At 40.5% G+C, this 57671-nt stretch carries 54 protein-coding genes (2 of these 54 cut by a window edge); 28 read left to right on the forward strand and 26 right to left on the reverse strand.

What is annotated here, in order from left to right:
* The 7 genes in view from ribH to AC3CAU_RS14810 are tightly spaced (at most 58 nt apart) and all read left to right on the forward strand, a layout consistent with a single transcriptional unit that may run on beyond the window.
* On the forward strand, positions 1-299 hold the 3' portion of the coding sequence (gene ribH / locus AC3CAU_RS14780; protein WP_004649641.1) for a 6,7-dimethyl-8-ribityllumazine synthase. It extends 172 nt beyond the left edge of the window; the window shows 299 of its 471 coding nt (coding positions 173-471); its start codon lies off the left edge, out of view; its stop codon occupies positions 297-299.
* A gap of 4 nt (positions 300-303) precedes the next feature.
* A complete protein-coding gene (gene nusB, locus AC3CAU_RS14785; RefSeq protein ID WP_131217754.1) occupies positions 304-753 on the forward strand; it encodes a transcription antitermination factor NusB in 450 nt (149 codons plus the stop codon).
* A gap of 20 nt (positions 754-773) precedes the next feature.
* Positions 774-1706 carry a thiamine-phosphate kinase gene (gene thiL, locus AC3CAU_RS14790; protein ID WP_131217755.1) on the forward strand — a complete coding sequence of 311 codons (933 nt, stop codon included), beginning with the start codon at positions 774-776 and terminating at the stop codon, positions 1704-1706.
* A complete protein-coding gene (locus AC3CAU_RS14795; protein WP_131217756.1) occupies positions 1684-2205 on the forward strand; it encodes a phosphatidylglycerophosphatase A family protein in 522 nt (173 codons plus the stop codon). Before thiL ends, AC3CAU_RS14795 begins: the two co-directional genes overlap by 23 nt.
* A 22-nt stretch (positions 2206-2227) precedes the next feature.
* Positions 2228-3592, forward strand: a complete 1365-nt coding sequence (glmU, locus tag AC3CAU_RS14800; protein WP_131217757.1) for a bifunctional UDP-N-acetylglucosamine diphosphorylase/glucosamine-1-phosphate N-acetyltransferase GlmU — start codon at positions 2228-2230, stop codon at positions 3590-3592.
* A 12-nt stretch (positions 3593-3604) separates the two neighbouring features.
* Complete coding sequence (gene glmS / locus AC3CAU_RS14805) at positions 3605-5443, forward strand: glutamine--fructose-6-phosphate transaminase (isomerizing) (RefSeq protein ID WP_447053869.1); 1839 nt, start codon at positions 3605-3607, stop codon at positions 5441-5443.
* Positions 5444-5501: 58 nt separating this feature from the next.
* Positions 5502-6872, forward strand: coding sequence for a phosphohexomutase domain-containing protein (locus AC3CAU_RS14810; protein ID WP_447053868.1), 1371 nt, complete (start codon positions 5502-5504; stop codon positions 6870-6872).
* 54 nt (positions 6873-6926) lie between these two features.
* Here AC3CAU_RS14810 and galE read toward each other — a convergent pair whose 3' ends face one another.
* From galE to tviB, 16 genes are all read right to left on the reverse strand, one after another.
* On the reverse strand, positions 6927-7946 hold the full coding sequence (gene galE / locus AC3CAU_RS14815; protein ID WP_447053867.1) for a UDP-glucose 4-epimerase GalE: 1020 nt from the start codon (positions 7944-7946) through the stop codon (positions 6927-6929).
* Positions 7939-9612: a glucose-6-phosphate isomerase gene (pgi, locus tag AC3CAU_RS14820; protein ID WP_447053866.1), complete on the reverse strand. Its 1674-nt coding sequence runs from the start codon at positions 9610-9612 to the stop codon at positions 7939-7941. The genes galE and pgi overlap by 8 nt, the downstream gene beginning before the upstream one ends.
* Positions 9612-10868 carry a nucleotide sugar dehydrogenase gene (locus tag AC3CAU_RS14825; protein ID WP_447053864.1) on the reverse strand — a complete coding sequence of 419 codons (1257 nt, stop codon included), beginning with the start codon at positions 10866-10868 and terminating at the stop codon, positions 9612-9614. Before AC3CAU_RS14825 ends, pgi begins: the two co-directional genes overlap by 1 nt.
* A gap of 15 nt (positions 10869-10883) precedes the next feature.
* Positions 10884-11759: a UTP--glucose-1-phosphate uridylyltransferase GalU gene (galU, locus tag AC3CAU_RS14830; RefSeq protein WP_447054353.1), complete on the reverse strand. Its 876-nt coding sequence runs from the start codon at positions 11757-11759 to the stop codon at positions 10884-10886.
* Positions 11760-11773: 14 nt separating this feature from the next.
* On the reverse strand, positions 11774-13639 hold the full coding sequence (locus AC3CAU_RS14835; protein ID WP_447054352.1) for a polysaccharide biosynthesis protein: 1866 nt from the start codon (positions 13637-13639) through the stop codon (positions 11774-11776).
* Between the two features lie 162 nt (positions 13640-13801).
* Positions 13802-14971 carry a DegT/DnrJ/EryC1/StrS family aminotransferase gene (locus tag AC3CAU_RS14840; RefSeq protein WP_447053863.1) on the reverse strand — a complete coding sequence of 390 codons (1170 nt, stop codon included), beginning with the start codon at positions 14969-14971 and terminating at the stop codon, positions 13802-13804.
* A gap of 33 nt (positions 14972-15004) precedes the next feature.
* The gene (locus tag AC3CAU_RS14845) at positions 15005-15661 is read right to left on the reverse strand and encodes a NeuD/PglB/VioB family sugar acetyltransferase (protein ID WP_447053862.1); all 657 of its coding nucleotides are present in this window, start codon (positions 15659-15661) and stop codon (positions 15005-15007) included.
* Positions 15654-16265: a sugar transferase gene (locus AC3CAU_RS14850; protein WP_447053861.1), complete on the reverse strand. Its 612-nt coding sequence runs from the start codon at positions 16263-16265 to the stop codon at positions 15654-15656. Before AC3CAU_RS14850 ends, AC3CAU_RS14845 begins: the two co-directional genes overlap by 8 nt.
* Positions 16258-17487: a glycosyltransferase family 4 protein gene (locus AC3CAU_RS14855; protein ID WP_447053860.1), complete on the reverse strand. Its 1230-nt coding sequence runs from the start codon at positions 17485-17487 to the stop codon at positions 16258-16260. Before AC3CAU_RS14855 ends, AC3CAU_RS14850 begins: the two co-directional genes overlap by 8 nt.
* Positions 17484-17954 (reverse strand): acyltransferase, encoded by a 471-nt coding sequence (locus AC3CAU_RS14860; protein WP_447053859.1) that lies wholly within the window; start codon positions 17952-17954, stop codon positions 17484-17486. The genes AC3CAU_RS14855 and AC3CAU_RS14860 overlap by 4 nt, the downstream gene beginning before the upstream one ends.
* Positions 17955-17985: 31 nt before the next feature.
* Positions 17986-19131 carry a glycosyltransferase gene (locus AC3CAU_RS14865; protein ID WP_447053858.1) on the reverse strand — a complete coding sequence of 382 codons (1146 nt, stop codon included), beginning with the start codon at positions 19129-19131 and terminating at the stop codon, positions 17986-17988.
* Entirely contained in the window at positions 19128-20282 is a 1155-nt protein-coding gene (locus AC3CAU_RS14870) for an O-antigen ligase family protein (protein WP_447053857.1), read from the reverse strand. The genes AC3CAU_RS14865 and AC3CAU_RS14870 overlap by 4 nt, the downstream gene beginning before the upstream one ends.
* Positions 20272-21507 carry an oligosaccharide flippase family protein gene (locus AC3CAU_RS14875; protein WP_447053856.1) on the reverse strand — a complete coding sequence of 412 codons (1236 nt, stop codon included), beginning with the start codon at positions 21505-21507 and terminating at the stop codon, positions 20272-20274. The genes AC3CAU_RS14870 and AC3CAU_RS14875 overlap by 11 nt, the downstream gene beginning before the upstream one ends.
* Positions 21500-22096, reverse strand: coding sequence for an acyltransferase (locus AC3CAU_RS14880; protein ID WP_447053855.1), 597 nt, complete (start codon positions 22094-22096; stop codon positions 21500-21502). The genes AC3CAU_RS14875 and AC3CAU_RS14880 overlap by 8 nt, the downstream gene beginning before the upstream one ends.
* 15 nt (positions 22097-22111) lie before the next feature.
* Positions 22112-23137, reverse strand: coding sequence for an NAD-dependent epimerase/dehydratase family protein (locus tag AC3CAU_RS14885; protein ID WP_447053854.1), 1026 nt, complete (start codon positions 23135-23137; stop codon positions 22112-22114).
* 28 nt (positions 23138-23165) lie between these two features.
* The gene (gene tviB / locus AC3CAU_RS14890) at positions 23166-24443 is read right to left on the reverse strand and encodes a Vi polysaccharide biosynthesis UDP-N-acetylglucosamine C-6 dehydrogenase TviB (RefSeq protein WP_447053853.1); all 1278 of its coding nucleotides are present in this window, start codon (positions 24441-24443) and stop codon (positions 23166-23168) included.
* A 342-nt stretch (positions 24444-24785) separates the two neighbouring features.
* Here tviB and AC3CAU_RS14895 point away from each other — a divergent pair, with 342 nt between their 5' ends.
* The 13 genes from AC3CAU_RS14895 to ahr all read left to right on the forward strand — a co-directional run bounded on the left by AC3CAU_RS14895 (position 24786) and on the right by ahr (position 36948).
* Positions 24786-25844 (forward strand): polysaccharide biosynthesis/export family protein, encoded by a 1059-nt coding sequence (locus tag AC3CAU_RS14895; RefSeq protein WP_447054351.1) that lies wholly within the window; start codon positions 24786-24788, stop codon positions 25842-25844.
* Entirely contained in the window at positions 25844-26272 is a 429-nt protein-coding gene (locus AC3CAU_RS14900) for a low molecular weight protein-tyrosine-phosphatase (protein WP_447053852.1), read from the forward strand. The genes AC3CAU_RS14895 and AC3CAU_RS14900 overlap by 1 nt, the downstream gene beginning before the upstream one ends.
* A gap of 18 nt (positions 26273-26290) precedes the next feature.
* On the forward strand, positions 26291-28477 hold the full coding sequence (locus tag AC3CAU_RS14905) for a polysaccharide biosynthesis tyrosine autokinase (protein ID WP_447053851.1): 2187 nt from the start codon (positions 26291-26293) through the stop codon (positions 28475-28477).
* A 142-nt stretch (positions 28478-28619) separates the two neighbouring features.
* Positions 28620-30062, forward strand: coding sequence for a capsule assembly Wzi family protein (locus AC3CAU_RS14910; RefSeq protein WP_488368505.1), 1443 nt, complete (start codon positions 28620-28622; stop codon positions 30060-30062).
* 232 nt (positions 30063-30294) lie between these two features.
* Positions 30295-30999 carry a BamJ family beta-barrel-assembly machinery protein gene (bamJ, locus tag AC3CAU_RS14915; RefSeq protein ID WP_447053850.1) on the forward strand — a complete coding sequence of 235 codons (705 nt, stop codon included), beginning with the start codon at positions 30295-30297 and terminating at the stop codon, positions 30997-30999.
* Between the two features lie 49 nt (positions 31000-31048).
* Positions 31049-31750 (forward strand): BamJ family beta-barrel-assembly machinery protein, encoded by a 702-nt coding sequence (gene bamJ / locus AC3CAU_RS14920; RefSeq protein ID WP_424620078.1) that lies wholly within the window; start codon positions 31049-31051, stop codon positions 31748-31750.
* 352 nt (positions 31751-32102) lie between these two features.
* Positions 32103-32843, forward strand: a complete 741-nt coding sequence (locus AC3CAU_RS14925) for a dienelactone hydrolase family protein (protein ID WP_447053849.1) — start codon at positions 32103-32105, stop codon at positions 32841-32843.
* Positions 32844-32916: 73 nt separating this feature from the next.
* The gene (locus AC3CAU_RS14930; RefSeq protein WP_131217901.1) at positions 32917-33279 is read left to right on the forward strand and encodes an HIT family protein; all 363 of its coding nucleotides are present in this window, start codon (positions 32917-32919) and stop codon (positions 33277-33279) included.
* Between the two features lie 118 nt (positions 33280-33397).
* Complete coding sequence (mutY, locus tag AC3CAU_RS14935; protein ID WP_447053848.1) at positions 33398-34432, forward strand: A/G-specific adenine glycosylase; 1035 nt, start codon at positions 33398-33400, stop codon at positions 34430-34432.
* A 62-nt stretch (positions 34433-34494) separates the two neighbouring features.
* A complete protein-coding gene (locus tag AC3CAU_RS14940) occupies positions 34495-35037 on the forward strand; it encodes a M23 family metallopeptidase (RefSeq protein ID WP_131217903.1) in 543 nt (180 codons plus the stop codon).
* Positions 35038-35054: 17 nt separating this feature from the next.
* The gene (locus AC3CAU_RS14945; RefSeq protein WP_447053847.1) at positions 35055-35300 is read left to right on the forward strand and encodes a hypothetical protein; all 246 of its coding nucleotides are present in this window, start codon (positions 35055-35057) and stop codon (positions 35298-35300) included.
* A 21-nt stretch (positions 35301-35321) separates the two neighbouring features.
* The gene (locus AC3CAU_RS14950; protein ID WP_447053846.1) at positions 35322-35894 is read left to right on the forward strand and encodes a DNA-3-methyladenine glycosylase I; all 573 of its coding nucleotides are present in this window, start codon (positions 35322-35324) and stop codon (positions 35892-35894) included.
* A gap of 31 nt (positions 35895-35925) precedes the next feature.
* The gene (gene ahr, locus AC3CAU_RS14955; RefSeq protein ID WP_447053845.1) at positions 35926-36948 is read left to right on the forward strand and encodes an NADPH-dependent aldehyde reductase Ahr; all 1023 of its coding nucleotides are present in this window, start codon (positions 35926-35928) and stop codon (positions 36946-36948) included.
* Positions 36949-37032: 84 nt separating this feature from the next.
* Here ahr and AC3CAU_RS14960 read toward each other — a convergent pair whose 3' ends face one another.
* A complete protein-coding gene (locus AC3CAU_RS14960) occupies positions 37033-37923 on the reverse strand; it encodes a LysR family transcriptional regulator (protein ID WP_131217907.1) in 891 nt (296 codons plus the stop codon).
* 116 nt (positions 37924-38039) lie between these two features.
* Here AC3CAU_RS14960 and dkgB point away from each other — a divergent pair, with 116 nt between their 5' ends.
* Together dkgB and AC3CAU_RS14970 are read left to right on the forward strand one after the other, a co-directional pair.
* Complete coding sequence (gene dkgB, locus AC3CAU_RS14965) at positions 38040-38849, forward strand: 2,5-didehydrogluconate reductase DkgB (protein WP_447053844.1); 810 nt, start codon at positions 38040-38042, stop codon at positions 38847-38849.
* 4 nt (positions 38850-38853) lie between these two features.
* Positions 38854-40029: an MFS transporter gene (locus tag AC3CAU_RS14970; RefSeq protein ID WP_447053843.1), complete on the forward strand. Its 1176-nt coding sequence runs from the start codon at positions 38854-38856 to the stop codon at positions 40027-40029.
* A 62-nt stretch (positions 40030-40091) separates the two neighbouring features.
* Here AC3CAU_RS14970 and AC3CAU_RS14975 read toward each other — a convergent pair whose 3' ends face one another.
* Together AC3CAU_RS14975 and dapB are read right to left on the reverse strand one after the other, a co-directional pair.
* The gene (locus AC3CAU_RS14975; protein WP_447053842.1) at positions 40092-40736 is read right to left on the reverse strand and encodes an START domain-containing protein; all 645 of its coding nucleotides are present in this window, start codon (positions 40734-40736) and stop codon (positions 40092-40094) included.
* A gap of 57 nt (positions 40737-40793) precedes the next feature.
* Positions 40794-41615, reverse strand: a complete 822-nt coding sequence (gene dapB, locus AC3CAU_RS14980; protein WP_131289175.1) for a 4-hydroxy-tetrahydrodipicolinate reductase — start codon at positions 41613-41615, stop codon at positions 40794-40796.
* 282 nt (positions 41616-41897) lie between these two features.
* On the opposite strand from dapB, the gene AC3CAU_RS14985 reads away from it, so the two are divergent.
* Positions 41898-42146, forward strand: coding sequence for a hypothetical protein (locus AC3CAU_RS14985; RefSeq protein ID WP_447053841.1), 249 nt, complete (start codon positions 41898-41900; stop codon positions 42144-42146).
* Between the two features lie 74 nt (positions 42147-42220).
* On the opposite strand, the gene dnaJ is transcribed toward AC3CAU_RS14985, so the two are convergent.
* From dnaJ to AC3CAU_RS15005, 4 genes are all read right to left on the reverse strand, one after another.
* Positions 42221-43330, reverse strand: coding sequence for a molecular chaperone DnaJ (gene dnaJ, locus AC3CAU_RS14990; protein WP_447053840.1), 1110 nt, complete (start codon positions 43328-43330; stop codon positions 42221-42223).
* Positions 43331-43436: 106 nt separating this feature from the next.
* Complete coding sequence (locus tag AC3CAU_RS14995; RefSeq protein ID WP_131217914.1) at positions 43437-43814, reverse strand: hypothetical protein; 378 nt, start codon at positions 43812-43814, stop codon at positions 43437-43439.
* A gap of 133 nt (positions 43815-43947) precedes the next feature.
* Positions 43948-47094 (reverse strand): efflux RND transporter permease subunit, encoded by a 3147-nt coding sequence (locus tag AC3CAU_RS15000; protein WP_447054350.1) that lies wholly within the window; start codon positions 47092-47094, stop codon positions 43948-43950.
* A gap of 8 nt (positions 47095-47102) precedes the next feature.
* Entirely contained in the window at positions 47103-48209 is a 1107-nt protein-coding gene (locus tag AC3CAU_RS15005) for an efflux RND transporter periplasmic adaptor subunit (protein WP_447053839.1), read from the reverse strand.
* A 145-nt stretch (positions 48210-48354) separates the two neighbouring features.
* Here AC3CAU_RS15005 and AC3CAU_RS15010 point away from each other — a divergent pair, with 145 nt between their 5' ends.
* From AC3CAU_RS15010 to AC3CAU_RS15025, 4 genes are all read left to right on the forward strand, one after another.
* Positions 48355-48978, forward strand: coding sequence for a TetR/AcrR family transcriptional regulator (locus AC3CAU_RS15010; protein WP_447053838.1), 624 nt, complete (start codon positions 48355-48357; stop codon positions 48976-48978).
* 161 nt (positions 48979-49139) lie between these two features.
* Positions 49140-51824, forward strand: a complete 2685-nt coding sequence (ppc, locus tag AC3CAU_RS15015; protein WP_447053837.1) for a phosphoenolpyruvate carboxylase — start codon at positions 49140-49142, stop codon at positions 51822-51824.
* Between the two features lie 301 nt (positions 51825-52125).
* Positions 52126-53427 (forward strand): solute carrier family 23 protein, encoded by a 1302-nt coding sequence (locus AC3CAU_RS15020; protein WP_447053836.1) that lies wholly within the window; start codon positions 52126-52128, stop codon positions 53425-53427.
* 103 nt (positions 53428-53530) lie between these two features.
* Positions 53531-54433, forward strand: a complete 903-nt coding sequence (locus AC3CAU_RS15025; RefSeq protein ID WP_447053835.1) for a LysR family transcriptional regulator — start codon at positions 53531-53533, stop codon at positions 54431-54433.
* Between the two features lie 35 nt (positions 54434-54468).
* On the opposite strand, the gene AC3CAU_RS15030 is transcribed toward AC3CAU_RS15025, so the two are convergent.
* Positions 54469-55206, reverse strand: a complete 738-nt coding sequence (locus tag AC3CAU_RS15030; protein ID WP_447053834.1) for a sulfite exporter TauE/SafE family protein — start codon at positions 55204-55206, stop codon at positions 54469-54471.
* A 500-nt stretch (positions 55207-55706) separates the two neighbouring features.
* Between AC3CAU_RS15030 and AC3CAU_RS15035 the strand changes: the two genes are divergently transcribed.
* Positions 55707-56198, forward strand: a complete 492-nt coding sequence (locus AC3CAU_RS15035) for a hypothetical protein (protein ID WP_447053833.1) — start codon at positions 55707-55709, stop codon at positions 56196-56198.
* A gap of 78 nt (positions 56199-56276) precedes the next feature.
* Here AC3CAU_RS15035 and AC3CAU_RS15040 read toward each other — a convergent pair whose 3' ends face one another.
* The gene (locus AC3CAU_RS15040) at positions 56277-56564 is read right to left on the reverse strand and encodes a chorismate mutase (protein ID WP_424620039.1); all 288 of its coding nucleotides are present in this window, start codon (positions 56562-56564) and stop codon (positions 56277-56279) included.
* Positions 56545-57671, reverse strand: partial view of a hypothetical protein gene (locus tag AC3CAU_RS15045; RefSeq protein WP_447053832.1) — the 3' portion only. It continues 184 nt past the right edge of the window; only the last 1127 of its 1311 coding nucleotides appear in the window; its start codon lies off the right edge, out of view; the stop codon is at positions 56545-56547. The genes AC3CAU_RS15040 and AC3CAU_RS15045 overlap by 20 nt, the downstream gene beginning before the upstream one ends.

Genomic DNA, 57671 nt, shown 5'->3' on the forward strand with positions numbered 1-57671 from the left:
GCGCTTGGGAACTTCCTGTCGTTGCAAAAAAACTTGCCGCTTCAGATCGTTTTGATGCGATCATTGCACTTGGCGCCGTGATTCGTGGTAGCACGCCTCACTTTGACTTTGTGGCGGGTGAATGTGCCAAAGGTTTAGGCGTTGTTGGCCTCGACACTGGCTTGCCAGTCATCAACGGTGTATTGACTACGGATAGTATTGAACAAGCGATTGAACGCTCTGGAACAAAAGCAGGTAATAAAGGTGGTGAAGCTGCCCTTACTGCAATTGAAATGGTTAACTTGTTAAAGGCTATTTAACGCTATGTCGCAAACACTTCAAGCAACTTATGCAGCAAAACGTAAAGCACGCCGCTTTGCTGTACAAGGAATTTATGAATGGCAGATGAGCCACAATCCAGTACATGAAATTGAAGCACGTACGCGTGTGGAAAATGCCATGCATAAAGTGGATCTGAGCTATTATCATGAATTGTTGACTCAAGTGGTTGCCAATCATGAAGCATTGGATGCGCTCTTAATCCCAGTACTGGATCGCGAACTTTCAGCACTTGATGGTGTTGAACTTGCGACTTTACGTCTAGGCGCGTATGAACTGAAAGACCATCTTGAAGTTCCTTATCGCGTCGTTTTAGATGAATCAATTGAGCTTGCTAAACACTTTGGCGGTGCAGACAGCCATAAATACATCAATGGTGTATTGGACCGTTTAGCCACCAGCTTACGTGCAGCAGAAAAGCAACAAGCCAACTAATTTTTAAGTAGACTTGTTGCATGGCTGAGTTTTCGATTATTGACACCTATTTCAATCGTCAGACTGTTACATCTACCGATGTCAATTCTGTCGATTTAGGTATTGGTGATGACTCAGCCTTGCTTACTCCCCCACCCAACCAACAACTGGTCATCTGTGCCGACACCTTGGTTGCGGGTCGACATTTTCCTTTAAATACCGCTGCACATGCCATCGGCTGGAAATCTGTTGCTGTCAATTTATCTGATATTGCTGCAATGGCTGCCAAACCACATAGCATTCTTCTTGCATTGAGCTTACCCCAAATTGATCATGATTGGCTGAAAGGCTTCAGTCAGGGTTTATATGAGTGTTGCGATCAATTTGGGGTCCGTTTAATTGGTGGTGACACCACTCAAAGTCCTCATTTGACCATTTCTGTCACGGCCTTGGGCTGGATCGAAACAGGCAAAGCCGTACCACGTTCCGGTGCTCAAGTGGGTGACTATGTTTGCGTAAGCGGAACAGTTGGCGATGCAGCGTACGCCTTGCAACATTTGGGACACCCTCTACAACAACGTCTCGATTATCCAACGCCACGTTGTCAGCTCGGTCAACAGTTAAAAGGCTTGGCATCAAGCATGATTGATGTATCTGATGGCTTGGCCCAGGACTTAGGGCACATCCTTAAAGCATCACATGTCGGTGCAACTTTGGATTTAGACCAACTACCGGTTAATGCCGCTTTAAAAAAACTACAACAAGAAAAGCAATGGCAATACGCACTCGCGGGTGGCGATGACTATGAATTATGCTTTACAATAAGCCGGCAAAATTATGAAAAAATTTTGCAACAACAATTAGATGTCAACATTACCAAGATTGGACAAATCACCCAACAAAAAGGCTTAACTTTTGTGCAGAATGGCGTAGATCATTCGCTGCAATTTTATGGATACCAACACTTTGCATAAACCCAGCATCAACTTTAAAGACATGTCATGGTCAAACCGCTGCATCGTGTTTTGTGGTGTGGGATTCGGCTCTGGACTTGCCCCTAAAGCACCCGGAACATTCGGTTCCGCTTTTGCATTGCTGTTTATTCCTGCATGGTTAAGTCTGGGTTTTTTAAATAGCCTTTTTGCCATTGTCATCATGTCCTTAATTGGCATATATATCTGTGGTCAAACTGCCAAAGTCATGGGTGTTCATGATGATGGTCGTATTGTCTGGGATGAGTTTGCCGGGCAGTCCATTACCTTTCTACCCCTCATTTTTTTAGGGCACATGAGCTGGTTATGGGTACTGGTTGGATTTGCCTTATTTCGTTTGTTTGATGTATGGAAACCTTGGCCTATTCGCGTAATCGATCGTCAAATCGGTGGCGGCTTTGGCATTATGTTTGACGATATTATCGCCGGCATTTGGGCTGCACTATGCATTTACATTTATCTATCGTTCCTGATGGCTTAAGCTAAAAATTGTAGGATTACACATGTCTACTAGCGTTATTATTCTTGCTGCAGGTAAAGGGACACGTATGCGTTCTAGTTTACCGAAAGTATTACAACCTCTTGCAGGGCGTCCTTTACTGGGTCATGTGATTGAAACTGCAAAAAAACTCAATGCGGCAAATATTATTACCATTTATGGTCATGGTGGCGATAAAGTACAACAAGCCTTCGCGCAAGAACAAGTTCAATGGGTGGAACAAGCAGAACAGCTCGGAACAGGTCATGCCGTAAAAGTAACACTTCCCGTACTTCCAGTTGAAGGCGTATCCCTTATTCTTTCGGGGGACGTACCTTGCGTCACTCAAAATACCTTGCAACGCCTCCTTGATGCTTCAGCCCAAACCGGTATTGGTATTGTGACTTTAACTGTTGATGATGCAACAGGCTATGGTCGTATTGTGCGTGAAAATGGGCAAATTCAAGCCATTGTCGAACATAAAGACGCCAGCGATGAACAACGTAAAATTAAAGAATTTAATACTGGTATCTACTGTGTCAGTAATGCCAAATTGCATCAATGGTTACCCAAGCTTTCCAATGAAAATGCGCAAGGTGAGTATTACCTGACTGACATTATTGCTATGGCGATTACAGACGGCTTAGAAGTGGCTTCTGTTGAACCGGAACTTGCTTTTGAAGTTGAAGGGGTCAATGACCGTGTGCAACTGGCAGCATTGGAACGTGAATTCCAAAGTTATCAGGCAAAAAAATTAATGCAGCAAGGCGTGCATTTGATCGACCCTGCTCGTTTTGACTTACGTGGTAACTTAAGCGTGGGTCAGGATGTTCGTATCGACATCAATGTGATCATTGAAGGTGATTGTGAATTTGGTGATCATGTAGAAATTGGTGCAGGTTGTGTCATCAAAAATACCGTAATTGCATCAGGCACCAAAGTTCAACCGTATAGCATCTTTGATCATGCTGTAGTGGGTAGTGATACCCAAATTGGGCCATTTGCACGCTTGCGTCCCGGTGCAAAATTGGCAAATGAAGTGCATATTGGTAACTTCGTTGAAGTGAAAAATTCAAGCATTGGTTTTGGCTCTAAAGCCAATCACTTCACTTATTTAGGTGATGCTGAAGTGGGTGCAGGTTCAAATATTGGTGCGGGCACCATTACCTGTAACTATGATGGTGCAAATAAATATAAAACTATTATTGGCGATGCTGCTTTTATTGGTTCAAATAGCTCACTGGTTGCTCCTATAAGTATTGGAAATGGGGCAACGATTGGCGCAGGCTCTGTCATTACTCGTGATGTTGCCGAGAATAGTCTGGCTTTTGAACGCTCAAAACAACTGATTAAAGAAAACTATCAACGCCCCCAAAAACTGAAAAAATAAGAGGATTTAAATATGTGCGGAATTGTCGGTGGCGTTGCTGAACGTAATATTAGCAATATTTTAATTGAAGGCTTAAAACGTCTTGAGTACCGTGGTTATGATTCAGCCGGTGTTGCGCTGATTAATGGCGGCCATGTACTGCGTGAACGTCGTGTCGGTAAAGTAGTGAATTTAGAACAAGCGGTAAATGAAGCTGAGATTCAAGGTTCACTCGGTATTGCACACACCCGTTGGGCAACCCATGGCAAACCGACTGAAAATAATGCTCATCCGCATATTTCAGGTACTGTTGCCGTGGTTCATAACGGAATCATCGAGAACTACCAGGAACTTAAAGATGATCTTGAAGCTTTAGGTTATGTGTTTACTTCACAGACAGATACCGAAGTGGTTGCACATTTAGTCAATGATGCCTTGAAATCGACTTCTAGTCTTTTGACTGCAGTACAACAAGTGGTTCCGCAACTTAAAGGAGCCTACGCACTCGGAATTGTACATACCGATTATCCGGATGAACTGATTACCGTTCGTGAAGGCTCACCTTTAGTGATTGGTGTCGGGATTGGCGAAAATTTTATCAGTTCGGATCAACTGGCTTTACTTCCAATTACCAACCGCTTTATTTACCTTGAAGAAGGTGATATTGCGCGTTTAACCCGTACCAGTATTGAAGTATTTGTAAATGACCAATTGGTTGAACGTCCTGTTAAAGAACTGGATGCAACTGTAAGTAATGCTTCTAAAGGTGAATACAAACACTACATGCTCAAAGAAATTTACGAGCAACCAGAAGCGATTCAGCAAACCATTTCCCAAGCCTTGAACGGAAATATTTTACGTGAAGATTTCTTAAAAGAGGCGGTAGTTGATTTTGAAAAAATTCAACAAGTGCAAATTATTGCCTGTGGTACCAGTTACCATGCCGGCATGATTGCAAAATACTGGTTTGAACAACTGATTGATTTGCCTTGCCAGGTTGAAATTGCCAGCGAATTCCGCTATCGCACCCCAGTCATTGTAAATAACACACTCTATGTGTGTATTTCTCAATCAGGTGAAACGGCGGATACTTTGGCTGCACTTCGTGATACACAAAAACGGGCTGCTGCAAAAAATTTAAAAATTGCAACCTTGACCATTTGCAATGTGGCAACCTCTTCAATGGTTCGTGAAACCCACCACAGTTTACTCACTTTGGCGGGACCAGAAATTGGGGTGGCATCGACCAAAGCTTTCACCACGCAACTTGCCGCACTCATGTTGTTGGTTTTAAAAATTGGGCAAGTGAAGCAAAGTATTACTGCTGAAAAAACCACTACGATCATTACTGATTTATGGCATGTACCGAAAGTAATTTTAGATACCCTGCAAAAAGATAAAGATATTTTGCGTTTATCTGAACTCTTTGTAGAAAAGCAACACTGCTTATTCTTGGGTCGTGGTACAGAGTTCCCGATTGCCCTTGAAGGTGCCTTGAAACTGAAAGAAATTTCTTATATCCATGCTGAGGGCTATGCTGCAGGTGAACTCAAACATGGTCCACTCGCACTGGTGGATAATGACATGCCTGTGGTGATTCTTGCCCCTCAAGACGACATGCTGGATAAACTCAAATCCAATATGGAAGAAGTTCAAGCCCGCGGTGGTGAGTTGTTTGTATTTGCCGATGAAAACAGTGGAATTAAAGGAAAAGATCGTCAACATGTAGTACATGTCCCAAGTATCAGTCCGATCCTTGCTCCAATTGTTTACAGTATCCCGGTACAACTCTTGTCTTATCATGTAGCAGTATTACGTGGTACCGATGTCGATCAGCCTCGAAATCTGGCAAAATCCGTTACAGTCGAATAAAAAATGAATAAAGGCTGGTTTGAACCAGCCTTTTTCTTATGCCTTAATGAGAAAAGTCATGACCAAACTCACTTGTTTTAAAGCCTATGATATTCGTGGAAAACTCGGCAGCGAATTGAACGAAGAAATTGCCTATAAAGTTGGCCGTGCTTATGGTCAAATCTATCAACCAAAATCAGTCGTGGTTGGTTGTGATATCCGTCTAAGCAGTGAAGGTCTTAAACAGGCCACAATTCGCGGTTTAAATGATGCTGGCGTCAATGTTTTAGATTTAGGCATGACCGGTACAGAAGAGGTCTATTTCGGCGCCTTCCATCTTAATGTACAAGGTGGTATCGAAATTACCGCCAGCCATAATCCGATGGATTATAACGGCATGAAATTGGTGCGTGAAAATGCACGTCCTATCAGTGCTGACACTGGACTTAAACAGATTCAGGCTCTAGCTGAAACAGAAAACTTTATTGAAGCTTCAAAAAAAGGCAGTACGGAAAAATACAATATATTGCCTGAATTTATTGAACATCTTATGACTTACATTGATGTTTCAAAAATTCGTCCAATGAAATTGGTGATGAATGCTGGTAATGGTGCAGCAGGTCATGTTGTAGATGCCATTGAAGAAAAATTTAAGCACCTGAATGTACCGATTGAATTTATCAAAATCAACAACGAAGCTGATGGTACTTTTCCGAATGGTATTCCCAACCCGATTTTAATTGAAAATCGTCACAGTACCCAGAATGCTGTGAGTGAATATCAAGCCGATATGGGCATTGCTTGGGATGGTGACTTTGACCGCTGTTTCCTCTTCGATGAGGAAGGTCAATTCATTGAAGGTTATTACATTGTGGGTCTGCTTGCTCAAGCGTTCTTAATGAAACAATCGGGTGAGAAAATTGTTCATGATCCCCGTCTAATCTGGAATACATTAGCTGTTGTTGATGAGCATCAGGGTATTGCTGTGCAATCCAAATCCGGACATGCTTTTATTAAAGACGTGATGCGTGAACACAATGCAGTGTATGGCGGTGAAATGAGTGCGCATCATTATTTCCGTGATTTCGCGTATTGCGATAGCGGCATGATTCCTTGGTTATTGGCGGTTGTGCTGTTGTCTGAAACCAAACAATCATTATCCAGTCTTGTCAAAGAGATGATCTCTAAATTCCCCTGTTCGGGTGAAATCAACTTTAAAGTTGCAGATACTCAAACAACGATTCAAAAACTTTTTGATCACTATGCCGATCAAAAGCCAGTAATAGACAAAACGGACGGCGTTAGTCTGGACTTTGGTACATGGCGCTTTAATGTTCGCACTTCAAATACCGAACCACTATTGCGTTTAAATATCGAAAGTCGCCGTGATAAAAATCCAAGACCCATGCAAGACTATGTGGATGAATTAACTTTACTCATTCAAAGTTAATTTAATTGGAGCAATAAAAATGGGAGCCTATACGCTCCCATTTTTTTAGATTACTTAGTTTTGATAACCATTCGGATTTTGTTTTTGCCAGTTCCAGCTATCTGCTAACATATCTTCTAAAGCATATTGTGGTGTCCAACCCAGCTCTGACACTGCACGTGCATTATCCGCAAAAGAGGTTGCCACATCCCCTTCACGTCGTGGAGCAAATTCAAATGCAACCGCTATACCGTTCACTTTTTCAAAGGTATTTTTAACTTGAAGCACAGATGAACCATTGCCGGTACCAATATTCCAGGCACGACAACCTTGCGCATTTAAACGGTTATTCAAGGCACATAAATGCGCATTAGCCAAATCAACCACATGAATATAGTCACGCACGCCTGTACCATCAACAGTGTCATAGTCCTGACCAAAAATAGAGAGTTTTTCTCGACGCCCTACAGCCACCTGAGTCACATAAGGCATCAAATTATTGGGAATCCCTTGTGGATCTTCACCAATACGTCCACTTTTATGTGCACCGACCGGATTAAAATAGCGAAGTAGCGCAATCGACCAACGTTCATCTGCAATTGATAATTTTTGCAAGAGTTGTTCAACAATCAGTTTGGTGTAGCCATAGTTATTACTTGGCATACCTGTTGGCATCTCTTCATTTAGCGGAGATGTATTTGCTTCATCATAAACGGTTGCAGATGAGCTAAAAACCAAATTAAAAATTTCTGCGCGTTCCATTGCTCTAACCAGGCTAATGGAACCTGCAATGTTATTATCAAAATAGGTCAATGGAATTTGCTGACTTTCGCCCACCGCTTTCAAACCGGCAAAATGAATCACTGCATCAACCGGATATTGCTGAAAGACTTGATCCAGAACTTGTGCATCCCGAATATCACCTTCAACAAAGGCTAAGGTTTTACCGGTCAACTGTTGCACACGGTTAAGAGACTCTTCTGAACTATTGCAAAGATTATCCAGAACCACAACTTCATGTCCTGAATTTAACAGTTCAACACAGGTATGCGAACCAATATAACCTGCCCCACCTGTTACTAAAATTTTAGCCATCTGATTTCCCTAGTAATATCTGAATTAACCCTTGAGTAGAGGCATCTAAACTCGAAATATCTTCTACATCTCCATTTAAAATCGGCAACAGCTGATTGGCAATTTCTTTGCCTTTTTCAACGCCCCATTGATCGAATGGATTGATATTCCAAAGTACAGACTGCACAAATACCTTATGCTCATACATGGCAATCAGCATACCTAAACTATAGGGATTTAATTCTTGCAATAAAATGGTCGTGCTCGGTTGATTACCCGAATATTGCTTATATCGCGCTAAATTTTCTAATTCATCTTGATCAAGTGCCTGATTACCAAATGCCAATAAACGCGACTGCGCCAAGCAATTCGATAATGCTAAATGGTGCTGCTCTACCAATGCTTCTGCATTTTCTGCATAGGTAAACTGATTGGAATTATAACGTTGCACCGGAGCAATAAAGTCACAACTTACTGCCTGTGTACCTTGATGTAACAATTGATAAAAGGCATGCTGGGCATTCGGCCCCACTTCACCCCAGACAATCGGGCAGGTATCTAATTGTACTTTTTCACCATTGCGCTGAATCGACTTACCATTCGATTCCATTTCCAGCTGCTGCAGGTAAGAGGCAAAGTATTTCAGGCGGCCATCATAAGGCAATACTGCATGGGTTTGAATATCAAGAAAGTTGTTATTCCAAACGCCAAGCAAGCCCATCAGTACCGGAATATTCTGATTTAAAGGTGCTGTTTGGAAATGTTGATCAAGAGCATGCGCACCGGCAAGCAACTGCTTAAAACCCTCTACACCAATGGTTAAAGCGATTGGCAAGCCAATACAGGACCAGAGAGAATAACGACCACCGACCCAATCCCACAGTAGAAACTGATTTTCCTCGGCAATTCCCCATTCGGTCATTTTTTCAGGTTTGGTCGAAACACCGACAAAATGATGTTTCAGCATCTGACTATGTTGACCAAAGGCTTTTTCGAGCCATAAACGCGCGGTTTGTGCATTCGATAAGGTATCGATGGTGCCGAAGGACTTGGAAGAAATAATAAATAAAGTCGTTTCTGGACGCAGCTTGTGCAAGAGTTCGGACAACTGACTGCCATCAATCGTTGAAACAAAATGGACATCCAGTGATTTTACAGTCGCCTGCTTAAAGTCAGATAAAGCCTGGGACACCATCAGGGGGCCCAAATCTGATCCACCGACCCCAATATTCACCACATCCTGAATCACTTCACCGGTTGCACCACGACATTGTCCAGCATGGATTTTTTCCACCAGGCTAAACATGCGTTGTAATTGATCATGCACCTGAGCTGAAAGTTGTGAATGTACTTGATCATTTTCAGGCAGACGCAGCGCCCAATGCATAGCTGCGCGCTGTTCAGTGTAATTAATGTGCTGCTCGGAAAAAAGTTTCTTAATCCATTGCCCTAAGTTTTGGGTTTCAGCAAACTCAATCAAATGCTCTAGTACACTTTGATCAATACGATGCTTACTAAAATCGACTACAAGCTGTTCAAATACGACTGAGAATTTTTCGAAACGCTGCTCATCTTGTGCAAACAGGTTATTTAAATGTAGTTTCTGAAATTGTTGTTTTAAATGTTCAAGCGTCGTCAAAATAGGCTGCTCTTCATTAAGAGCAAAAGACTGAATTGGCTGAGTCATTAGCGTCCTACTCCCATATAAGCAAAGCCTTGTGCCTTTACATAAGCCGGATCAAAAATATTACGCCCATCTAAAATTAATGGATGCTGCATGGTATGCAATAATTTTCTGTAGTCTGGACTCCAATATTGTTTCCAGGCAGTTAATAAACACAATGCATGTGCATTTTGCACCGCTTTATACTGATCATTACATAAGATCAGATCATCCCGCTGCCCATACAAGGCTTCTATTTCAGCCAATGCTTGTGGGTCATGCAGCTGAACCATCACACCTTGTGCCCATAAGGCTTCCAGCATAATATGGATTGGAGATTGCTGAATCCGTGAAGTATTTTCTTTAAACGATGCGCCCCAAATAGCAACAGTTTTGCCTTTTAGATCACCTTGGAAATAATTCCATAATTTTCTGAACAACAGCTCTTTTTGTTGCTGATTAATTTCCCACACTTGCGCCAAAAGCTGACTCTTTACCCCGCTCCCAGACACGGTATGAGATAAAGTCAAAATATCATGCGAGAAATTTTCGCCACCAAAACCGGAACCCGGACTTAAATACGACAGGCCAATGCGACTATCTGCCCCCATTCCCTGACGCACATGCTCAATATCGATGCCTAATTTTTCTGCGACAATGGCCAGATCATTAATATAGCTAATACGTGTGGCCAACATGCCGGAAATACTCAGCTTGGTAAATTCAGCATCCAAAATTGGCATAAATAAATAGTTTTGCTCTAGAGGAAATAAAGGACGCATTAATTCCTTAATTTTTAAGCGGGCAGCATCTTGGGTTAAACCGACAATCAGCTGTTTCGCTTGAGTCAAACTGACCAAAGCATTGCCTTCCTGTACGGTATCCGGCAAATAGACCCATTCATCTTGAGGCAGAATCTGCTGGAATTTCTCTGTGCTGTGGAGTCCCAAAGTAGAGGCATTGATCATTAACTTTGGATGAATAATCGCACGCTGTTGTAATTGCGCTAAAAGCTCTAATCCTGCCTGTTCTTCGGTCGGGCTAAAACTGAATAAATAAGCATCGACATCTAAGGGCAGATCAATAAATTCACAAAATTTTAAAAATCCGCTGCGGACTTGTTTTTCTAATAGATGATTAACCGATTCATCTTGAAAGTAATGGGCCTGCTGGCGCAAATCTGGACAGCTATCGCACCAATATACTTGATGTCCACATTCAGCCAATAAGGCGGCCATCACACCGGCATATAATGTTTTTCCGAATACTGAGACCTTCATAATCGTGTTCTTTTTTTAAAGTGAGAGTTCTTGGATCAGGAGTTTAAAATCTGTACCGAGTTGCGGATGCTCAACCCCATAATGCAACACCGCTTTGAGATAGCCGAGCTTGCTGCCACAATCAAAAGTCTGACCTTTCATACGATAAGCTTCAACCAATTCGGTTTTTTGCAACGCTGCGATCGCATCGGTCAACTGGATTTCATTACCGGCACCTTTCGGCGTATTTTCAAGCAGCTGCATAATTTTTGCAGGTAAAACATAGCGACCCACGACAGATAGATTGGACGGTGCCGTACCCACTGCCGGTTTTTCAACAATGCCCTGCATTACCATGCTTTCACCTTCATTCGGTGAATGTTTAACATCGACAATGCCATATTGATTAACCAAATGATCAGGCACTGCTTCCACCATAATTTGTGCAGCTTGTGACGCATTGAAACGTTGAATCATCAGACTTAGATCATTGACTGGATCATGATCTTTGACCAATACATCTGGCAATAAAACAGCAAAGGGTTCATTGCCAATCACGGATTTAGCACATAATACTGCATGCCCCAGGCCTAAGGGCTGTGGCTGACGTACACTCACCACACTGACATGCGGAGGTAAAATTTCAGTAATTTCTTTGAGCAAATCAAATTTTTTTTTATGCTCGAGTATTGTTTCCAGCTCGAAATTACGGTCAAAATAATTTTCAATTGAAGACTTGGACGAATGAGTGACCAGAACAATTTGTTCAATGCCGGCCGCTACTGCTTCACGTACTACATATTCGATCGCAGGACGATCAATCACTGTCACCATTTCTTTGGGAATGGATTTACTGGCAGGCAAGAAACGAGTACCTAGACCTGCAACCGGGAGAATGGCTTTTTTGATCATCATCATACCTAACTTTAATTTACTTTAATTTCTTTACCGCGATGATAGCCATCAACATAATGCTCTAATTGTGTTAATGCCCAATTTATATCGTCATCAATAGCGGTAAGTGTATTAATTTTTTCAAAAATTTCAATTAACTCATCTAAAGGATAATGTTTTTCAAAAGATCTTAAAATACGAGTATGTTGCGTAATTTCAGTATCTTCGTGATCAATGAGTAACTCTTCGTATAGTTTTTCACCTGGACGCAAACCGGAATACTGAATTTCAATATCACCATTTTGAGAACCTGTTTCACGCACTTTTAGACCACTCAAGGCAATCATTTGGCGGGCCAAGTCCTGAATACGAACCGGTTCTCCCATATCCAACAAAAATACATCACCGCCCTGCCCCAAAGCACCCGCCTGAATCACCAGCTGTGAAGCCTCTGGAATAGTCATAAAATATCGGGTTACATCCGGATGGGTCACCGTGATGGGGCCGCCTTTAGCAATTTGTTGCTTAAATAAAGGAACAACCGAACCGGATGAACCCAGAACATTACCAAAACGTACAATACTGACCTGAGTCTGATTTTGTGCCACAGCCATAGCTTGACAATACAATTCAGCCATACGTTTTGATGCGCCCATAACATTGGTGGGACGCACGGCTTTATCGGTTGAAATCAGGACAAAGGTTTCTACACCTTTCTTTACAGCCGCATTTAAGCTAAAGGCTGTACCAATCGAGTTATTTTTGAGTCCCGCAAGTGGATTACATTCAACTAAAGGGACATGTTTATAAGCAGCGGCATGATAAACAGTTTGTACTTGATATTGTTCAATGATTCTTTCTAATTTTGCCTGATCTAGCACCGTGCCCAAAATAGGAATAATTTCAATTTCAGAGCGTAAATTTAATTCTTTATCAATACTGTACAGCGCAAATTCTGTCAGTTCATAAATTACTAATTTTTTAGGCTGATTTTTAATAATTTGACGACAAAGTTCAGAACCAATTGAACCCCCTGCACCTGTCACCATGACCACCTTATTCTGAATATTTTTTGCTAAAAGTTCAGGAATAGGCGGCACCGGATCGCGTCCTAATAAATCAATAATGTCAATTTCTTGAATATCTGAAATACGGATTTCGCCATCGACCAGCTTGGTTAAGCCTGGAATTTCGGTAATTTTAAGATGTGCAGGTTCCAAAAATTTAACAATTTCATTTTTACGGATACGGCCCACTGAAGGTAGAGCGATGAGTATTTCATCTACCTGATGTTTGGCAAATAAATTTAAAGCATGGGAAGGAGGATAAACCCGTAACCCTCCAATCATTTGACTTGATAAAGAAATATCATCATCAATGAAAAATACCGGAAAATGTTCATTAGAGCGATGGAGCGTAGCAGCAACCTGCTGCCCAGCATAACCTGCACCGTAAATAGCTACACGTTTACGTGGGATATCGGACTGCAGGTAAGACTTTACAAGGGCCCGAATTAAACCGCGACTCAGCCAGATCCAGGCAAACATCATAAAACCGAACATCATGGGAATAGATGTAGGAATAAATGCATGCGTAAAATATGCCATGCCATATAAACCAATGACTGTCAGCACTGTAGCCATTGCCAATTTGGCAATAAATGCTTCATTAAATGTGCGAACAATAAAGCGGTAAATACCGCAAATCCATAAAGCTAAAACTGCTAAAAAACTGACCCATAAAGTACCAAAAGCCAGATTGGGAATAACTTCTGTACCGAGGTTAAATTGACGAATGGCATAGCAGAGCCAGATAAGTATAGGAAAGATCACGAAATCTAAAACAATAAGAAAACTTTGTTTTAAGTGTCTCGGTGCGGTAGCAAATGGAACAATCATTGATTTCACGGGGCAAAGGCTTCTTTTCAATTCTATTAGATAGTTAGCTTAGATAAGCTTCTTAGATAAGCTTTTGTTTATCCAGATTCCCAAGCATTTAATTAATTTTTTACATGATATGGAGAGTATATATTTTTACTCTCCATATCCATGTATAAAATGTTAAAGCTGATTAATGACTTGCTGAGTTACCGTTACCGTTTTATGCATACTTTCCTGACTTAAGGTCGGGTGAACTAAAAACATTAAGCTGGTTTCACCTAATGTTTTAGCATTTACAAGTCTTTCAACTGGACGCCAAGGCGTACCATCAAAAGCATGCTCTAAATAAACTTCCGAACATGAACCACTAAAACACGGCACACCTAAAGCTGCAATTTCATTCATGATCCGGTCACGTGACCAACCTTCAGGTAAGGCTTCAATATTGACCTGTACATAACATTTATATGCTGCATGTACATAATTTACAGATGGGCGATGTACGGTAAAATATGGACTGTTTTCAAATACAGCTAAAATCTTTTCCATATTTGCATTACGTTTCTGCGTCCACTCTGCCATTTTTTTCAGTTGAATTCGTCCAATGACTGCCTGCATTTCCATCATGCGCCAGTTGGTACCAAATGAGTCATGTAACCAGCGAAAGCCTGGTGGGTGCTGCTTGTTATAAATGCTGTCAAAGTTTTTGCCATGGTCTTTATAGGACCACATTTTTTTCCAAAGTAATTCGTCATTGGTGGTGACCATTCCACCTTCACCACCTGTGCTCATGATCTTGTCCTGACAGAATGACCAAGCAGCAATATGACCAATTGAACCTGCCGGCTTGCCTTTATATTGTGCACCATGCGCTTGAGCACAGTCTTCAATCACATAAATCCCTTTTTCCTGCGCCAGTTGCATGATCGGATCCATATCACACATCCAACCTGCCAAATGCACGCAAATAATGGCTTTGGTATTGGGAGTAATGACCGCTTCAATAGTTCGACGCGAGATATTTTGTGAATCCAGTTCGACATCGGCAAAGATTGGATTTGCACCCGCTGTCACAATTGAACTGGCAGAAGCTAAAAAAGTACGGGATGTGACAATCACCTCATCCCCTACACCAATGCCTAAGGCTTTAAGTGCAACATCTAAAGCAACTGTACCGTTGGCAAGTGCTACTGCATATTGAGTTCCCGCAAACTGTGCAAATTCTTTTTCGAACTCACGGCATTCCTGTCCTGTCCAGTAATTGACTTTATTGGAAAGCAAGACTTGCGATACGGCATTGGCTTCTTCTTGACTAAAGCTTGGCCATGGTTCAAATGCAGTATTTAACATTACCTATTCCTAGATTTTAAAAAGTTTAAAAAATTATTTTTTCTCTAAAATTCGTGCAGGATTTCCGACAACAGTTACCCCTGCAGGTACACTTTTAGTGACCACAGCCCCCATACCCACAACCGCCCCCTTACCAATCACTAATGGTTTATCGGGGGTTCCTTGTTTAATCACGGCACCCGTACCAATATACGCATGGTCTTCAATATGAATATTACCGTTACATTTTACCCCGGGAGCGAAGGTGACATAGTCTCCAATCACACAGTCATGCTCTACATAACTATATAAATTGGCATGGAAACATTTACCAACTTTGATATTTGAAGTTAGCGTTACAAAGGGACTTAAAGCAGCACCTGAGGCAATTGCTATTTCATCCATCAGCACGACATTGTCGGCCTGAACCGACCACAGCGTCATCTGATCTTGCTGTAATTTATTGGCTAACTTTTCCCGAACCTGACTATTGGCAATCGCAATCAAAACCAACTTTTTCTCAGCCTTTAAGCTTTTAAACGCTGTATAACTTAATGCCGTGTGACCATTAATCTGAATTTCTTCGACCAGACTGTCATCAATAAAATAAATTGTGGCATCTATATTCTGACGTTGTAATTGTTGACGTGCGATCGGCATCAAGCTTCGGCCACATCCAGAAGCACCATAAATGGCATAGACTTCAATCATGGATTTTATCCGTTTTTGTGCCATTAAATTTGGTCATGGTGGCTTCACCCTCGGCACTGATATCATCTTTTGCTAAAACTTTATGTACCGTTTTAAACATGATTTTAAAATCAAGCAGTGTCGACTGATTTTCAACATACCAGGTATCCAGCTTAAACTTTTCTTCCCAGCTAATCGCATTACGTCCATTGACTTGTGCATGACCCGTCATACCCGGACGCACATTATGACGTTTTGCCTGTTCTTGATTATATAAAGGTAAATATTCTGTCAATAATGGACGCGGGCCAACAATACTCATATCGCCTTTAATCACATTCCACAGTTCAGGCATTTCATCCAAACTGGTTGAACGCAACATTTTACCAAATGCTGTCAAACGCTCACTATCCGGTAAAGGATTACCTTGAGCATCCACCGCATCTTTCATGGTACGGAATTTAATCATTTCAAACGGTTTGCCATGCAAACCTGGACGAATCTGGCGAAACAGTACAGGTGAACCCAAGTTTTTTTTCACTTTGTAAGCGACAAAAGCATATAAAGGTGACAATAAAATTAAAGCTGTAGTCGCGATTATAATATCGAGTAAACGTTTAATCATTATAATTACCTCGATCTTTCATACTATTTATTAAAATAGCTTCTAATTTTTTTGCTAAGTGATCGCGTGAAAACTCATTTAAAGCAAGATTCTTAGCATTCTTACATGCCTGATCATATCTTTCTTTATTATTTAAAAAAACTTCTAGTTCATCAACAATCTCTTTGATTGGTTTTTTCCAAGCCACAATACCACATTGATTTTTATCAATAATATCTTTTTGCCAACCACCATAATTAATTAATATTGGTTTTGATGCAGCAAGAGCATCAAAGAATTTATTTGCAGAGTTAGCCTGAATAGCTGGAAGATCTATAGCAAAACTAGAGGCCATAGCAGCATACTTTAAAAAATAAGGTATTTCAGTTTTAGGCACTTGTTTACGAATATATAAAGTTTGATCTAATACATTTTCATCTACAGCTCTTTGATAAACTTTATCGTACTCAAGCCCATCTCCTATCAATAAAATACTAATATTTGATTGGTGTCTTTTTAATTCTTTAGCTAAATCGACAGCGACACCAACATCATTAACCATACCGAATGTGCCTGTATATACGATCACATTTCCTTTAGGCAACCAAGGATTTCTAGCTTTAAAATTCTCAAAATCCTCAGAATCTACCTCAAATAAGGCATTATCACTACTATTTGGAATAACTGAAACCTGAGTTTCAGAATAACCAATAGCAATTATTCCTTCTTTCATACCGGGAGATAAAGCCACTACATGTGCTGAATTTTTATATGCCCATTTTTCCAATTTTTTTGCCAAAAATATTTGATATGGCTTTTTTAAAATCCCCATAGCAATGGGTACTTCAGGCCATAAATCACGAACTTCAAAAATCATTGGAATTTTTTGCTTACGTGCACCTAAAACCCCAGGTATAGCAATAGTTAAAGGTGTACTTGTTGCAAAAACTATGTCAGCAGGAATGATAGATACTTTTTGCATAGCAGCATAAGCAAAACGTAAGAATGCCTGTAGACGCTGTTTAAAAGACATTTTGTTATTATAAGGATTAGGAAACCAGTGTATCTTTATTCCATCTATCTCCTCATTAAACCAATCCGTTTGAGAAGTTTCCTTAACCCAAGAAGTAATCATATGTACTTCATGTCCAGCAGCCACTAAACGTTTTGCCATTTCATAAGAGCGTGTACCACCTGACATAGTAGGGGTATTAAAATATTGATGTAAGTAAATTATTTTCATATATTTAATTTCTTAATTAATTTAGCTGGATTACCTGCATATAGAGAACTATTCTGCTCAAATTTTTTTGAAACAACTGAACCTGCCCCAATAATAGAACAACAAGGTATAATTGATCCTGCTAAAATTGTGCAGTTTGCACCAATCCAAACACCTTTTTGAATAAAAATAGGTTTTGACGATGAAGGTCCAAAACGAAAAGAACCATTTAAATACGTATGATTGCCACTAACAATTACACTGTTCGGACCTATTAAAACTTCATCATCAATATTAATTTCTTTACCTAGAAGTACACTATTATGTGCCATATAAACATTTTCACCTACTTCTAATCCAGTCAATGAATTTATATATACTGTAGAACACACTTGAAAGTTCTTACCACATTTTTTCATCATTAATGAGTATAAAAATCCTCGAAATTTCATAAATAATGGTATATCAGGTAGAAACTTGGTAAACATTCGAATTAACCAAGAATATAGAATTGATATTTTATGCATCGAAAACCTCTCCAATAAAGTTATCAATTTTAAAACTTTTTACTTTTATAAAAGAGTTTTCACGTAATTTATTTTTAATATCAGTATTATTAGCCAAATAATTAATCTTTTCAGCTAGTTTCTCTTTATTATTATAATCAAAATATAATAACTCTTCCTCGTCTTTAAATATGTAAGGTAGAGAACCCACTGGTGTAGTGACTACATTTAAACCATTTGCTATAGCTTCTAAGATAACTCTTGGTGAGCCTTCTGACAAACTAGCAAAGCAAAATATATCATGGTCTCTTAATATAGAATTTAATATATCTCTATTATCGACATGTCCTAAAAAATTGATACCTAAATTAGATATTTCATTTTTTTTCTTTAAAAAAAACTCCTCTTCACCCGAACCTACAATAGTCAAAGAATATTTATTAGGATATTTATTTTTCAAAATTGAAAATGCATCTACAATTACATCAACACCCTTTGCTTTTCTCAGATATCCAACATAAATAAGTTTATTAACTTTAACATTAGATTTTATTTCTTTTTTATAAAAATCACTTTCCATTAAAGTTGTCGAAATCATCGGTTTAATATTTACATTAAATTTTTTAATTCTATTAGAAATATGATGTCCATTAGAATAACATTTAACATTTTTCCCATAGCATGACCATATAAATAAAAAATATTCAGGTAAAAATAATAATGACTTAAATATCTTATTTAAAAAATTAAGATTAGGGTTTTTCATTAATGTATCTATAGGATTCCCTACATAATGAACAACTCTATTCCCTTTAAAATAGATTTTTTGTAACCAACCAAAAGGACTAGGAAATCTAGAATAAACTGTGTCAAAATTGATATGTTTAATTTTTTTGTATACTTTTACATAGGAGAAAAAGTTTTTATAGGCTGAAATATAGCTAGAAAATCCAGGAATCTCAAATATGGAAATGTTATCAGATAATTTATATAGTTTTTTAGTTTCTTCAAATTCAATTATATTTATTGGACTAACTAAATACACCTTATTATATTTTTTTAATATGGTTTCCAAATATATAAAATGTGTATATTCAATATAATATACACCTTTATAACTATATACTTCCCAGGCCTGTATTAAAATACTTTCTTTCATACATCAACTTTCCTATAACTACTTACAATTGCTAAAACAAACCAAAACAATAAGAATGTTATTACACCACCTGTTTTTGCAGCAATAAACAACATAATTAATAAAAAAATTAATGGTAATATTTCTTTATCTATTAAATAACATTTAATGCAATTATAAAAAATACTTGACAAAAAAAACAAGAAAATTAATAAGCTTAAAAAACCACCACAAACTAAAATATATAAAAATATATTATGTGTATCAATATACATACCATATAGATTAATAATTTTTTCTAAATATCCTGTTTCTCCTACTCCTATAGGTTTTTCAAATACTATTAAGAAAACTGCCTCCCAAATATCTGTTCGACCAGCAGTATCTCCTTCTAAAGCCTTTTCCCAACGTGTTCCTAAATCATCAGATGATAATAAATATTGAAAAAGAAAAAATGAACAAAAAATACTTATAGAAGTTAAAATTAACTTACTAATTTTCTTAATATCTGAAAATATAAATACTAAATAACTTCCTAATAAAGCTGCCAATAATGAACCTCTTGATCCAGACATAATAATCATAGCGAATAAAGTAGGTAAACAAGCAGCTAAAAAAAATCTCGTTTTTTTCCAATTCAAAGGGTTTTGAATAAAAAAATAAATAAAATATACTGAAGCTATAGCTAGCCTACTACTAGTAGAATTCGGATTCTCATCTAAAACTATCATCTGACCTTTTATAATTTGATATAAATCAGGAGATATAAAAAGAACAATGATTGAATAAAAAAAACTACTTATACTGAATGCTAACAGGCAATAATGAATCATATAGGGGTTTTTTTTAAAAAACTCCACCAACAATACAAAGAAAATAGAACATAATAAAAATTTAAAATTAAATAAAGGTTTAACTAAATCAGAATAACCATTTAATATCTGAGCAAAAATAAAAAGTAAAAATATAGAAATTAAACATAAAAAACTTTTTGAAAAAATAGCTTTCAAAAAATCGTTAAACCTTAATAAAAAAAATAATCCACAAAAAACTATAAAAAATATATCAACACTCTTAACAGGACTATCTAAAGAAAAAATAGGATCCATCTTACCAAAAGCTAGGAATATCGAGAAAAATATTAATATAAAGTTGAGAGGATTATTTATCATTTAACAACTTTCCAAATAACATTTTCAAATTAATAAATCCTATGAAGCTGCCATGTAAATGTAAAGCCATAATAATACCACATAACCAAAAAGCTAAAGCCGTCGATAAAGCAGCACCTACAATGCCTAAAATAGGTATCAGTATTAAGTTTAAAATTATATTAAAAATAACAGAAAAAATTAAAGCTACTCTTTGAATTCTCCACTCATTTATAGCAGCAAAATATCGTCCTAAAATCTTATAATAAACCATACCTTGGTTGCCAATTAATAAAATAATGACTAAATAAAATATTTCTTTATACTCAACTCCATAAAAAATATTTATAAATAACTTACCCAAAATAAAGAATAACACTATTGCAATAATATTTAATAAAAAATTCAATTGAGCATAAAAATATGTTTCTTTCATTACTTTTTCTTTTGAATACTTTATATTTATTTTTAAAAATTTTGGATAAAGTAAATTCCCAACTGAGTCTGGTATTACCCAAGCTAATTTAGCTAAAACACTTGCAGCAAAAAACAACCCTACTTCTTCCTTACCTAAAAATATATCTAATATATAGATAGTTACTGAATACAACAAAATAGCCAAAAATGTATTTAACATACTTTTGGACCCATAAATAAAATAAGATTTATCAAATATTTCTATTTTTTTAAAATTTTCAATTTTAGGTTTGTAGTTTATAATAAAAACAAAAAGCAATGTAAAAAACAATAAAATTAAATAAAAAATCAAATAATTAGTATAACTAATTTCAAAATTTAAAATAAAAACTAAAAAAAAGAATAAAAAAATAAATAAATTTTTAGATAAATTAGTAATACCATATTTACTAAATCTTTCATTTAATTGATTAAATGAATTAAAACTTTGTATTATTGCTAAAATATAACAAGATAAGACAAGTGATATATAATATATGCTATTAAAAAAAATCGCAGGCATCATTAAAAGAAAGCAAATAAAACTAAAGAAAAATATATTTCTATAAAAATTTTCGTTAAATTTATCATTATTATTTTTAGAAAAAAACAATAATGAATTATCTAAACCAAAAACAAAAAATACACTTAAAAATGCCAAATCAGTTAACCATTTAGCAATAATACCATAATCATATATTGATAAAATTTTAACTGATGTTAATTGAAGAAGAAAAGCACATAATGTCCCTAATGTGCTATATGATAAAATTTTTGAAAGATTATTCATTAAAGTACTTATTTACACTATATATATCAGTTTTAACAATTTTTGCAGGATTCCCACCAACTATACAGTTTTCTGGAACATTTTTAGTAACTACTGAGTTTGCGGCAATAATACTATTACTTTCCACCTCAACTCCTTTCAATATTAAACTATTTTTTCCAATCCAAGTATTTTCTCCAATAATAATTGAATTACTATCAGAATATTTCCAAGTTTTTAGCTCTGGTTTTCCACCATTTATATTCATAAATAATCTATCCTCAGGATGTACTGGATGATTATTATTATCTATAATATCTACTTTAGTAGAAATCATAGCTAATTTTTTAATATGGACTAATTTTTTAGCACCTATAGTTGAAAATGGCCCTATATGTACATCTTTTTCAATAATAATTTTTCCACCTACTCCTTGAAGAACTCCAAATATTCTAGAATTATCTCCAATCACAATATCTTCTTTTTTACTACCTGCTGACAATTTAATATCAGAAAATCTACCAAATACAACATTCTTACCAATGATAGCTTTTTTAGAAAATTTCCATCGCCAATAAATCTGCATAAATCTTAAGAGTATTTTTTTCATATTAAAATCAATATATTAATTAGATAGATTCTTTTTATACCAATTCATTGCTAAATCAATACCTTTATCAATTTTATAAATAGCTTGATAACCTAATAAATTTTGAATTTTATCAACATTTGCTTGGGAATGACGTACATCACCCGCTCTGAATTCACGGTATACAGGTTCCTTAGTATATGTCACATTATTTTCATTCAAAGCAGCTTTAATGGCATTAAATAAATCATTCAGTGTTGTACGATCCCCTACTGCCACATTATAAACCTGGTTTTTAGCTTCATTATTTGCTGTTGCAGCTAAAATGTTTGCCTGCACGGTGTTTTCAATAAAACAGAAATCACGACTGGTTTCGCCATCACCATTAATAAAGACATCATCACCGGCAATCATCGCTGCGGTCCATTTTGGAATCACTGCTGCATATGCACCATTCGGGTCTTGGCGTTTTCCAAATACATTGAAGTAACGCAAACCTACAGTTTTAAAGCCATAAGTCCGTGCGAATACTTCGGCATATAGCTCATTTACATATTTAGTGACTGCATAAGGTGAAAGCGGATTACCAATATGCTCTTCCACTTTTGGCAATGCCGGATGGTCGCCATAAGTTGAACTGCTGGCAGCATAGGTAAAGCTAGATACTTTCGCATCACGCGCAGCCGTCAACATATTTAAAAAACCAGAAATATTGGTAGCATTGGTAGTAATCGGGTCGGCAATAGAACGTGGCACAGAACCTAAAGCCGCTTCATGCAAGACATAGTCCACACTGGCACATGCTTTTTGGCAGTCTTCAAAATGACGAATATCACCTTCAATAAAACTAAAATTCGCCCACTGCTTAGGTGTAACCAAACCTTGAACTTCATCCAGATTATATTGATGCCCTGTTGCAAAGTTATCTAACCCTACAACTTTTTGCTCTAACTTCAACAAGGTTTCTAACAAGTTGGAGCCAATAAAGCCTGCTACACCGGTGACTAACCAAGTTTTAGGTGCCTGTTTTAATTGCTCGCATACAGTTTGATATTGGCTCATCTTATTTATTACCTATTGCTATTAATGATTAAAGACGGATGTCAGATTCAGCTGTTTCAAGTACATATTTCAAGTCATATAAAACATGATTTGCTTTACCTAAAGCACGAATCTCAGTTACACCCATTTCTTTAAATTGATTATGTGCAACTGCCAAAATCACTGCATCATAAGTGTCTGCTTTTACTGACTGAACAGGAGTAATCGCATATTCGTGCTCGGCCTCGCTTGCATCTACCCATGGATCATAGACATCTACATCCATATGGTATTCTTTAAGCTCATGCACAATATCAATAATTTTAGTATTACGAATATCAGGACAGTTTTCTTTGAAACTTAAGCCGAGTACCAAAACTTTAGCACCTTCAACCTGAATTTTTTTCTTGATCATCCCTTTGACAAGCTGAGTCACGACATAAGCGCCCATAGAGTCGTTTAAACGACGACCTGCCAGAATAATTTCAGGATGATATCCAATGGCTTGAGCTTTATGGGTTAAGTAGTACGGGTCTACACCAATACAATGCCCCCCCACTAAACCTGGACGAAACGGTAAAAAATTCCATTTTGTACCGGCAGCTTGTAATACCGCTTCAGTATCAATGCCCATTTTATTAAAAATAATGGCAAGTTCATTAATTAAAGCAATATTTACATCACGTTGGGTGTTTTCAATGACCTTTGCTGCTTCAGCAACTTTAATACTTGAGGCTTTATGGGTACCTGCTTCAATCACCAAGTTATAAACCTGGTCCACAAAGTCAGCAACTTCTGGGGTAGAACCCGAAGTAATTTTTAAAATATTAGTGACACGGTGCAGTTTATCACCCGGGTTAATACGCTCCGGGCTATAACCGGCAAAGAAGTCCTGGTTAAAAGTCAAACCTGAAACTTGCTCTAAAACCGGAATACAGGTTTCTTCGGTTGCACCCGGATATACAGTGGATTCATAAACCACTACATCTCCTTTATTTAACACCTTGCCAATACTGGTTGAAGCTTTTACAAGCGGCGTTAAATCTGGCTGTTTAAACTCATCAATAGGGGTTGGAACAGTTACAATAAAGAAATTACAGTCTTTTAAATCATCCAAATTCGCTGAATAAGTTAAATGAGCCGATTGTACTAATTCTTCTGGTGATACTTCTAAGGTATGGTCTTGACCACTTTTTAACTCATCAATCCGTTTTTGATGAATATCAAAACCTACGACTGGTATTTTTTTTCCAAATTCAACTGCTAAAGGTAAGCCGACATATCCTAGACCAATTACGGCAATCTTGAGTTCTGACAAAGTGAGCATTTTTGAGCCTTGCTTATTTATATAATCTAAGAGGTGAATAAAAACGCTAAGAACTATATCAGAAAATCAAGTATTTTCTGTTGCTAATTTATATAAAAATCAATTAAAAGCCTGAGTAAATATTTTTTAAAAGATAGGTTTTTATTGAGTTTATAACAGATTTATCTACTTTCACTAAATACCTTTCATATATTTATAAACAGTAAACAGCTTACAATTTGTTATATTTTTTTCGTAATTAGAAAGGTAGAATAACTTAAGTTAAAGTTTTTAATAATTTTTAAAACAGGATTTAGAGTGAGAAAAATTCAATATACTGCTTTATTGGTTTTAAGTTGTGCCATGACAGGTTGTGCAGTTACTTCTGGTTTACAAACTTATGATTTACCAAGTGAAGGAGTTTACCAAACGGATTTAGGCACTCAGGTGAATGTCATCAGACTCACTCAAGAATCTTTATTTGCGGTACAACCTGCCGAAATTAATCTTCGCCAAGATTATGCACATTTATTTAATGCTTCCCATAAAAATTATAAACTCAGTGCCGGTGATGTTCTTTCTATTTATTTATGGGCGTATCCAGATATTACCCCACCCACCACAACTATTAATAATGAACAGTCTGTTCAGGCCAATGGCTATCAAATTGACCAAAATGGCTATATCCAGTTTCCCATGATTGGCCGTTATAAGGCGGCAGGAAAGTCTTTAACTCAGGTCAATCAGGAGTTGCGTAGTCAGCTTTCCCGTTATTTAAAAACCCCAGACGTGATTGCGCGGGTATTGTCTTATCAAGGACAACGCTTTTCTGTACAAGGTAATGTCACTAAAGGCGGACAATTCTACTTAAGCGATCAACCTGTCAGTGTGTATACCGCTTTAGGTATGGCAGGTGGTGTGAACTCTCAACAGGGTGACAATGCCTCTATTACTTTGGTCAGACAAGGCCGTACTTATCAACTCAATACAATTGAACTGGAAAAAGCCGGACTTTCTTTACATAACTTATTAATACAACCGAATGATACCCTATATGTCAATTCACGTGAAAACCAGAAAATTTATGTGATGGGTGAGTCGGGTAAAAACCAGTCCTTGCCTATACGTGACCAAGGCATGAGTCTGAGTGATGTTTTAGGTGAAAGTTTAGGTTTAAATCCGCTCTCTGCCAGCCGCAGCAAAATTTACGTCGTTCGTAGCAATGCTGGCGATACATCTACAGAGGTTTATCACTTGGATTTAACCAGCATTGCCGATTTTGGTTTAGCCAACAAGTTCAAAATGCGCAGCAATGATATTGTCTATGTTGATGCTTCAGGCTTGGCGCGTTGGCAGCGTATCGTGAACCAGATTATTCCGTTCTCAAATGCACTTTATAATCTGGATCGCCTGGGGCAATAATGCAAATTCAGAATATTCTTGTGGTTTGCGTAGGCAATATCTGTCGTAGTCCAATGGCTGAATATTTCTTAAAACAGCAATATCCGCAGCTTTATATCGTATCGGCTGGTATTTCCGGTTTAACCGGTCATGCTGCGGATGAAAAAGCCATACTTTGTATGCAGCGTTTAGGTATCGATATGAGCCCTCATATTGCCCAAAAGTTGGATACCGAGCTGATTAAAAAAGCCGATTTAATTTTAGTCATGAGTCAAAATCAACAAAAGCATTTAGAACAGACCTGGCCTTTTGCGAAAGGAAAAACTTTCCGATTAGGACATTGGCGAGGCAGAAATGTGCCTGATCCTTACCAGCATGAGCAATTGGTCTTCAATGAAACCTGTCAGTTAATACAAGATTGTATTAGCGACTGGACACAACATATTTAACTTTTTGATAGCAAAATTATGAGCCAAAATACCAATACTGAAGATACAATTGATTTAAAAGAACTGTTTTTCTCACTCATTGCGCAATGGAAACTCATTGCGCTGTGTGTAATTTTAAGTTTGATCTGTGCGTTGTTATATTTAAGAACTACACCCGACACTTATGCTGTCGATGCCTTAGTACAAGTCGAAGAAAGTAAAGGCACTTCAGCTGCGTTATTGGGTGATCTATCCAGCATGATTGAGCAAAAACAACCCGCTCAAGCTGAAATTGAACTGCTTAAATCACGTTTAGTACTGGGTTCTGTCATTAAAAACTTAAACCTGGATTTAAAAATTTCCGGTACCGAAAACAGTTTCTTTGACCGTTTACTCAACCCACATGATTATCAAACCCAATATCAAGCCAAATCAGTTTTATTCCAAGACAATTCAAAATCTTTTGATGTTCGAAAATTTGAAGTCCCTGCTTATTACTTAGACAAGAATTTGCTACTCAATTTTAAGGCAAACAAATTTACTTTAACTGATACTCAAACTAAACAAATTGTTTTTAGTGCACCGACCAATCAAGAGAGTTTATACACTGCAGAACATGGCACGTGGAAAGTCGCTATTTATACTCAAGATCAATTCAAAGATACTTATAATATTCAAAAAATGTCTTTGCCAGCAGCTATGGTTTCAATCACAAATAACTATTCTGTCGCTGAAAAGGGCAAATTGACTGGTATTTTAGGACTGAATTATCAAGGCCAAGATAAACAACATATCACCAAAGTTCTGAATGCTATTCTGGTGGCTTATAGCCAGCAAAACATTGAACGTCGTTCTGCAGAAACAGCACAAACGCTTAAATTCCTTGACGAGCAATTACCTGATTTAAAACAACAGCTTGATGTTGCAGAGCGTGAATTTAATAAATTCCGTCAACAATATAATACGGTTGATGTCACCAAAGAATCTGAATTGTATTTGACTCAAAGCATTACCTTAGAGACCCAAAAATCGCAACTGGAACAGCAACAAGCTGAAATGGCGGCAAAATATACCAACGAACACCCAGTGATGCAGCAAATGAATGCACAGTTGGGAGCAATTAATAAAAAAATAGGCGAGTTAAATGGCACCTTAAAACAACTGCCTGATTTACAACGTCGTTATTTACAGTTGTATCGCGAGGTTGAGGTCAAACAGCAACTATATACGGCATTACTCAATTCTTATCAGCAACTGCGTATTGCCAAAGCAGGTGAAATTGGCAATGTACGTATTGTAGATACAGCCGTTGAGCCAATTAAACCGATTGCGCCGAAAAAATTACAGATTGTGATTTTAGCCATCTTCCTGGGTGGTTTCCTTGGAACCTTGCTAGCGCTACTGCGCAATATGTTGCGTTCCGGCATTAAAGACGCAAGTCAAATTGAAAATGAACTGGATTTACCAGTTTATGCGACCGTTCCACGCTCATCTATTCAAGAGAGCCGCATTAAACTGCTGAAAAAGAAAAAACATATTCCTATTTTAGCCATTAAAAATGGCGACGATATTGCAATTGAAAGCTTACGCAGCATGCGTACTGCAATTCACTTTGCCATGAGTCAGGCTAAAAATAATATCATTATGATTTCGGGTCCTGCACCTGAAGTAGGAAAATCCTTTATTTCAACAAATCTAGCAACCATTTTAGCGCAAAGTAATAAACGCGTATTGATCATCGACGGGGATATGCGTCGTGGTTATTTACATAAATATTTCAATTCTGACACCCAGCCTGGTTTGGCTGAATATTTAAATACTCAGCAAACATTAGAAAGTATTATTAAACCTACTGAAGTTGACAATTTAGATGTCATCACGCGTGGTAAGAGTCCGGTGAACCCTTCCGAACTTTTAAGTTCGGCAAAGCTATCAGAACTTTTAGATCAAGTTTCACCTCTGTATGATCATATTATTATTGATACCCCTCCTGTGCTTGCGGTGACGGATGGAATTATCATCTCACAATATGCCGGTGTGAATTTAGTGATTGCACGTTATGCAAAATCACAGATGAAAGAACTTGAATTAACCATTAACCGCTTTGAACAAGTTGGCGTTAAGGTCAATGGTTTCATTCTGAATGATATTCAACGTGCTACTGGCGGTTATGGTTATGGTTATAACTATGCCTACGCTTATAAAGCATCAAAAGATAATGACTGATTCACTGTAAACTCGGATTTCACCCTCTGCCCAAGCAGGGGGGAATTATCTTTTATTAAATTTGTTCCAAATGATCATTGTTGAAAAAATCAACTATAAATCTTATCGTGGTTATAATCTAAAACTCCTGAGAATCACATAAATGTCCATACCCAAAATACTGCTCGCCACTTTGGCATTAAGTTCTTCCCTCGCCTTTGCACAAGGCATCGTTTTAAATGATCAAAACTTACGTACTGATTTAAACTGGCTAAATCAACAAGGTGTTATTCAAATCAGCACCTCGACTTGGCCAATGAGCGGTGATGAAATTCAACGTGCCATTGCTCAAGCCAAAATCAACAATAATACCCAACAAAAAGTGATTGATAGTGTATTGGCACACTTGAATGCTAATAACCAGCTGCTCAAGACTTCACTATTTGCAGAAACTGATCAAAAGTATCTTCCTCAAGCATTTGGCGATCAGCAAAAAGCGCAATATCAGGCAAGTGTAGAACTCAATGCAGGTAGCCAGAACTGGGATGCCAGAATTCGCGTCAATGCGGAAAAAGATCCACAGATTGAGCATGATAAAGATATCAATATTGAAGGGTCGTATATTGCTGGAAAATTATGGAATCAATGGCTGATTGCTGGGCAGATTCCCACCTATTGGGGACCTGCACATGATGGCAGTTTAATTCGTGGTGATGCCAGCCGTCCTGTCTATGGCGTGACAATACAGCGTGCCGAACAAAATGCCTTCGCAAGCAAATGGTTGTCCTGGATTGGGCCTTGGCAATATCAAGCTTTTGCCGGACAACTGGATGACTACGATGCTATACCTGATGCCAAACTGATTGGCTTACGTGTCACCGCACAACCCTTACCCTATTTAGAACTGGGCGTATCCCGAGCCATTCAATGGGGTGGTGAAGGACGACCTGAAAGCTTAAGCTCACTTTGGGATGCTATGGTTGGCAATAAAGACAATGGTGGTACAGGCGAACCAGATCCATCGAATCAAATCGCAGGTTTTGATGCGCGCTTAAATCTACAGCCTTTAGTACAAGTTCCCATGGGTGTTTATGGACAGTATGTGGGTGAGGACGAAGCAGGCGGCCTACCTTCCAAAAAAATGTATTTGGCTGGGGTAGATTATTCTTCAAGCTATAATAATATGCCCTTCCAGCTCTATACCGAATGGACAGATACTCGTACCAATGGTAAAGCATTAGGAGTTTCCTATAACCATAGTACCTATAAAGGTGGTTTCTACCAACACGGCTATCCATTGGCACATGCGATAGGTGGGGATGGACAAATGATATCTGTGGGTAGTGATATTCGTTTTGACCCATTAAATCGATTCAATGCACGCTTATTATTTGCCAAACTGAATGATTCCGATCGTACCACCAATCAGGCCTTTCCACAGCAAGATGAATTAAAAGCATTAGATCTGACGTGGACGCATTATTTACGACCGGATATCCCCTTTAAACTCAATGGTTGGGTGAGTGATTCTGATGTACGTGGCAATGATGGAGGAGTTTCAGTTGGAATTGAATTTCCGTTAGAAAAAAGCTTATTTTCCTATTAAGTCATATCTAACGTACAAATGCTGGATATGACAATAATTATCATCTTTCTAGCTCCCAGAAAAATGATTAAAACTTAAAAATAAAAAACCAGCGACTGCTGGTTTTTTATACTTTATTTTAAACACAGCTCGTGCATTCGCTTCTTAAAAATCTACCTATTCTACAAGATTTCTCTAAATTTTCTGCTAAGATGGAATGAACATTAACGATAACACCATACTGGAATAATACATGAGTAAGGCCTTACCCATCGCTGTCGCTGTTCTTCTAGGCGGTGCTGCACTTGTACCTGTTTATTATGCGACTCAAAATCCGGCTACTGCGACATCAAAAGCATCAAAGAATGCATCTGCTGTCGAGAAAATCAGTTATGCACTTGGCTATGAAGTTGCACATCAAACACCACCTGAATTAAATATCAATAGTTTCGTTACAGGTGTACGTGAAGGCCACGCTCGAAATAAACCCGCTTATACAGAACAAGAACTGCAACAAGCCTATGAGCAATTCCAGAAGGAAATTCAACAGAAGCAAGTTCAGCAAGCACAGCAAGTTCAAACTGCTAGCGACTCTTTCTTAACTGAAAATGCGAAAAAACCCGGTGTAAAAACTACTGCTTCTGGCTTACAGTACAAAATTATTAAGGAAGGTACAGGCAAGCAACCTGCTGCCAACTCTATGGTGACCGTACATTACAAAGGCCAGCTGGTTGACGGTAAAGTATTTGATAGTTCGATTGAACGTGGTGAACCGATTGAATTCCCATTAAATCAAGTTATTCCGGGTTGGACTGAAGGTCTTCAATTGATGAAAGAAGGTGGTAAAGCGACCCTTTATATCCCTTCTCAATTGGGCTACGGTGAACAAGGCGTTCCGGGAATGATTCCTGCAAACAGCACCCTAATTTTTGATGTTGAACTGATCAAAGTAAAATAAAAAATTCAAGGAGAGCTTTTGCTCTCCTTATTTATCTTGGGATAAGAGAATGAAAACACCTATAACATTGCTTTGTTTCTGTCTTTTTAGCACGGCTAGCTTTGCAAAACCCGTGACCAATAGCAGTAGTTTAAATGAACAGGTCGGCTACAGCTTTGGCTATCTTATGGGGCGTAGCAATGCTGAATCTGTTAAAGATCTGGATCTGGATGCTTTCATGCTCGGTTTAAAAACCGCAGCTCAAGGCGGTAAATCTTCTCTTACCGATGAAGAAATGGCACGTGTTCTAACCCAACATAAAAAGCTCAGTGATGCCAAACAACTAATTGAACTTAAACAAAAAGCCGATAGCAATGCCAAAATCGGGACAGAATTTTTAAAAGCCAATGCAAAAAAAGACGGTGTGCAAACCACAAAATCTGGTTTGCAGTATCAAATATTAAAACCAGGCACAGGAAAATCCCCTCAAGCCAATTCGGTGGTTAAAGTCAATTATGAAGGTCGTTTAATAGACGGTACAGTGTTTGACAGCTCAATTGCGCGAAATCAACCCGCTGAATTTCAGGTCAGTCAAGTTATTCAAGGCTGGACAGAAGGCTTACAATTAATGAAAGAAGGTGCTCAGTATCGCTTCTTCATTCCAGCCCAACTGGGCTATGGTCAAATTGGCTCTGGTGATGCGATTGAGCCCAATAGCACTTTAATTTTTGATGTAGAACTTCTTGAAGTGCTGCCTAAGTCATCTAAATAACCCATATTTATTCTGTATTGAAAAGTTGGGGGTAGATCAATTGAGTGCAGACCGCACTCATTCCCTACCCGCTATCTTTTATGATTCAATCATTCTAATTTCTTCAATATTAGCTTTAAATCTAGGAGTGTGTCTTCTTTTTAAAGCGGAATATATTGCGCGGCTTAAAAATACAATAAAACATATATTTATCAATTTTTTATAGCTAAAAGTAGTCTTATTTAACAGCATGTTTCAATTTATTGATAATAATATGCAGTCAAAATAAATCCATCTTGTACAATCACTAAAGACATTTATTTTCATATTTTAATCAATAATATTTTCTTTACTCATTACAAGGATTGAATCCATGGCTCTAACAATTAAAACTCGCGAAATTCAGTACACTGCTGCAGATGGAACACCTTTGATTGGATACTTTGCAGCACCTGAATCAGAAACACCCGTCGCGGGCGTGATTGTAGCACCTGAATGGTGGGGACGTAATGAGTACACCGAACAGCGTGCCCGTGAACTCGCTGAACATGGTTATGCTGCATTTGCCATTGATATGTATGGCGATAAAAAAGTCACCACTGCCGTACCAGAAGCCAGTCAATGGATGATGCAAACCTTTGAAGATCCTGAAACAATTGTGACTCGTGCGTCTGCAGGTTTAGCAACATTAGCAGCGCAAGATGAAGTAAATGCAGATAAACTGGCTGCTATAGGCTTCTGTTATGGCGGTAAAGTAGTGCTTGATCTGGCACGTTCTGGCGCACCTTTACAAGCCGTGGTGACATTTCATGGCACATTGACACCGAAAGCGCCTGCACAGCCCGGACAGGTTAAAGCTGAAATTTTAGTGCTCCACGGAGAACTCGACAGCATGGTCAGCCTGGACGATGTGGCACGCTTTAAGGAAGAAATGCATGCGGCTCAAGTTGAGCATGAAGTGATTGTTTTTGAAGATGCCAAACACGGTTTTAGTAATCCGCTTGCAGACGAACGCGCTAAACAGAATGGGGTTGACTTGGGCTATAACGCTGAAGCTGAACAAAAAGGGCTATCTGCCATGTACGAATTATTAAAAACTCGACTGGGTACATAAAATTTAGGATAAATATGACAGGGATTATATTTACCCGTCCAATGACACGGATATTTTTAAAGAGGATATAACAATGACTGAAAACAACTGCCCATATTGCAACTTTGATGAATATGACATCATTGATAAAAATGACTTTGGGGTGATTCTACCTGAGCCAAATGCATTATCCAAAGGTCACTCTGTCATTATTCCGCTACGCCATGTCAGCTCTTTTTTTGATGTCACCGACAAAGAGCGTAAAAGCTTGATGTCTTTGCTTGAGCTTGCCCGTAATGAACTTCAGCTGCGTCATCATCCATCAGGCTTCCATATTGGTTTTAATGACGGCACTGTATTTGGTGAAGCATCTGAGCACTTACACATTCATATTATTCCGCGCTATGAAGGTCAAACTTTGAAGCTGGACGAACGCTGGGGTATGAGCAGCGAGTAAACAACAGTTTCAAGTAATTTAAAAATGATGCTTCGGCATCATTTTTTATGTCTTGTCCTAACCGCAATGCTGCACAGTTTTCGCTATACTATTCATCTATTCCAAATACGCGGTTCGCATGTCACAGTTTTCTTTTTCCGATGCCCTTCTTTCCTGGTTCGATGTCTATGGTCGTCATGACTTGCCGTGGCAAGTTGCCGATGATCCTTATAAGGTTTGGGTATCTGAAATTATGTTACAGCAGACCCAAGTCAAAACCGTGCTGCAATATTTTGATCGCTTTATTGCACGCTTTCCCACGGTAAAGGATTTAGGCCTCGCCAGTTGGGATGATGTTGCGCCTTATTGGGCTGGGCTGGGTTACTACGCACGCGCACGAAATTTGCATAAAGCTGCTGGAATAGTGGCTCATCAAGGTCATTTTCCCGCTACCTTAGAACAATGGATCGAGCTTCCCGGAATTGGTCCTTCGACTGCCGGTGCACTTATGTCGCTGGGTTTACGTCAATACGGCGTCATTATGGACGGCAATGTAAAGCGGGTATTGGCGCGTTTTTTTGCCATTGAAGATGATCTGTCTAAACCGGTTCATGAACGCGCGATGTGGCAACTGGCAGAACAACTGTGCCCTGTTGAGCGTAATCATGACTATACCCAAGCCATTATGGACTTGGGTGCAACCGTATGTACCCCGAAAAAACCGCTGTGTTTATATTGCCCGATGCAGCCGCACTGCAAAGCCCATCAGCAAGGTTTAGAAACTGAACTGCCCTTTAAAAAGCCGAAAAAAGCCGTGTCGGTCAAATCTGCACAGGTTCTAGTGATTCAGTCGAATGATCAATGGTTATGGCAACAACGCCCAAATAGCGGTTTATGGGGTGGTCTATGGTGCTTACCAGTTATTGAAAATTCAGTAGAATTTGAAACTCTGTGCCAGACTTTGGGACTCAAAAAAGTCATTCAATGCGCTGAGATCACGCATAGCTTTACTCATTTTACCTGGCAACTTGAAGCCATCTGTTTTGAGGTGGACGCGGAGCAGCAAGAACATCTTTCGATTGAACTGAATGGCACATGGTTAACTACACAAATTGCAACAGAAATGGGGCTTCCCACTGCGATGAAAAAATTGATCTCTGTCATCAATTTATGACATAGTCAGGCACTATCATTCAAAGAATTTTCACATAGATTAGAATGAAAAAGGGATGAACTGTGCTTCGTTTTATTTATGCATTATTACTGGGTTTTAGTGTGCTATGGATTGCTGCATGTACCTCAAGCCCTAAAAAGCCTTCCTCTACTCCGCTTCCGCCTGCTCAGGTTCAAAAGCTGAAAAGTATGCAATTGAAATCCTCCCTGCCTATTCCAGTGCAAAATATAAAAGCCAAACAGTTACGTGATACTTGGGCAGCTTCGCGCAGCAACGGACGCACGCATGAAGGTATTGACATCATGGCTCCACGTGGAACAAAAGTGCTGAGTGCCACAGAAGGTTTAATTGCCGACTTACGCAATAACAATTTGGGTGGTAAAGTGGTTTGGATTATGGGGCCTGGCGGAACCTGGCATTATTATGCCCATCTGGATGAGCATAAACGCGGCCTAAATGTTGGCGATTATGTCAAAAAAGGTGATCTAATTGGTTATGTCGGCAATAGCGGCAATGCCCGTCATACCGCACCGCATTTACACTATGGAATTTATCTGGAAGGTAAAGGCCGTGGTGTGGTGAATCCCTATCCTTATTTACGTTAATTTTTTAGGAACTATTCATGTCAGAAGTGCTGATCAATCGTTTGGTCGAATTTGCTGAATCCGGCAATCAACAAAAAATTGTTTTGGCTGGACAAAGCCATCAGGGCTGGGTGATGGAAATCACGGAAGAAGCGCTTTTGATTAGTACCGGTTTTGCCGAAAAAACGGGACAAGACATGTGGATTCAATTTGCCGACTTGCCCCAGGCAGAACTGTATTACTGGGATAACCAACACGATCAGTGGGCTGAATTCAAGCTTTAAGCCGCTTCAGGAGCATCAGAAATGTCGATTCAACGCTGTGGTTGGTGCTCGAATGATCCTCTTTATATCGCTTATCATGATCATGAATGGGGCAAAGCCAGTCATGATGAAGCGCATTTATTTGAAATGCTGTGTCTGGAAGGACAACAAGCCGGTTTGTCCTGGATTACCGTGCTGAAAAAGCGGGACAGCTATCGACAGCATTTCTTTCAATTTTCAATTAAAACCATTGCCTCCTTTACAGATGAACAACTTCAGCTGAAATGTGAAGATGCTAGCCTGATACGGCATATCGGCAAGCTCAAAGCCATTCGTGACAATGCGATTGCCTGGCAACATTTAACCCAAGAATTAAAACCACAACAGCTGAATGTCAGTGAATGGTTATGGCGTTTTGTTACAGATCAAACTCTACACAATGATGTTCCAGATTATCGTCAGGCCCCCGCCCAGACCGAAATCAGTATTGCGCTTTCCAAAGCCTTAAAAAAGAAGGGCTTTAAATTTGTTGGCCCCACCACCTGTTATGCTTTTATGCAGGCAGTCGGAATGGTCGATGATCATGAAAATCATTGCTCTTTTAAATCATTTTAAAACACCAACAAGATAATAAAAGGATTCTCTCATGAGTGACAATATCATCCATGCCTATGCCGCCCTGCAAGCGGGTGCAGAACTTGAACCCTATCAATTCGATGCCGGAGAATTACAAGCGCATCAGGTTGAAGTCAAAGTTGAATATTGCGGTTTATGCCATTCTGATGTTTCTGTAATTAATAATGAATGGCGCTCTTCGGTTTATCCGGTGGTTGCAGGTCATGAAATTATCGGCACCATTACTCAGCTGGGTTCAGAAGCCAAGGGCCTGAAAGTGGGACAACGTGTCGGGATTGGCTGGACAGCGGAAAGTTGCCAGCATTGCGATCCTTGTGTATCTGGACAACAAGTACTATGTACCGGTGGACAAACAGCGACTATTGTTGGACATGCTGGTGGTTTTGCTGACAAAGTCCGTGCCGGCTGGCAATGGATTATCCCGTTGCCTGAAGATTTAGACCCTGAAAGTGCGGGTCCACTTCTTTGTGGCGGGATTACGGTATTTGATCCACTTCTTAAACATCAAATTCAGGCCATTCATCATGTTGGGGTGATCGGGATTGGCGGTTTAGGTCATATGGCGATTAAACTGCTGAAAGCCTGGGGCTGTGAAATTACGGCATTTACCTCCAGCTTAGACAAGACTGAAGAACTCAAAGCCATGGGTGCAGACCATGTGGTAAATAGCCGCGATTCTGCTGCGTTAAAAGCTCAGCGCGGAAAATTTGATTTGTTACTCTGCACCGTGAATGTCACTTTGGACTGGCCAGCGTACTTAAGCAGTCTGGCACCGCATGGCACCATCCATATGTTGGGTCTGGTTTTGGAGCCAATGCAAATTCCAGCCGGCATGCTGATTGGCGGCGCGAAATCGGTCACCGGCTCACCAACAGGCTCCCCTGCTGCACTGCGTCAACTGCTCAAGTTTGCAGCGCGTAAAAATATTGCACCGCAAATTGAAGTCTTTCCAATGTCGCAACTTAATGAGGCGATTGAGCATCTGCATTCTGGTAAAGCCCGTTACCGGATTGTGTTAAAAGCAGATTTCTAATTTCTCTTTTATCCTGCAAAATTCAAATCAGCCCAACCGCTACGATTGGGCTGATTTTCTTGGAAACGTTGCCCTTAAAATCGCTTATAAATACCGTGCAAGCTTGTGGGCAAGAAACTCAATAAATAAACGTACGCGTTTTGGTAGATGCTCTTGTCGATAATAAACTGCATGGATTTTTTGATAATGTAGGTCAATTTGATTTTCAAATAAGGCTGTCAGGCGACCTGCCTGTAAATCTTCCTGTATCAAAAATCGGGATAAACAGGTAAGTCCTACCCCCTGCAAAGCCAGTTGCCTCACCGTTTCACCATTCGAAGCTTTAATTTTTGGATGCGCCGTAAACGCTTCACCATTGAATTGAATCGGCCAGGTATTTAAATGGGTCGGATGGCTAAAACCCAATAAAATATGTGAGGCTAAATCCTCTGAGGATTGTGGTATGCCATATTGTTCTAAATATGATGGACTCGCGACAATATATAAACGACTGCGGCACAAAAGTTTGGCATGTAAGCTGGAATCGTGCAGTTCCCCAAAACGGATCGCAACATCAGTTTTATGTTCGAGCAAATCAATCACCTGATCATGATTACTCAGTTCAATTTCAATATTCGGATATTGCTGCATAAACTCCTGAATTAAAGGCACAATCACATGCAAGATAAATGGTGTGGCAGAATCGACCCGAATCAGTCCGGAAATATCACTGTCCGACTTCAGTAAAGCATCTTCGGCTTCTGCCAAGTCATTTAAAATTTTGCGGGCTTTTGCCAGAAACAGTTGTCCTTCCTGGGTCAGTTTCAGCTTACGTGTGGTACGTTCCAACAAGGTCACGTTCAGCTTGTTTTCCAGCCGTTGCAAGGCACGACTGACACCCGATGTGGTTTGTCCCAGACGTTCTGCTGCCATGACAATTGAACCGCTGTCGACGATAGTGACAAAGGCATAGAGTTCCTCAATGGTCGATTTCATCTGCCACTCATTTATTGATTTTTAATCAATAATATTTTGCAAATTAACCTGTTTTTTAGCAACAATAAAAGCATCAAAATAATATCCATCTTAAAAATTTAAATATTGAGTAAACCATGATTGTGCCAAAATTTGGTCTCGGAACTTTTCGCTTATCTGGACAGACCGTGATTGATTCTGTCAAGACTGCACTTGAAGTCGGTTATCGCGCAGTCGATACTGCGCAAATTTATGCCAATGAAGCAGAAGTAGGACAAGCGATTGCCGAAAGTCAGGTCAATCGAAATGAGCTGTTTATCACCACTAAAATCTGGACAGACCATTATGCGCCGGAAAAACTGATTCCCAGTCTAAAAGACAGTTTACGAAAACTGCGGACAGATGCTGTCAATCTCACTTTAATTCATTGGCCTGCACCTAAGTTAGGCGTATCTATTCCTGAAGTGATGCAAGCGCTACTTGAAGCCAAACAGCAAGGCTTGACCGAGTATATCGGGATTTCCAACTTCAATATTGAACTGACTCAACAAGCAATTAACAGCATTGAGCTAGAACATATTGCGACCAATCAGATTGAACTCAGCCCCTATTTACAAAATCATCGGCTGGTAGATTTTTTACAATCTCAGAATATCGATGTCACATCCTATATGACTTTGGCTTATGGCAAGGTATTGAATGACCCCGTCCTCCTAGATATTGCTGCACAGCATCAGGCTTCAACTGCACAAATTGCTTTAGCATGGGCCTTACAACAAGGCTTTGCCGTGATTCCATCTTCTACCAAACGCGAACATTTAATCGCCAATTTAGCTGCACAAGAGATTCAACTGACGAAGGATGAAATGTCAGTCATTGCCCAACTCGACCGTCATGCACGTGAAATCAGTCCTGAACAACTTGCCCCCGCTTTGGGATTAAAATGAGCTAATGAAAATTAACTTTCCTTTACTGGCTCTGGCTGTAGGTGCCTTTGCCATCGGCACCACCGAATTTTCACCGATGGGATTTCTACCTGAAATTGCACAAGACCTGGATATTTCAATTCCACGTGCCGGCATGCTGATTAGTGCCTATGCATTTGGGGTGATGCTGGGTGCCCCGCTGATGACTTTGTGGCTGAGTCGCTATTCAAAACGTAAATCCTTAATTTTACTGATGGCGATTTTTACTATTGGAAATATTTTGGCAATGCTGGCGCCAAGCTATTTAGGGCTTATGGGCGCGCGGATCATGACCAGTTTAAATCACGGCGCATTTTTTGGAATCGGTTCGGGCGTGGCTGCCAGCATTGTGCCAAAAAATAAACAGGCCAGTGCGGTGGCGATGATGTTTATGGGACTAACCATTGCCAATATTGGCGGTGTACCCCTCGCCACTTGGATTGGACAAAACATGGGTTGGCGCATGTCTTTCCTGGGTATCTCTGCCCTTGGTCTCGTGACCATGTTTGCTCTGTGGAAAGCCTTGCCTGAAGGTGAAAGCAGTCATCGACCGAATATCAAACAGGAGCTGAAAGTTCTGACCCGCATGCCTGTGGTTCTGGCTTTACTGACCACGGTAATGAGTGCCGGTGCGATGTTCACCTTATATACCTATATTACGCCCAGCTTAAAAAGCTTTACCCAAGCTTCACCTGAAATGATCACCCTAATGCTGGTACTGATTGGAGTGGGTTTTTCGATTGGTAATCATTTGGGCGGTAAATTTGCCGATCTGTCTTTAGATAAAACCCTGATTGGATTTTTACTGCTGTTAATTGTGATGATGTTACTGTTCCCTGTTTTGGCAACTACAACTTTAGGGGCAGCAGTTGCATTGATTATTTGGGGGATTGCTGCTTTTGCCGTAGTTCCTGCCCTGCAAATGCGAGTGATGTCGGTCGCACATGAGGCTCATGGTTTGGCTTCTGCAGTAAATATTGGTGCCTTTAACTTGGGTAATGCTTTAGGCGCGATTGCGGGAGCCAGTGTGCTGAATATAGGTCTCAGCTATACATCAGTTTCATTTACCGGTGCGGGATTGAGTGTACTGGCGTTGCTGTTGGTGTTAATTCAGATGAAACTTGTATCTAATACGGCAGTGGATTATCAAGCCTGTTCATAAAATCCCTCTCAACATATATCCAGGAAAAAGTCCGCATCCTGCGGACTTTTTAGGGTTATGGATTAACGCAAAGCTTCGGGCAAGGCAGCAACACTGGATGGTTTGCCGAGTTCCGTTTTCATTTTTTGCAGCATCTGATAGGGTTGCTGCTGTACAAACATATTCACAAAGCTTAAAGGAATGGCGCCTTCAGGATTGGCATAACCATAAGTGGAAACTTTAGTTTTATTATTGGCGAGTTTTTGAAAGGTCCAGTCCCCTTCATAATGAGTGAGACGTACATAATCGGGATTTTTGGCATAGCCTTTATCGACTGCTTTATTTTTAATCGTGATGATACCTTGGGCATCTTTCATGATTTTGCCTTGTACCACTAAATCACGATTTTTGAGCGGGAAAGGGAAATCCAGCACCATATACAATAAAAATTCGCCTTTTTTGTCATCCCGCGAAAGGACTTTGATACTCCCCATATATGGTACCCATTGCACTGCATGGTCAATATCTAAAATCAGATTAACCGCTTTTTCTAAAGGGCTATCGTAAGTCGTTTCAGCTTTGTATATAAACACCGGGTTTTGACTATTTTGAAAGGTCCAAACTTTAATATTGTTTTTATTGATACTGAGCTTGGCATTATCCACAGGTTTAGCCTGTACTGTAGCCAACATTGCCACAGCACAAGCCATCAATATCACTTTTTTCATTCCGTTGAGCTTCTTATTTTAATTTTGCTGTATTGTTATAAATGATTTTGACGATTTTTACACCTGAATATCGTTAAATCCAAGTACATCTTTCATGTCATATTTACGCGCCTCACGGCCCACCACCCAAGCTGCAGCACGGATTGCACCTGAAGCAAAGTTCATACGATTAGTCGCTTTATGGGTAATTTCAACACGTTCACCATCAGCAATAAACATGGCGGTATGCTCACCCACAATATCGCCACCACGAATCGTCTGGAAGCCAATGCTTTTACGCTCACGCGGACCGGTATGACCTTCACGGCAATATACCGCATCTTCTTTTAAGTCACGCCCTAAAGCACCTGCAATTGCCTCACCCATCATCAGGGCTGTACCCGATGGCGCATCCACTTTATGGCGGTGATGTGCTTCGATTACTTCAATATCGACCGTGTCACCAAATACTTTTGACGCAAGTTCCAACAGTTTGATCGAAACATTGACACCGACAGAATAGTTCGCGGCATAGACCACCGGGGTTTGAGTCGCGCTTTCATCAAGAAAGGCTTTTTGTTCATCGTTCATGCCGGTCGTACCGATCACAATGGCCACGCCCGCTTCACGACACAATTTTAAATGCTGGGCAGTTGCAAGCGGTGCAGTGAAATCCACCACCACGTCGCAGTCTTTTAATACGTCTTGCAGATTGCCAACAATCTTCACTCCCACTGCACCAATACCGGCAACCTCGCCTGCATCTGCACCAATCAAGCTGCTTTCAGGACGCTCAACCGCTGCGGCAAGCTGATAACCTGCTTCTTTAACAGCTTGAACAAGGATGCGTCCCATACGACCGCCTGCACCCAATACACCAATGCGTGGAGCTGCTGACATAACATATTCCTGATGTTGAATTCTAAGTGGGTCTTACTATAGCAAAACTCTTTACTAACACTAAGTTTCAGTCTGAAATATTTTATTGAAAAAAAGAGAAACCGGTCGTGGCGAATGCTACTAGCAAAGCACAATAAAATGGCTCAGTCCAAGCCGGTTCCTGTGTGGAAAGTCCAGTGTTAAAAATAAATGATTTTGCTGCTGATTTTCATCTATCTGTAAACATCACTGCGCAAACTACGCGGCACGAATGATCAAAAGATGAATTATAAGGAGATCAGCATGCATTCGAAAAAAATCGCATTAACCGTTTTTATGGCCACCATTGTCAGCACAGCGTGGGCAGAACCTGCAATTCAAGCAGGAGATACTTTAGAAAGCTTATCGCAAGTCAAAATAAATATTCGTACCCATAGCGCTACACCTGCTCAAGCTGCAAATGGTCAGGCAGCCGCTAAACAAGAACCAACGGATGAACTTGCAGCACAAATGGTAGATATCGCTGCAATTGATCAACCCATTATCAAATAACTGATTAAGCGGGCATAAAAAAATGGGGGGAATATTCAATATTCCCCCCATTTTTTTTCAACCTGGGTCTGAAATTAATCAAACAGCCCGAAGAAAGATTTTTTCTTTGGAGATGATTTACTGTCCTCACCATCCATCGTTTCTTGCAATTCTTTTAACAACTCACGTTGACGAGCCGTTAGATTCACCGGTGTTTCTACCACTACGCGGCAGAGTAAGTCACCTTGCATACTGGTACGTACCGGTTTAACCCCTTTTCCACGTAAGCGGAACATTTTGCCAGTTTGAGTTCCTTCAGGAATTTTCAAACTTACACGGCCATCCAAGGTTGGAATCTGAATTTCTTTACCCAACGCAGCATCAGCAATGCTGACTGGCACATCCATATACAGATCTGCACCATCACGCTGGAAAATTTCGTGTTCGCGAACCACAACTTCTACGTATAAGTCGCCTGACTGACCGTCACGGATGGCTTCACCTTTACCGGTTAAGCGTACGCGGTCGCCATTGTCTACGCCTGCAGGAATAGTGACTTCAAGGGTTTGTTGACGATCCGACACACCCGAACCATGACATTTATTACATGGGTTCTTGATGATGGTGCCTTGACCACGACAGGTGCTACAGGTTTGCTGAACAGAGAAGAAACCTTGCTGCATGCGCACTTGACCTGCACCATGACAGGTTTTACAGGTTTCAACATCTTTCGGATTTTTTGAGCCTTTACCATCACAGGCATCACAAGGTGCAGGTGCAGTAAAGGTAATGGTTTTTTTCACGCCCTTGACTGCTTCTTCAAGCGTCAATTCCATCACGTAGCGAAGGTCGGATCCACGACGTGCGCGTTGCTGTTGACGACCACCGCCACCAAAAGCGCCACCAAAGATATCGCCAAACTGGCTAAAGATATCTTCTGCATTGAAACCGCCACCAAAGCCGCCGCCGCCCATACCACCTTCAAAGGCATTGTGCCCCATACGGTCATACATGCTGCGTTTTTCACCATCGGATAAAATTTCATAGGCTTCAGCAGCTTCTTTAAATTTATCTTCAGCTTCAGGGTTGTCTGGATTGCGGTCCGGATGATATTTCATCGCCAACTTACGGTAGGCTTTTTTAATTTCATCATCACTAGCGGTTTTAGCGACGCCCAAAACCTCATAATAATCACGTTTAGCCATGTCTGGCGATGCTCCTCACGGAATTTGATTTAATACTTAACTGTGGACTGAAATTGGGGGCCAATTCAGATTTTACAAGGGGAATGCCGGAAAAAAATTAGCCCGCTTAGAAAACGGCTTTATTTTTGAAAAATCGAGAGATCCCTTTCAGCCAAGCATTTAATAAAAATAAAAAGGCGATAGTCGCAAATACCACACCGGCAACGGTACAACCTGTCACCCACAATGCACTATCCCAATAAAAGAAAATGAGTGGAATAAACCATAGTGCGGCAAAGCAGACCAAAACCGAATAAATCACAATATTTCGCATCACCCAAAGCGCTTGCGCTTCAAGCCATACTTCTGCACTGTCCAGTTGTGTGACTTTACGCGCAAACCAGTAAGCAAATATGCCACTAATCACAGTAAATAGAGCTAAAAACATGAAGACATAAGAGATCGCAATGGAACGGCGAAGTCGGCTTAAATTGTCTTGCTTCATGTGCTTTTTAACCCCATTTACTGCACGCTTAGTTTTTTAATATGCAGGAAATTGCTTTATAGAAATGTATACAAATATTAGGCGCTACTATATTGAAATTTTCAATATTTCGCACCTCATTATTATCAAATAATTATGTAGTTTGCCTATTTTTTTTAACTTTAAAGCATTGTGCATACAATGCAGGTAAAAAGAACAGTGTCAGCAAGGTCGCTACAATCAATCCGCCCATAATGGCAACCGCCATCGGACCAAAGAAAATACTACGCGACAAAGGAATCATTGCCAGTACCGCGGCCAATGCCGTCAATACAATCGGACGACAACGGCGCATGGTCGCATCCACAATGGCTGACCAGGGATCATGTCCTTCCTGAATATCCTGTTCAATCTGATCAATCAAGATTAAAGAATTTCGCATGATCATGCCGGAAAGTGCAATCGTGCCTAACATCGCCACAAAACCAAAAGGTTTATTAAACAATAACAGGAATAACACCACCCCGATTAAGCCCAAAGGTGCGGTTAACAAAACAATGAGCGCACGTGACATACTCTTGAGCTGAATCATCAACAAGGTCATGACTACAGCCAGGAAAAATGGCATGCCGGCATTGACCGAGTTTTGTCCGCGTGCGGACTCTTCTACGGTTCCACCCACTTCAACCAGATAACCACTTGGCAATTCAGTCCGCAGTTGATCCATTTTTTCAGCCAGTTCGCCCACCACTGTGGCGGGCTGTAATTTACTGCGGATATCGGCCCGCACGGTAATGGTCGGCAGACGGTTACGATGCCAGATCAGGCCATCTTCAAAGTCATATTCAATTTTTGCAATTTGCGCCAGCGGTACGGAACCCCCATTGGCGGTGGGTACGGCCAGACTGGACAACGCCTCGACATCAACCCGTTCAGCCTGATCACCACGCAGACGAATTTCAATCAATTCACGTTTTTCACGATATTGATTAATGGTTGCACCACTGACGGAACTGTTTAAAAAATTGGCTAAATCCAAGCTCGATACGCCCATTTGACGAGCGCGATCCTGATCGATATTTAAATGAATGACTTTGCTTGGTTCGCCCCAATCCAGATGCACATTGCTGGTATTGGGATTATCCCCCACAACAGCGGCAACCTGGTGCGCCCACTGACGGACCAGATGCAAGTCTTCCCCTGAAACACGATATTGCAGTGGATAACCGACGGGCGGGCCATTTTCCAATAACGATACGCGGGTACGCACATCCGGCAACAATTTACGAATTTCCTGATCTAAAGATTGACGAATTTCATCACGGTCATCCAGGGAAGACGCCAAGACAACAAACTGGGCAAAACTGGCCTGTGGAAGTTGCTGGTCTAAAGGTAGATAAAAACGGGTTGAACCTGTGCCGACATAGGCCACATAGTTATCAATCCCCGCTTTGGTCGACAAGAATTTTTCGACTTTTTTCACCGCATTTTCAGTTGAAGTCAGCGATGCGCCTTCTTCCAGTTTTAAATCCACCAAAATTTCGGCACGATTTGATGGCGGGAAAAACTGCTGCGGTACCAGTTTAAACATCAGGACTGACAAGACAAAAATGCCCACCGTTGCGGCAATCACCGTTTTACGGTAGGTCAGACAAGTATCTACCCAAGCTCTAAATTTTTGATAAAACTTGGTTTGGTACGGATCATGATGTTCACCGGCATGATGCTGCACCGGTTGCGGTTCAGGCTGCTTGCGCAAACGTGCCCAAAGCCGCTGATACCAAGGCGCTTTTTGGGGCAAATTTGAAAAATCGGGGAGAAGTTTATCACCCAAGTAAGGGACAAAAAGCACTGCGGCAAACCATGACACAATTAGCGCAATGGTCACCACCTGGAAAATCGAACGCGTGTATTCACCGGTACTGGATGCTGCGGTTGCAATCGGCAAGAAACCTGCGGCGGTAATCAAGGTTCCGGTCAGCATGGGGAAAGCTGTGGTCTTCCAGGTAAAACCTGCGGCCTCAAGCCGGCTATAGCCCTGCTCCATTTTAATCGCCATCATCTCGACCGCAATAATGGCATCATCAACCAATAAACCGAGTGCTAAAATCAGTGCACCCAATGAAATTTTATGCAGTCCGACATCAAATAAATTCATGCCGGCAAAGGTCATCGCCAACACCAGTGGAATCGAAAATGCCACCACTAGTCCGGTACGGAAACCGAGTGAGAAAAAGCTGACCAGTAACACGATTATTACCGCTTCAGCCAATACTTTCATGAATTCATTGACGCTGCGTTTTACCGCAACCGGTTGATCGGAAACTTTTTGCAGCTGCATGCCTAAAGGCAAAGATTTTTGTAATTGCGCAAATTCTGTTTCCAGGTTTTTACCCAAAGCCAGAATATCTCCGCCCTTACGCATCGAAACCGCAATGCCAATCCCGTTTTCGCCCATAAAGCGCATACGCGGCTGAGCCGGCTCACTAAAGCCTCGGTAAATCTCTGCGACATCGCCCAATTGAATGGTTTTGCCTGCCACCAACAGGGGCATTTGCTTGAGTTCTTCTACATTTTGCAACTGACCACTGACCCGCATCTGAATACGGTCAGTACCCGTTTCAAAGAAACCGGCACTGGCCACGGTATTTTGTTGTTGCAGGGCTTGTTGAATCGCGGTGACCGGAATGCCGAGTTGGGCAGCTTTGGTATTGGAGAGTTCAATCCAGATTTTCTGGTCTTGCAAACCGACCAGATTGACCTTGCCGACATCTTTTACCCGTTGCAATTGCAGTTGCAGGCGGTCGGCATATTCTTTCAACACGCCATAGTCAAAGTCTTTACCAGTCAGGACATAAATATTGCCGAAGGTATCGCCAAACTCATCGTTAAAGAACGGTCCTTGTACCCCGCTAGGTAGCTGCTGCTTGATATCACCGACTTTTTTTCGGACTTGATACCATACATCTGGAATTTGACTTGAGCGTAACGAGTCCTTGGCCACAAAAGTCACCATCGATTCGCCCGGACGGGAATAGGCCATGATGCGTTCATAGTTGCCGGTGCTCATCAGTTCTTTTTCAATACGGTCGGTGACCTGTAATGAAACTTCTTCAGCGGTTGCTCCGGGCCAATAGGTCTGAATCACCATCACCTTAAAGGTAAATGGTGGATCTTCACTTTGTGCCAGTTTTGAATAAGAGACGATTCCGACTATGCCCAAGAGCAGCATAAAATAAAGGATTAAACCTTTATTTTTCAGTGCCCATTCCGACAGGTTATAACGCGATCCAGAATTCATGTCTTGCTTCATGATGCAGTCCCTGCTTGAATTTTCACGGCACGGTTTTCACGGTCAATCGGCTGAATTTTTTGTTTTTCACGCAATAAATGCACCCCGCCAATCACCACATAATCATTGGCATTTAAACCAGACAATACCGGCACACTGTCACGGCCATATGCCCCCAAAGTAACTGACACTTTATGAATAGTCTGGTCGGGTTTCACGACCCAGACATACGCCTGCTGGTCATTTGCCGAAACACTGGATAAAGGCACACTCAATACATTGTGCTCAGTCTTGTTAAAAAAAACCCGGGCGCTTTGACCGAGTTGAATGGCAGCATTGCCTTCACGTAACGCCACTTTCACGCTAAAGGTTCGGGATTGATCGGCTGCAGGTGAAATTTCACGCACATAGGCTGCAAATTTATCTTCCGGTTTAGACCACAAGGTTACCCATGCGCTTTGACCCACTTTAATCTCGGAAATGGCCTGTTCAGGAACCCCGATCACCACTTCACGATCACCGGCAATCGCCATTTGATAGGCTGCCTGACCTGCAGCAACCACCTGCCCCACTTCAATATTACGTGCAGTGATCACGCCATTTTTATTGGCCAGCAACTGGTTATAACCGGTTTGGTTACGGCTGACGTCATAATTGGATTGCGCCTGCTTTAAGTTCGAGAGCGCCGCTTTATACTGGTTATCCACCGCCTCATATTGCGAGCGACTCACCGCATTCATGGGAAGCAACTGCTTAAAGCGTTTCAGTTCATCTTCAGCAGTTTTTGCCGCAGATTGTGCACTTTCCAGTTGAGCATTGGCCGCATTGAGTTGTAGCTGTGCATCTTTAACATCCAGTTTTGCCAGCACTTGACCTACTTTAACCTGATCACCAACATCGACATAACGTTCGGTAATCTGTCCCCCCACCCGAAATGCCAAAGCGGTTTGCTGGCGTGCTTGCACATCACCGGCATAACTTTTCTGCTCATGATGCGTGCTATTCGGTTGAGTCACCATCACAAAGGGAACCTGTTCTGTTTCGGCTGTATCCGTGCTGCATCCCCACAAGGTCACACTGCAAACGATGATCATGCTGGCAACTGCGGTCTTAATTATGCTCATGAATTCGCTCTTATTTAAAAATGTTTTTTAGGGCAAAATAAGGAGTATCTTAAATTGATTATTTTTTAATTAATATACTCACTGGTACATTAATTAAAACTCACCGGTCAAAGCAATGACCTTTTTGATTTTTTTGGAAAAAATTGTGCAAATAAATGTGGGTCGCCCGAAGGATTTGGAAAAACGTCAGCAAATTTTAACTGCAGCAAAAAAGTTATTTTTAAAGTGTGGCTATCATGGTTCCAGCATGAATCAAATTGCCCAAGAAGCAGGCGTGACCAAACTGACGGTTTATAATCACTTTCAGGATAAAGCCAATTTATTTGTCTGTGCCATTGCAGCGACCTGTGAGGAACTGATCAGTGCTCGGCCACTAAATTTGCAGGCAGACAGTGATTTTAATAAAGAATTTATCCATGCCTGCGACTTGGCCCTGAATATTATTAATTTGCCTGAAGCCATTAAACTGGAACTGTTGTTACTGGAACTGGCGGCTGAACAAAATCCACTGGCACAGAAATTTTATAATGCTTCGCATCTGCGCATGAATGCCGTTTGGGAAAACTTTTTTCAGCAGGCGATTGATCTGGGTTTTATTCAAGCAGAAGAATTAAAAACCCTGACCTGGCTGATTGTGTCTTTATTGCTGGGTATGCGTCATCACGAAGTATTACTCGGCATTCGTGCCATCCCCACTGTCGCAGAAAAACAGCAGATTATTTTAAGCAGCATTGAATTGTTTATGCTGAAATATCAAAAACGCACTTAAAACGATTATTTAAAAAATCGTCTTTCATTTTCCTAAAAGCTCAAATGGTAGATTAATTGCGAGTTTTATCAGCAATAGATTACATACTTTTGTCTGCCCCTACTTGGAATGTCATCGAATCGGGGTATATTCAGAACAGAAGCCTAGGGAGAATGAAAAAAATGGTTCAACAAATTGATGCTCCACTGCGTGAGGATGTACGCTTACTTGGGAATTTACTGGGAGAGACCCTCAAGGAACATGCAGGTCAAGATTTGTTTAATCAGGTTGAACAAATTCGTGCGCTATCTAAAGGTGCACGTGATGGTCAGGTTGAAGCAGAAAAACAACTCGAACAACTTTTTTTAAGTCTGGAAGATGAAGAAATTCTTCCTCTGACACGTGCATTTACCCACTTTCTGAACTTTGCCAATATTGCCGAACAATACAATGTCGTGCGTAGTCGTCGTAAAAGTGAATTTGATGAACATGCGCCTTCACCGAATCCACTGGATCATCTGTTCCAAAAATTCAAAGACCATGAAATTTCATCCGATACCCTATTTCAGCAAATTTGCGAACTGAACATTGAACTGGTGCTCACCGCGCATCCAACAGAAATCAGCCGCCGTACCCTGATTCAAAAATATGACGATATTAATGACTGTCTATTTAAGGCAGATCAGCAAAAACTGACTCCGCGTGAACGTAAAACAGTCCTAGAAGAACTCAAACAACTGATTTGTTCTGCATGGCAAACTGATGAAATTCGTCAGCACCGTCCTACTCCAGTCGATGAAGCGAAATGGGGCTTTACCACCATTGAACAGACCCTGTGGAATGCCGTGCCGAAGTTCGTTCGTGAACTGGATGAAATGGTCGAAAATCACTGCGGTCAGCGTTTGCCTTTGACTATTGCCCCAGTTCGTTTTGCCTCATGGATGGGCGGCGATCGCGACGGTAATCCGAATGTCACGCATAATATTACTCAAGAAGTGCTCTGGCTTTCACGCTGGAAAGCCGCCGATTTATACCTGCGTGATATTGAAGATCTGCGCTGGGAATTATCGATTCAAAACGCAAGCGATGAACTGATACAGGCGCTCGGACATCCACATGCAGAACCGTACCGTGAATATCTACGAGATACCCGTGAACGCTTAAAAGCCACCCGTCATTGGCTGGCTGAAAAATTACATGGTCAAGATGCCGATGACAGTCTGGTGATTAAAAGCAAAGATGAATTATTACAGCCATTATTGCTCTGTTACCGTTCATTAATTTCCTGTAACTTGCCTGAAATTGCCAATGGCAAACTGCTCGACTTTATTCATCGGGTCAACTGTTTTGGTATTGAATTGCTCAAACTGGATATTCGTCAGGAATCCGGTCGTCACCGTCAGGCCATTTCCGCCATTACTGAATATTTAGGCTTGGGCAATTTTGAAACCTGGACCGAACAGGCACGCCAAAACTTTTTGTTGCAAGAATTACAAAGCAAACGTCCGTTGTTGCCGAAACATTTGAATGAACCTGAACAAAGCCTGATTGAACATCCGGATGTGCAGGAAGTCTTTGCCACCATGCGCACTTTAGCCCAACAACCGAGCGAAAGTTTAGGCGCTTATATTATCTCGATGGCTGAATATCCAAGCGATGTACTCGCGGTGTTACTACTGCAGAAAGAGGCAGGCATTAAGCAGCCCTTACGTGTGGTGCCGTTATTTGAAACGCTAAAAGATCTGGATGGTGCAGCCGACACCATGAATACCCTGTTTAATATGCACTGGTACAAACAGCATATTCAGGGCAAGCATGAAGTGATGATTGGCTATTCGGATTCTGCCAAAGATGCCGGATTTATGTCAGCCAACTGGGCGCAATACCGTGCGCAGGAAGAACTGACTTCGGTTGCACAAAAGCATGCGGTGCAGTTGACACTGTTTCATGGTCGCGGTGGTTCCATCAGTCGCGGTGGTGCACCGACCCAGCAAGCGCTGTTTTCACAGCCACCAGGTTCTATTTCGGGTGCGATTCGGGTCACCGAACAAGGCGAAATGATCCGCTTCAAATTCGGTCTGGAAGGCATTGCATTACAAAATTTAGAGATTTATACCGCAGCAACGCTGGAAGCAACCTTGTTGCCACCACCCGTGCCGAAAGATGAATGGCGTCAGTTGATGCACAGCATGACTGATTTGTCGGTACAAGTGTACCGTGAAACGGTACGTGAAAACCCCCATTTTGTGAAATATCTGCGTACCGTGACCCCAGAACTCGAACTACAGATGTTGCCTTTGGGTTCACGTCCGGCAAAACGCAAAGTTAGCGGTGGTATTGAATCCTTACGCGCCATTCCCTGGGTATTCGCTTGGACGCAAATTCGTTTGATGTTGCCTGCTTGGCTGGGTACAGGCGCTGCAATTAATCAGGTAATTGATCAAGGACAAAAAGACCTGCTGGATGAAATGTTACAGCAATGGCCGTATTTCCAGACCCTAATTGATATGCTAGAGATGGTGCTCTCTAAAGCCGACAGTCATGTGGCCTTATATTACGAATCACATTTAACCGATGATGAAGATTTAAAAATACTGGGTGAACAGCTGCGTCAACGTTTAAAAGATGCGGTACAAACCTTGTTGGCTTTAAAAGGTGAATCGCAACTGCTCAGCAGTAACGAAGTCCTCGATCAATCCATGAAAGTCCGTAAACCGTATTTACTTCCGCTGCATTTATTACAGGCCGAACTGATGAAACGTCGTCGTCGCTATCTGGCGGAATATCCGGCTGAACATACCCCGGTCGATCACGCTTTGATGGTCAGTATTGCCGGAATTGCCGCAGGTTTGCGCAATACCGGTTAAGTATTTCATCTGCACAGCAAAGCACATCTTTATGATGTGCTTTTTTTTTAAGCATCCATTAGCAAAAAATACCATATGGTTTATCAGTGGAATAAGTATGGTTATAAATAATAGGCTGTCAGCATTCATGCATCAATTCGCTGATTTAATGCTAATTTTCCAATACTAAAACTTTTACCATACGGTAAAAAAAACTAGAAAACTCAGTAGACTAATTTGAACAAATATATTATCAAAACGATTAAATCTTCTAAAAAACAAGAGTATGATGTGCACAATTTATCTTTTGAGTGCTCATTTTATGTCCAGCTGGTTTCCCAAATGGCGTCCTTATTCAGGTCAAATCGATGCACGTCCAGTCGGTACCAATGAGTATCTTCCCCCTGCTCAAAGCGTAGTCTTGGGGGTGCAACATGCTTTTGCCATGTTTGGCGCAACCGTTCTTGCACCTTTTTTGATGGGTTTTGATCCGAACCTGGCCATTTTAATGTCCGGTATTTGTACCATTCTATTTTTTCTTATCACCGGTGGCCGTGTACCGAGTTATTTAGGTTCGAGTTTTGCTTTTATTGGTGTAGTAATTGCGGCTACCGGCTATGCCGCGTCTGGTACAGGCGCACCCAATGCCAATTTAGCTGTGGCTGCTGGCGGCATCATGGCCTGTGGCGTGTTATATGCCATATTTGGTTTTATTGTCATGGCAACCGGCACCAACTGGATTGAAAAACTGATGCCTCCAGTCGTCACCGGTGCTGTGGTCATGATTATTGGTTTAAACCTTGCACCCGTTACGGTGAAAGGTGTGGCAGGCAATAACTTTAACATGTGGATGTCACTGGTGACCGTGCTGTGCATGGGCTCGATTGCCGTATTCACCAAAGGTCTATTGCAACGTCTGTTGTTACTGATTGGGTTGCTGCTTGCTTATCTGACTTATTATATTGTTTCCAATGTGATGGGCTACGGTACACCCATTAACTTTACACCAATTCAGCAAGCTGCATGGTTTGGTCTCCCAACCTTCCATTCGCCTGTATTTGATATTAATGCCATGCTGATTATTGCCCCGATTGCATTAATTTTAGTGGCAGAAAACCTGGGGCATATTAAAGCTGTGGGTGCTATGACCGGTGAAAACCTGGATCCGCACATTGGTAAAGCTTTCGTGGCTGATGGTATTGCCACCACATTATCCGGTGGTGTCGGTGGCCCGGGCATGACGACCTATGGCGAAAACATTGGGGTGATGGCGGTAACCCGGGTCTATTCCACTATCATTTTTGTATTTGCCGGTGTATTTGCAGTGTTCTTAGGTTTATCTCCTAAGTTTGGTGCGATTATTCATACCATTCCGACTGCAATTTTAACCGGTGCCTCGATTGTGGTATTCGGTTTAATCACCATTGCCGGGGCAAAAATCTGGATTGAAAATAAGGTCGATTTCTCTAAAAACAAAAACCTGATGGTGGCTGCAGTAACCATTATTTTAGGAACCGGTGACTTTGCACTGCAATTTGGTAATTTTAACTTAGGGGGTATTGGTACGGCTACATTTGCAGCCTTGATACTCAACTGGTTCTTTAGCTTAGGCGATAAATCATAAATATAAATACATATTTTCAGGCAGCCGAAAGGCTGCTTTTTTATATCTGAAGCCAACAAAATTTTAGTATGATGAGCTGACTTTCACTTCAATGACACAGCACATGCGACTGGACTTTTTTGATCTACAGCTGTTTTTAAATATTGTAGATACTGGCAGTTTAACCAAAGGTGCTGAGCGCTCTTCAATTTCCTTACAAGCCGCCAGTGAGCGGATTAAAAAACTTGAACAACAGTTCGCAGTGCATTTATTTACCCGTCATGCATCCGGGGTCAAATTGACCATCGCTGGGCAAACGTTTGTGGAGCAGGCACAGTTACTGATGCAACAAAGCAGACACCTTGAACAGGCCATGGCCGCTTTTGCTGAAGGCTTAAATTCGCAAATGACCTTATGGTGTAATTCTTCTGCACAAAGTGAATATCTGCCCCTGCTTCTTCCGCAATATCTGGTCGAAAATCCCAATATTCAGATCGATTTAAAAGAAGCAGAAACCAATGATATTATTCAAGCACTGGAAAAAGGCACGGCACAATTGGGCTTAATTTCGAGTTTTTTTAATTCTGGTCATTTACAAACGCTGGAATTTATCGATGATCCTTTAGTCCTGATTTGCCCCCTAAATCATGAACTAAAAGATCAATCGGCACTGCAATTAGTCGATGTGCTGCATTATCCCTTTGTCGGTTTAATGCAATATCATTCCCTGCAACAATCCATTGAAACACAGGCTAAATTACTCGGATGCGCAATTCAGTACCGTTTACGTTTACCCAATTTTGCAGCAATTGCACAAGTGGTTGCCAATGGAGTCGGTATTGCAATTATGCCGAAACGCGCTGCCAGTCGTTTAAAGACGGTTTATTCTTTTCATCACATTGAACTGACTGGAGACTGGGCCAATCGCAAACTACTCTTGGCAGCAAAAAAATTTGATGAATTGCCAGTGTTCTATCAACATTTTAGTCAGTTTTTACTCTCACAAAAATCCAAATTACTGATTTAATTTCCGCAATGACATAGAGCACTGCAAACCTGTTTTCAGATAATTCCAAACTGATGCAGCACCATATAGCCCCCAAAAACTACCAGACCACAGAAGAACACTTTACGGAATTTTTGTTCCGGAATACGATAGCGGATTTTTGTGCCTAGCCACATTCCAACTAAAGCAGGCAATAATGCAATCAATGACATTTTATAGTCGATGGGAATGTCCTCGGCTGGATTCTGATACAGAAATACAGCCAGACAAATGGTAGAAATGGTAAATGCCAAACCTAGGGCCTGCACCAGCTCATCACGTTTTAAATGCAGTGACTGCAAGTAAGGAACAACTGGAATCACCACCACGCCAGTTGCCACCGTCAACGCCCCCCCCAGATAGCCGATAATGGGAGATAACCATTTTTCATGGGGTGCAAAATTCGGTATATTTTTCGAAAATAGACCGTACAAGCCATATAATGCCAGCATTCCACCGAGTAAAGCTTCACTTTGAAATTCGCTATGTCCGAGGGTGGGGAAAATGCTCCAGATCGAACCGACAATAATACCCAGCAATAAGGGCCAAAAACGGCGAACCAATTTGAGCACATGACCTTCTGCAAACAGTTGCCAAAAGTTGGTCACCATAGAAGGCACAATAAGCAAAGTTGCAGCTTGAAACGGAGTGATAAAAATGGTCAGCAAGCCCATGGAAACCGCAGGTAAACCCAAACCAATGGTGCCTTTAATCATGCCGGCAATGGCAAATACTGCAATGACAAAACCAAGCATGCTGCGTACTCTTCAAATCGTAGCACTATGCTAGAGGAATAGTAAAAATTGAAAATCATTGTTTTTTGAAGGTAGCCTCAATAAAAAATTGAGGCAATTTAACCGTCGATTTAGTCGAATTTTTCATCTTAAATATGACAAAATGTTAATATTAGATTAAATATCAATCAATAAATTACGTAATTACATAAAAATTTTAACAACTCATTATTTATTTTTAAGCTGTACTTAAATATCTGATTTATAGATTATCCCTTGTTTTTTTCCTACTTATATATCTCCAATTTAGGGCTTCTATAGCACCTTATCTACTTTGTTGACTTCTACAACGGGTGGATTTTTGATCGAAAATTCTTTAAAGTACGCGCTTCTGATAAATGTACGCAATGTAATAACATATCGTTTAAATGAGTTTAAGGAAAAAATATTGGTATTTCAGTTCTGAAAAATACTGTCTATTTTTTTCTAAAAGCGATTGAAGATAAGGTAGAGATTTAAGAATGATTTATGATGCACATCATAGCAATATGATTAATGCTGCAAACCAGAACACTGCAGTAATCTCCCAGAAATATCAAGATAATCAAGCGGGTTTAAGAACCAAGAATCCACAGAAGAATAAAGGTATCCCCTATCTTGATGTACGTAAATTCACACAGAAGTTACATAGTATTTCCTCAGCCACCAGTACTGCAAAATGTGCCCGAAGCATTCGTATTGCACTACAGTCAGCAGGTGCCAGAATTTTAAACCATCCTGTAGCAGCTGCAGATTGGGGCCGTACGCTCCAGACCATTGGCTACAAGCAGATCAAACCTTCATTTGATCAACCGCGGGAAGGAGATATCTATATTATCGATCGAACCCAAAAACATGTGTATGGTCATATTGCCGCCTATACCGGCCGCCAATGGATTTCTGATTTCCGCCAAAACAGCCATGCGGTTTATAAGAATGATAAAGTGACTTATACCTATTACCGACTTGTGTAATAGATTAATCGTACAATTCGAATAGACACCTTAATAGGTGTCTTTTTTATGGCATGCTGGGCATGAGCCGAAATCGAATTAGGGTCTAATCTCTTTCAGTTCTCGTTGAATAAAGCGTTGAATCATTTCTCTATACAGGTGTTCAACCAAATCCGGATCGGTTCCCAATTCAATCGCCTGGGTACGCACTTTGCTAATCACTTGCTCGACCCGTTCCGGTGACTGTACATCCTGCACCGTACGTTTAAAGCGTACCGATTGATCGACATAAAATTGACGCGTCGCAATCATTTCAATTAATGCGGTATCAATGGCATCAATCTTTTCACGGACTTGTTCTAAAGACTCACATTTTTCTTTCTTCATCTTTTCTATCATCATTTTCACTTTTATATTGGTCTTCTAAAACATTAGAAAAAATGCTTTCAATCATCCAGACACGGTACAGGCTATTAAACACATAACTTTGACCGTCAATGCGGAGTTCAAGCACAGGAAAATCAGGCTGTGATTTCATTTCACAGAGTATGTCATTTTCTTTTAATTTGGCAGTAATATCTTCTTGGGTTAATTCATTGATTTCTAAATCACGCTGCATCTGATCGAAATGTGATTTAAATGACAGGTCTTTGCCTTTGGTCCATACCGCCTGCAAAATGCTATACATCGCATCAACACGCTGCTCTTCAGGCACACTGTAAAACAGTTGCGCCATCTCAACAGTGGCAGATTGTGTGGGACGGCAAAATGGAGTAAATTTCACGTCTGTACGTTTTGAAAGACGAGTCGCCAAACTCCAGTCAAATAGATCGCGTCCACGATAAGAAAGCGGATAGACATTGAGCTGAATATTATAATAATTCGCCAGTTCTTCTTTAATATAAGCCAATAATAACCACGAGATCGGGTCTTCAAGTGCAATATACAAATCCAGTTCTGGATCTAGTGCCTGAATTTCATTCAGTTCCTCTGCATCACTAATCAAATGTTCGCGCCAATCAATATGATTAATCAGGAAGATTGGGTTTCCGGTCAGCAGTTTTTGTTGTTTTAAACGACGCATCAGCCGAAGTAAATCATCGACCGCATGGTATTTGCGCTGACCAAATTCAAAATAACTGGCGAGGACTTCATCATCATTAAAAATACGTTCTGGAAACGCTTGAGCACTATGATGTCGGCTGGCCATGGCATGTAAGGTACGTAATTTTCCATACTGTTTTTGCCACAGCATGTGGAATACATCTTCGAGTAAATAGAGAAAATCTTGACCGCGTAATGGGGTATTGCGAAGGATGGTTTCTGCTTGTTTTATGGCATTGAGGGGCGGTTGTTCTGGAGTTTCATGGAAACTAAAGCGGTGCTGTTTAGATAGAATTTTGGCATCGTTTAAGCAGTAATTTTGCCACTCAATTGCAGACATACGATTGGGGGGTTCCACCGTTCGACTGGAAATAATCACTTTTAAAGGTT

The organism is Acinetobacter sp. GG23, assembly GCF_057766365.1.

What these genes read in the sequence shown, in the direction of transcription:
- AC3CAU_RS14865 (WP_447053858.1), bottom strand. Translation starts at nt 19,131, where the DNA reads ATGAAAGAAAGTATTTTAATACAGGCCTGGGAAGTATATAGTTATAAA.
- nusB (WP_131217754.1), top strand. Translation starts at nt 304, where the DNA reads ATGTCGCAAACACTTCAAGCAACTTATGCAGCAAAACGTAAAGCACGC.
- AC3CAU_RS14970 (WP_447053843.1), top strand. Translation starts at nt 38,854, where the DNA reads ATGAAAATTAACTTTCCTTTACTGGCTCTGGCTGTAGGTGCCTTTGCC.
- AC3CAU_RS15005 (WP_447053839.1), bottom strand. Translation starts at nt 48,209, where the DNA reads ATGAGCATAATTAAGACCGCAGTTGCCAGCATGATCATCGTTTGCAGT.
- AC3CAU_RS14885 (WP_447053854.1), bottom strand. Translation starts at nt 23,137, where the DNA reads ATGAGCCAATATCAAACTGTATGCGAGCAATTAAAACAGGCACCTAAA.
- AC3CAU_RS14860 (WP_447053859.1), bottom strand. Translation starts at nt 17,954, where the DNA reads ATGTTTACCAAGTTTCTACCTGATATACCATTATTTATGAAATTTCGA.
- AC3CAU_RS15025 (WP_447053835.1), top strand. Translation starts at nt 53,531, where the DNA reads ATGCGACTGGACTTTTTTGATCTACAGCTGTTTTTAAATATTGTAGAT.
- thiL (WP_131217755.1), top strand. Translation starts at nt 774, where the DNA reads ATGGCTGAGTTTTCGATTATTGACACCTATTTCAATCGTCAGACTGTT.
- AC3CAU_RS14870 (WP_447053857.1), bottom strand. Translation starts at nt 20,282, where the DNA reads ATGATAAATAATCCTCTCAACTTTATATTAATATTTTTCTCGATATTC.
- glmS (WP_447053869.1), top strand. Translation starts at nt 3,605, where the DNA reads ATGTGCGGAATTGTCGGTGGCGTTGCTGAACGTAATATTAGCAATATT.
- AC3CAU_RS14895 (WP_447054351.1), top strand. Translation starts at nt 24,786, where the DNA reads ATGACAGGTTGTGCAGTTACTTCTGGTTTACAAACTTATGATTTACCA.
- AC3CAU_RS14910 (WP_488368505.1), top strand. Translation starts at nt 28,620, where the DNA reads ATGTCCATACCCAAAATACTGCTCGCCACTTTGGCATTAAGTTCTTCC.
- AC3CAU_RS14975 (WP_447053842.1), bottom strand. Translation starts at nt 40,736, where the DNA reads ATGAAAAAAGTGATATTGATGGCTTGTGCTGTGGCAATGTTGGCTACA.
- AC3CAU_RS15035 (WP_447053833.1), top strand. Translation starts at nt 55,707, where the DNA reads ATGATTTATGATGCACATCATAGCAATATGATTAATGCTGCAAACCAG.
- AC3CAU_RS15000 (WP_447054350.1), bottom strand. Translation starts at nt 47,094, where the DNA reads ATGAATTCTGGATCGCGTTATAACCTGTCGGAATGGGCACTGAAAAAT.
- glmU (WP_131217757.1), top strand. Translation starts at nt 2,228, where the DNA reads ATGTCTACTAGCGTTATTATTCTTGCTGCAGGTAAAGGGACACGTATG.
- AC3CAU_RS14900 (WP_447053852.1), top strand. Translation starts at nt 25,844, where the DNA reads ATGCAAATTCAGAATATTCTTGTGGTTTGCGTAGGCAATATCTGTCGT.
- AC3CAU_RS14825 (WP_447053864.1), bottom strand. Translation starts at nt 10,868, where the DNA reads ATGAAGGTCTCAGTATTCGGAAAAACATTATATGCCGGTGTGATGGCC.
- AC3CAU_RS14945 (WP_447053847.1), top strand. Translation starts at nt 35,055, where the DNA reads ATGTCAGAAGTGCTGATCAATCGTTTGGTCGAATTTGCTGAATCCGGC.
- ahr (WP_447053845.1), top strand. Translation starts at nt 35,926, where the DNA reads ATGAGTGACAATATCATCCATGCCTATGCCGCCCTGCAAGCGGGTGCA.
- AC3CAU_RS15020 (WP_447053836.1), top strand. Translation starts at nt 52,126, where the DNA reads ATGTCCAGCTGGTTTCCCAAATGGCGTCCTTATTCAGGTCAAATCGAT.
- AC3CAU_RS14960 (WP_131217907.1), bottom strand. Translation starts at nt 37,923, where the DNA reads ATGAAATCGACCATTGAGGAACTCTATGCCTTTGTCACTATCGTCGAC.
- galE (WP_447053867.1), bottom strand. Translation starts at nt 7,946, where the DNA reads ATGGCTAAAATTTTAGTAACAGGTGGGGCAGGTTATATTGGTTCGCAT.
- AC3CAU_RS14950 (WP_447053846.1), top strand. Translation starts at nt 35,322, where the DNA reads ATGTCGATTCAACGCTGTGGTTGGTGCTCGAATGATCCTCTTTATATC.
- AC3CAU_RS14795 (WP_131217756.1), top strand. Translation starts at nt 1,684, where the DNA reads ATGGATACCAACACTTTGCATAAACCCAGCATCAACTTTAAAGACATG.
- AC3CAU_RS14925 (WP_447053849.1), top strand. Translation starts at nt 32,103, where the DNA reads ATGGCTCTAACAATTAAAACTCGCGAAATTCAGTACACTGCTGCAGAT.
- AC3CAU_RS14985 (WP_447053841.1), top strand. Translation starts at nt 41,898, where the DNA reads ATGCATTCGAAAAAAATCGCATTAACCGTTTTTATGGCCACCATTGTC.
- AC3CAU_RS15040 (WP_424620039.1), bottom strand. Translation starts at nt 56,564, where the DNA reads ATGAAGAAAGAAAAATGTGAGTCTTTAGAACAAGTCCGTGAAAAGATT.
- pgi (WP_447053866.1), bottom strand. Translation starts at nt 9,612, where the DNA reads ATGACTCAGCCAATTCAGTCTTTTGCTCTTAATGAAGAGCAGCCTATT.
- dnaJ (WP_447053840.1), bottom strand. Translation starts at nt 43,330, where the DNA reads ATGGCTAAACGTGATTATTATGAGGTTTTGGGCGTCGCTAAAACCGCT.
- mutY (WP_447053848.1), top strand. Translation starts at nt 33,398, where the DNA reads ATGTCACAGTTTTCTTTTTCCGATGCCCTTCTTTCCTGGTTCGATGTC.
- bamJ (WP_424620078.1), top strand. Translation starts at nt 31,049, where the DNA reads ATGAAAACACCTATAACATTGCTTTGTTTCTGTCTTTTTAGCACGGCT.
- AC3CAU_RS14875 (WP_447053856.1), bottom strand. Translation starts at nt 21,507, where the DNA reads ATGAATAATCTTTCAAAAATTTTATCATATAGCACATTAGGGACATTA.
- AC3CAU_RS14880 (WP_447053855.1), bottom strand. Translation starts at nt 22,096, where the DNA reads ATGAAAAAAATACTCTTAAGATTTATGCAGATTTATTGGCGATGGAAA.
- AC3CAU_RS15030 (WP_447053834.1), bottom strand. Translation starts at nt 55,206, where the DNA reads ATGCTTGGTTTTGTCATTGCAGTATTTGCCATTGCCGGCATGATTAAA.
- AC3CAU_RS14930 (WP_131217901.1), top strand. Translation starts at nt 32,917, where the DNA reads ATGACTGAAAACAACTGCCCATATTGCAACTTTGATGAATATGACATC.
- AC3CAU_RS14995 (WP_131217914.1), bottom strand. Translation starts at nt 43,814, where the DNA reads ATGAAGCAAGACAATTTAAGCCGACTTCGCCGTTCCATTGCGATCTCT.
- dapB (WP_131289175.1), bottom strand. Translation starts at nt 41,615, where the DNA reads ATGTCAGCAGCTCCACGCATTGGTGTATTGGGTGCAGGCGGTCGTATG.
- tviB (WP_447053853.1), bottom strand. Translation starts at nt 24,443, where the DNA reads ATGCTCACTTTGTCAGAACTCAAGATTGCCGTAATTGGTCTAGGATAT.
- AC3CAU_RS14905 (WP_447053851.1), top strand. Translation starts at nt 26,291, where the DNA reads ATGAGCCAAAATACCAATACTGAAGATACAATTGATTTAAAAGAACTG.
- AC3CAU_RS14835 (WP_447054352.1), bottom strand. Translation starts at nt 13,639, where the DNA reads ATGATTGTTCCATTTGCTACCGCACCGAGACACTTAAAACAAAGTTTT.
- galU (WP_447054353.1), bottom strand. Translation starts at nt 11,759, where the DNA reads ATGATCAAAAAAGCCATTCTCCCGGTTGCAGGTCTAGGTACTCGTTTC.
- bamJ (WP_447053850.1), top strand. Translation starts at nt 30,295, where the DNA reads ATGAGTAAGGCCTTACCCATCGCTGTCGCTGTTCTTCTAGGCGGTGCT.
- AC3CAU_RS14855 (WP_447053860.1), bottom strand. Translation starts at nt 17,487, where the DNA reads ATGAAAATAATTTACTTACATCAATATTTTAATACCCCTACTATGTCA.
- dkgB (WP_447053844.1), top strand. Translation starts at nt 38,040, where the DNA reads ATGATTGTGCCAAAATTTGGTCTCGGAACTTTTCGCTTATCTGGACAG.
- ppc (WP_447053837.1), top strand. Translation starts at nt 49,140, where the DNA reads ATGGTTCAACAAATTGATGCTCCACTGCGTGAGGATGTACGCTTACTT.
- AC3CAU_RS14850 (WP_447053861.1), bottom strand. Translation starts at nt 16,265, where the DNA reads ATGATTAAACGTTTACTCGATATTATAATCGCGACTACAGCTTTAATT.
- AC3CAU_RS14845 (WP_447053862.1), bottom strand. Translation starts at nt 15,661, where the DNA reads ATGATTGAAGTCTATGCCATTTATGGTGCTTCTGGATGTGGCCGAAGC.
- AC3CAU_RS14840 (WP_447053863.1), bottom strand. Translation starts at nt 14,971, where the DNA reads ATGTTAAATACTGCATTTGAACCATGGCCAAGCTTTAGTCAAGAAGAA.
- AC3CAU_RS14810 (WP_447053868.1), top strand. Translation starts at nt 5,502, where the DNA reads ATGACCAAACTCACTTGTTTTAAAGCCTATGATATTCGTGGAAAACTC.